Raw genomic sequence first — 57671 nt, forward strand, 5'->3', positions numbered from 1 at the left:
ACCTCAATCCGTCCGCGCTGTTCTTCAGGCACGGCCGAGGAAGGGTCTTGATGAATCAAAATATCGGCACCGGGAAAGCGCTCACGCAGCGCCCGTTCCAGAGCGTCCGCAACCTCATGTGCGCGAACCAGCGGCAGCGTGTCATCCATCTCCAGATGCAGTTGAATAAAACGGGTCGGCCCTGAGCGGCGGGTGCGCAGTTGATGTGCGCCATGAATGCCCGGCCAGCCGCGAATCAGCGCAACAATGGCCTGCTGCTCCTCTTCTGGCAACGCGCGATCCAGCAACGATTGCACCGCGTCATAGCCGATGCGCAGCGCGCTGTAGAGAATATAAACCCCGATCCCCAACGCAAACAGGGCATCGGCGTAGGTGATGCCGCGCCAGCTTAAAACCAGCGCCACCAGAATGGCACCGTTCATAAATACATCGGACTGGTAGTGCAACGAATCGGCGCGTATCGCCTGACTCTGCGTCTTGCGTACTACCCAACGTTGAAAAGCCACCAGCAGCAGCGTTGACACCAGAGCAATCACCGTGATGACAATCCCCACCTCTGGGGCGTACAGCGGTTGCGGCGCACTCAGCCGTTGGAACCCGGTTAGAATCAGGAACAACGCGGAACCGGCAATGAACATGCTCTGCGCAATGGCGGCCAGAGACTCTGCTTTGCCATGACCGAAAGCATGCTCATCGTCAGCGGGTTGAAGGGCATAACGTACGGCCAGCAGGTTCACCAGCGACGCGCTGATATCCACCAGTGAATCCACCAACGAGGCCAGTAAACTGACCGAGCCGGTGTACCACCAGGCGAAGACTTTAATGATAAATAACAACAGCGCCACGGTTGTCGCAACCACTGCGGCGCGCGTTACCAAACGCGCATACTGCGAATCCATCACGCACCTCGCCTCAACAAAGCATCTTATCCGATCATGACATTACTTCATTACAGCATGGCTAAACACCAGCGCATAGCGCCGAAAAATGAACAGGCACCACAGCAGCGCAACGCCGCCCAGCGCAGCCCCGACGACACCAATCTCGTTCATGCCAACATGCGTAATGATCTGATTACCCAGCAGCGCACCGCCGCCGATACCCACATTATAGATGCCAGAGAACAGTGCCATGGCAACATCCGTGGCATCCGAGGCCAGCGCCAGGACTTTTACCTGCATGCCGAGGCTCAGCGCCATGATGACGATGCCCCACAGCACGCAGACGATGGACAATCCCAATGGGTTTTTTGCCATCGGCAGCAACAGCGCCATGCACAACGGCAACGCCGCGATGCTGGCCACCAGAAATCCCGCTGGATAGCGGTTGCTGTAGCGACTGAAAAGCATGCTGCCAATGATACCGGCACCGCCAAAAATCAGCAGCAGTACGGTGGTGAAGTTTTCGCTTAATCCGGCAACCCGCTGCACGAAAGGTTCGATATAGCTGTAAGCGGTAAAATGGGCCGTCACCACCAGCACCGTCAGCGCATAAATGCACAGCAGCGCCGGACGTTTGAGCAACAATGGCAGACTTTTCAGCGAGCCAGAGTGACTGCTGGGCAATGGCGGCAACAGCTTCATCAACACCAGCAGAATCGCGAAGGCCACCACGCCAATGCCGCTAAAGGTGACACGCCACCCCATGTATTGCCCGATCAGACGACCGAGCGGCAGGCCCAGCACCATTGCCAGCGCAGTGCCGGTTGCCAGCAGGCTCAGCGCCTGCGCTTTCTTGCCCGGAGGTGCCAGACGCACCGCCAACGAGGCCGTGATCGACCAGAAGATGGCATGCGCCAGCGCCACGCCGATACGCGCCGCCACCAGCACCGAGAAATTCCAGGCCAGACCGGAAATAATGTTACACACGGCAAACAGGATAAATACCTTGATCAGCAATCCCCGCCGTTCCATATCGCTGCACACCAGCATAAAAGGCAACGACATGGTGCCCACAACCCAGGCATAAATCGTGATAATCAACCCGACCTGTGCGGCGCTCATCGAAAAACTGACGGCAATATCGGACAACAAGGCAACGGGCGTAAATTCAGCGGTATTAAAAATAAAGGCCGCCATAGCGAGGCTGATAACACGAAACCATGCTATCGAACGGGATGAAAGGGTCATGGGCTGCACACTACCAAGTATCAACAACGTAGAAAGAAAATCGGCAGCGCGTCGCGCCAACCAAAATCTGCAAAGCAGATCACATTTTACGCTGAATCGTGGCGGGTTGTGGTACTTTTTTTAGGCAGTTAAGCGAAGAACAGCGTGGATTTTAGGTGTCACTTTATGTGCAATCACCGATCAACAGGATGAATTCACCGGTTTTATCCGGCGTTTCGCTCCCTAACACCCCACTGTTTTTGAAAGCCTTTTCCTAAAACACCGCAAAAAAAAAGCCCGTCATCATGACGGGCAAAAGACAGGGATGGTGTCTATGGCAAGGAAATCAACTTCTTACTACTCTCACTACACACTACTCACTACAGGGTTACTCAGGGATTCGGTTCACTGTTCTGCCCCCCACAGGGGGGACATGGATGCTTCAGCCTGGGATAACTGCTGCCGCATCTCGTTCATTCGTTGTTGATAACGCTGTTCAAGAACTAATTTTTGTTCTGAATTCAGCAATTTATACATCTGATTGCGCACACGCGTCATTTCTATCTGGCGCTCAACCTGCGCCTGCATCAACTGTGAAATCAGTTTTCTGACGGCCGCTTCATCAAATTCTTCTGCGGTCACCAAAGTGTGCATTTTTTCTATATCATTTAAGTGCAGCACGGGCGCGTCTTGCCTTGCTTGTTGCATCAGGTCACGCATGTGTTGACGCTGTTGTTCCGTGAGTTTCACACCGTCAAACAGACCGCGCTGACTGATGGCGTTTCGCAAGGCTGCATCGCCATGGTGCCAACCGGGCAGTGACGCACTATCGCTATCGGCTACTGATGCGTTGACAACACCGAACATCAGCAATGAAATGAGAGAGATTTTTATGCGCCGTAGCATCATCACCCTCCGGTATAATGCGCCAATCTGTGAATCAATGAACACAAGTCTAAACACCTTGCTGCAAACATGCGTCAGAGGATGTAAAACTACGTAAAGTCATGGAATACCGTCGATCTATGACGTATTTTGCCCCTGGAGGTAGCCTAATCATGAACAAGATTCTGTTAGTGGATGACGACAAAGAACTCACCGCTTTGTTGAAAGAGTTGCTCGAAATGGAAGGCTTTAACGTTGTCGTTGCCCACGATGGCGAACAGGCATTAAACGTATTGGACAGTACGGTAGATTTGCTGCTGTTGGACGTCATGATGCCGAAGAAAAACGGCATCGACACCTTGAAAGAAGTGCGGCAGCAACATCAGACGCCCGTCATCATGCTAACGGCACGCGGTAGCGAACTGGATCGCGTTCTGGGGCTGGAACTGGGGGCAGATGACTATCTGCCTAAACCGTTTAACGATCGTGAACTGGTGGCCCGCATTCGCGCCATTTTACGCCGTTCATCGTGGACCGAGCAGCAGCAGACCACCGATAACGGTTCGCCGACCGTTGAAGTGGACGGCCTGCGTCTCAATCCGGGGCGTCAGGAAGCGAGCTTCGACACCGAAGTGCTGGATCTTACCGGCACCGAGTTCACGCTACTCTACCTGCTGGCGCAGCGGCTGGGACAAGTGGTATCGCGCGAGCATCTCAGCCAGGAAGTGCTGGGTAAACGTCTGACGCCGTTCGATCGTGCGATAGACATGCACATTTCCAACCTGCGACGTAAACTGCCGGAACGTAAAGACGGGCAACCCTGGTTCAAGACGCTGCGCGGGCGCGGTTATTTAATGGTTTCAACAAGTTAAAATAGGTAGCTGCGGCATGATCGACAGTTTGACTTCGCGCATCTTCGCCATTTTCTGGCTGACTCTGGCGTTGGTACTGATGCTGGTGCTGATGTTACCCAAGCTGGACTCACGCCAGATGACGGCGCTGCTGGAAAATGAGTATCGTCAGGGCGTGATGCTGGAGCAGCATATCGAAGCCGATCTTGCCGCCGATCCCCCCAACGATCTGTTTTGGTGGCGACGCCTGTTTCGCGTGATCGAAAAATGGTCACCGCCGGGGCAACGTCTGGTTTTCGTCACGAGTGAAGGGCGCATTTTCGGTACGCTGCAAAAAACCGAAATGCAAATTGTGCGTAACTTTATCGGCCAGTCCGATAATGCCGACCATCCGCAGAAGAAAAATTACGGCCGGCTCGAGCTGCTCGGACCGTTTTCCGTGCGCGACGGTGAGGATAATTACCAGGTTTACCTGCTCCGCATGGCGAACAGCCCGCAGTCCGATTTTATCAATTTGCTGCTGGACCGCCCGCTGCTGTTACTGATCGTCACCATGCTGATCAGCACACCGCTGTTGCTTTGGCTGGCCTGGAGCCTGGCAAAACCCGCGCGGAAGCTGAAAATTGCTGCCGATGAAGTGGCGCAAGGCAACCTGCGCCAGCACCCCGAACTGGAAGCCGGGCCGCAAGAATTCCTCGCCACTGGCGTCAGCTTTAACCAAATGGTCAGCGCGCTGGAACGCATGGTTACTGCGCAACAACGCCTGCTTTCTGATATTTCCCATGAACTGCGCACGCCGTTGACACGCTTGCAATTGGCTACCGCGCTGCTGCGACGTCGCCAGGGTGAGAACAACGAGCTGAACCGCATTGAAACCGAAACACAGCGGCTGGACAGCATGATCAACGATCTGCTGGTGTTATCGCGCAACCAGCACAAGAACGAGCTGGGACGTGAATACATCCGAGCCGACGAGCTGTGGGGAGACGTGCTGGACGATGCCCGCTTTGAAGCCGAGCAAATGGGTAAAACGCTGGAAGTGCCTTATCCACCCGGCCCCTGGCCGCTGTTCGGTAACCGTTCCGCACTGGAAAGCGCCTTCGAAAACGTGGTGCGCAACGCCCTGCGTTACTCAAACACCCATATCAGCGTCGCCTTTGCCGTTGATAATCAAGGGCTCACCATTAACGTTGACGATGACGGCCCTGGCGTTAACCCTGAAGATCGCGAACAAATCTTCCGTCCGTTCTATCGCACCGATGAGGCGCGCGATCGGGCATCGGGTGGCACCGGGTTAGGGTTGGCAATTGTGGAGAATGCGATTACGCAACATAAAGGCTGGGTTAAAGCAGGAGATAGCCCGTTAGGAGGGCTGCGTCTGACCATCTGGCTGCCGCTGAACGAACGCTAAGCGCAGAATAACGACCTGGGGTACGGCGCGTTGCGCCGCCCCGCTAGCGCATGCGCTGAATCACTTGCAACAGTTCCGCTATCGCTTCTTCCCCACCATCTTCCAATACCGCCTTACGCACGCACCCGTTGGTGTGATCGGCCAGCAATTGATTGGCGACCGCATTAAGGGCGGAACGCGCCGCAGAGATCTGATTAAGGATATCAACGCAATAACGGTCTTGTTCGATCATCTGACCGATACCGTTAACCTGACCGTTAATCCGGTTGAGCCGGTTCAGCAGCGCTTTTTTACGCGGCTGAACCACACGGCGCACGTCCGGTTCATCGGCAGAATTGGCCGCTTCAGTGGCAGCGGCACAAAACTCGCATTTACGCGACGACGTCAAAGCCGAGTCCTTCGACAGTGTCGCGGAAGACGTCTGGGTTGGCTTTTTCTGTCTCATTGTACTCCACGTTTACCAGACCGGTGTCCAGCGTGACCTGCACACCCTGAACCCCATTAAGCGCTTCCAGCGCGTTCTTGACCTTACTGGCGCAGCCGCCGCAGGACATACCTTGGACGTTGATTGTAGCATAGGACATAAAATACTCTCCATTTCACATTGTGTGACACCGGGCGGAGCCGGAAGGCTCAGGATATCAGTCGCGCCGGGTCGGTTTCCAATGACGTAACAGCAGTGAATTGCTCAGCACCGAAATCGAACTGAGCGCCATGGCACTCCCGGCAATAACCGGATTCAGTAACGACAACGCCGCCAGCGGAATGCCCAGCACGTTGTAGAAAAACGCAAAAAACAGATTCTGTTTCACCTTGCCGAGCGTCGCACGCGACAGGCTAATGGCATCCAGCAAGCTATCGAGGCGGTTACGCATCAGCACCACGTCCGCGGTATCCAGTGCGATGTCCGAGCCCGCGCCAATGGCGAAGCCCACATCTGCCGCCGCCAGCGCGGGGGCATCATTGATGCCGTCGCCCACCATACCGACACAGCGTCCACTGGCCTGAAGGCGCTGTATCTCCGCCGCCTTGTGCTCAGGCAACACCTGGGCCACCACGTTAGTGATCCCCACCTGTTTGGCAATCACCGCCGCCGCACGTGGGTTATCCCCGGTCAACATCATGACCTCGATGCCCTGGCCTTGCAGATCGGCAATCGCGGTGCGTGCATCGTCGCGCACCTTATCGGCCAGCGCAATGTACCCGAGTAGCAGCCCAGCGCGAGCCACGGCAATCACCGTTTTTCCCTGCGCTTCCAGTTTGGCAATCTGCGCCTGATCGAGCACGATGTCATTTTCAGCCAGGAAACGCGGTGACCCCAACAGCCAGTTTTCACCGGCCACCTCACCTGTTACCCCCCGGCCAATCACCGCCTGAAACCCACTCACCTCGACGGCTTCCACACCGGATTCCCGCGCATGCTGCACCAGCGCCTGCCCGAGGGGATGCTCGGAATGTTGCTCCAGAGAAAGCGCGACGCGCAGCAGTTCAGCGTCGGCCACCGCAGCCTCTGGCAGTACGTCACTGACCGAAGGCTTACCTTCCGTGATGGTGCCGGTCTTATCCAACACCAGCACCTGCAAACGCTGTACTTGCTCTAACGCATTGGCATTGCGGAACAAGATACCGGCCCGCGCCCCTTGCCCGGTACCCACCATGATCGCCGTCGGCGTCGCCAACCCGAGCGCACAAGGGCAGGCAATCACCAGCACCGCCACCGCGCTCACCAGGCTGGAGGCCAAATCACCGCTGATAAACCAGTGTGTCAACCAGGTAAGCAGCGCGATGGCTACCACCACCGGCACAAACACCGACGAGATTTTATCGGCCAACCGCTGCACTGCGGCTTTTGAGCCCTGTGCGTCTTCGACCATACGAATGATACGCGCCAGCGCCGTATTGCTCCCCACACCGGTGGCTTTGACACGCAGCATGCCGCTTTGGTTAAGCGTCGCGCCAAATACTTCGGCACCCACCGCTTTCACTACCGGGACACTTTCGCCGGTCAGCATCGATTCATTGACCTCCGAGAGGCCATCGAGAATGATGCCGTCAACAGGAACACTCTCACCGGGACGCACCACAAAGATATCGCCGCTGTGCAGGCTGGCCACATCGCGATCCTCAATCTCACCGTCCACTTCCACATGGGCGATGGGCGGTTGCAGGTTGAGCAGGCCTTCAATGGCAGCACCGGTTTTGGTTTTCGCTCTGCTTTCCAGCAGCTTACCCAACAGCACCAGCGTAATGATCGCGGCGCTGGCTTCAAAATAGAGATGACCGTGCGGCGTAGTCAGCAGCGTGAACAGGCTGAACAGATAGGCTACGCTGGTTCCCAGCGTGACCAGCACGTCCATGTTGGAGGTGCCGCTACGTAACGCGCTCCAGGCGCGACGGTAGAAATGGCGTCCACTCCAGAACTGCACCGGCGTTGCCAGCAGTGCTTGCAGCCAGCCGGGCAGCAGATGCCCGCTGCCGAAAAACATTCCGCCCATTTCCGCCATCAGCGGCACAGTGAGCACGGCCGCAATCAGAAATTCTCGGCGTTCACGCTGCCACGCGCGTTCGCGCCGTGCGCGTTCTTCGCCGCGCTGACCGCCTTCGACCACATGAGCCTGAAAGCCTCCCAGCTCAATCGCACGCACCATCTGTTCCGGGCTGACCACGCCGGGGCGATAGCGCACACTGGCTCGGCTGCTGGCAAACAGCACTGTCGCATGCACATCCGGCAGGGCTTCAAGTGCCGCCTGAATACGTTCAGCGCAGCGTTCACTGCTCATGCCGGAGAGTTCCAACGTCAGAGTCTGTTCAACCACGTCAAAACCGACTTTATGAATCGCCGCGACCACATCCTGCACCGAGCTGCTTTCCCCTTGCAGCCGGACACGCGCACGCTCGCTGGCGAAATTGACGTTAGCCTCCACCCCTGGCAAGCGGTTTAACACGCGTTCAAGGCGCACAGCACAGGCCGCGCAGGACATGCCGCTGATAGGAAGGTGCAATGAGAGAGGATCGCTACCATTAGTCATTTCGTTGTTATCCTTAGACTTTCCGTTAAAAGGCTTCGATATCTGCCTTGTCGGTGAGGGGATAACATACCCCTGAGTCAGTGAATTTTATACCCCACAAGGGTATTTTTATTAGCAAAACATAGCAAAAATTTAGATATGCATTAATTTCAACATGATAGGTAACATGATTCCAGTTTTCACAAAACCATATCCAAAAAAATCATTTTTAATACGCCGTTATCCTTTCTAGCATCAGATCGATTTTCAATATACCCCCTATGGGTTTATCAAATAAAAATGAGGGACATCGTGCTGACGGCTTGCACTGTAACCCCATGAATTCACACACAACCAATTTGGATAAGGGAAAACACATGACACGCTCAGCATCACGCTCTTGGCGGCAGCCTTACTCTCTTCGGTATCATCATTTTAGACTAAGCGCGGCGGCAGTTTTTGTCGCCAGCCTGACTTGCGGTATAGAAAACGCCTTTGCTGCGGATCCCATCACCACCGATACCCCCACCACGCAACCCGCAGACGCTGACAGCGAGGGGGCGAATCTGAGGGGAATTACCGTCTGGGGACAGGCGCGCACGGAAGATACAACCTCCTATACCGCGCAGGAAACTACCGTCGCCAGCAAGTTGCCGGTAGCGCTAAAGGATATTCCACAGTCCGTCTCTGTCGTTACCCGGCAGCGTATTGAAGATCAAAACCTCACTACGCTCGAAGATGCTCTGCAACAGGTTACCGGGGTAACGGTCACCCCCAACGGCACGGACACCAGCCAATATCGCTCGCGTGGCTACGCCTTGAACAGTTCGATCGATGGTGTGCCGGTTTATAGCGGCCTTAGCGGTTCGGAGCAGTTCGATCTCGCCATCTACGACCGTGTCGAAGTCCTGCGTGGCCCAACAGCACTGCTCAACGGCAGCGGCGACCCCGGCGGTACCGTCAACGTCGTCACCAAAAAACCGCGTGACCGTTTTGCCCTCAACGGCACGCTGAGCGCAGGCAGTTGGGACAACTATCGCAGCGAACTGGACGTCACCGGACCGCTGAACGAAAGCGGTACGCTACGCGGTCGCGCAGTGGGTATTTGGCAAGATCGCGATTTCTTCTATGACCGAACCCATCAGGAAAAAAAGGTGTTCTACGGCGTGCTGGAGTACGATCTGACGCCAGACACCACGCTCTCTGTCACTTTTGCCAATCAGCTTAACCACATTAAGGCCCCCTACTACGGTCTGCCCGCTTACACCACGGGTGCGCTGCTGGATGTCTCGCGCTCGCTCAATCCAACGCCTGACTGGGCCTGGAGCGACAGCCACACGCAGGAGTATGTTGCGGGTATCGAACAGCGCTTTGACAACGGCTGGACCGCCACCAGCAAATTCCGCTATCTCGACAAAGACAGCGGCTACAAAGACAGCTTCGTCTCCTCCGGCGTGGATCCGGAGACCCACACCGTCAGCTATTGGTACAACCGCCAGTTCGACAGTGAATACCGACGCTACGGTTTGGATCTCTACGCGGGTGGCCCTTTCCGACTGCTGGGCCGTGAGCATCAGGCACTGATCGGCTACAACTATGATGACTATGAGTATCAGTACGCGGGGTATAACCGGGCTGGCGCGCGGCAAACCGGCATCAGCCTGTTCGATCCGTCCGCAGTGCGTGAATACGATGTTACCCCCACCAACGGTAACCTGACGCGAACCATTCAAAGCGGCGTCTATGGTCAAACGCGCCTGCAACTGCTCGATCCGCTCACCTGGGTCGTTGGCGGTCGCGTCAGTAACTTCACCATTCGCAACCGTAGCATCAGCCCCTCCGCACCGACAGCCTGGTCCAAAGAGTCATCGGCCAACGGAGAGATCACCCCCTACACCGGTTTGATCTACGCCGTGACACCGCAGGTTTCCCTTTACGGCAGCTACTCTGAGATTTTTATCCCGCAAGATGCGCAACGTGCCGATGGCTCCGCACTTGACCCGCGTAAAGGCAAGCAATATGAAACCGGGGTGAAAGGCAGCTTCTTCGACGGCGCATTAAACGCCTCCGTCGCACTGTTCCAAATCAATGATATCAATCGCCCTATGGTCGATTTGAACAACCCGGATTCCTACATTGCCGCAGGGGAAGTGCGCAGCCGAGGGTGGGAGACCGAAGTGAGCGGCAGTCCGTTACCGGGGTGGGACATTACCGCAGGTTACACCTTCCTGCTGACCCGCTATCTCGAGGATGACACCGAATCCGGCACCTTCAGTCTGGGTGAGCCCAAACACAGCTTCAAGCTATGGAGCCACTACCGCTTAGCGGGCGGCCAGCTTGATGGACTCGGCATCGGCGGTGGATTGATCGCAACCAGCGCCTACAGCGGCGTGCGCGGCAATTCAGACGAGCGCTCTCAAGGAGGATATGCCTTGTTCAACGCCGCCATCAGTTACCCGATCAACAAGAACCTCACGGTATCGCTCAATGGCGAAAACCTGACTGACCGCAAGTACTACGCGAGCGTCGGCGGCCTGAATACCTACAACATCTATGGCGCACCGCGTAACTTCACGCTTTCGCTGCGCGCCAAATTTTAACGCTGACTGATGATGAGCAAACCCATGTCACCCGCCACGCTGCTGCTGCGCTACTGGCGCAGCGCGGAAAAATGGCGCGCCGCCGGATTGCTGGCGCTGATTATCACGCTGGAAATGGGCACGGTGTACGCCTCCGTGGAGATCAGCAACTGGCAGCGTCACTTTTTCGATGCGCTGGCGGATTTCCACTATGCCGCCATCAGCACGCTGATGTTCACCCTGGCGCTACTGATGGCACTTTCCGTGCTGAGCAAGGCCTTCAGCGTATGGTTTACCCAGTTGCTTACCCTGCACTGGCGCACCTGGCTGGTGGAGATCTTTTTGCAACGTTGGCTACAGCATCGCGCCTATCAACGGCTGGAAAGTCAGGCGCTGACGGATAACCCGGATCAGCGTATCGCAGAGGATTTATCCCTGTTGGCGGAAAAAAGCCTGTCGCTAGGGCTGGGACTGCTCAGCAATCTGGCGAACGCCGTCTCTTTTGCGGTGATCCTGTGGGGGCTGTCAGGGGCGCTATCGCTGTCACTGTGGGGACACGATATACGTGTTCCCGGCTATATGCTGTGGGTCGCGATTGCCTATGCACTGCTCGGCTCGTGGATTATGGAGAAGGTTGGTGGGCCGCTGGTCGCACTCAGCTACCAGCGGCAGCGTTACGAGGCAGACTTTCGCTATCAGTTGGTCCGCGTGCGTGAACACGCGGAGCAAATCGCCTTTTATCGCGGTGAAAACGAGGAAGCGCGGCGCTTGCATGCCGCCTTCGCCGCCATTCGTCGCAACTGGCGCAGCCTGATGACCTACAGCAAACGCGTCGCGTTTACCGAGACGCTCTACATCGACGCCAGCAGCTTTGTGCCTTATCTGTTCGTTATTCCGCGTTACTTTGCCAAAGAAATTACCATTGGCGGCGTGATGCAGATGAGCGTTGGCTTTTCCCGGCTGCGCACCGCGCTCTCGTGGTTCCTGTTTAACTATCAGGATCTGGCATTGCTGCGCGCTGCGCTGCAACGGCTGTGTGATTTCGACGCGGCGCTGTGCCATTCACCACACAGTGATATTCAGACTACCCCTGCCGACGATGGCATTCTGCGTATTCGCGATTTGCACCTGCATCTGCCCGATGGCTCGACGCTTTGCACATTGCCCGATACCGACGTTCTGCCAGGGGAACGCTGGATGATTGTTGGAGGTTCTGGCAACGGCAAGAGCACGCTGCTCCGTGCACTGGCTGGACTCTGGCCATACGGCAGCGGCAGCATTGCGCTGCCCGGCGGAACCCGCCTGTTTCTCCCACAAAGAAGCTATCTTCCGGTGGGTACGCTACGTGAAGCGCTGTGCTACCCCACAGGGGTATTCGATGACGCCCACTGCCGGGAAGTGCTCAGGCAAGTAAGGCTTGAGCACCTCCTTGATGCGTTGGATCAGGTGCACCCGTGGGACAAATACCTGTCCGGTGGGGAACAGCAGCGTCTGGCCTTCGCACGCATCCTGTTACAGCGTCCGGATTACGTTTTTCTGGATGAAGCGACATCCGCCCTCGATCGGGACAACGAAACCCATCTGTATCAGTTGCTGCACGATACGCTTCCGGCGACCACGGTGATCAGCGTGACGCACCATGCCCATCTGGCGCACTGGCATCACCATCAATTACAGGTGATTGCCCAGCCCAGAAACAGCGCGGGGCCGACATCGCCCTCAACCGTCGAAAACCCAACGCCGTTGCCGTCTGCCCAGGCCTGCCTGACGGCCACGACGCACACCATCGGGGAGCCATGATATGAACACGCTGACTGTGACGTTATCCGAGGGGACGCGCCTACGTATCGAGCAGGTTGTCACCGTCCTGCTGGCGGCCCTGCTACACGCGGGGGTGATTTATTACCTATCGGCGACATCGGCGGTGGTCATGCCGCCTTCGGCCGCGCCTGCGATCAGCGTGGAACTGGCACTCAGTGCCGAAACAGGCACAACCGCAGCGGCAGCGGCTCCACCCGCGCAACCGGCAGAAGCGACACCGCAAGAGAGTACGCCGCCACCCGAGCCGCAAACGCCCGCCGCTGTGCCACAGGAGGCACCCGCACCGGAAGCCGTGAAGCAGCCACCGGCGAAAAAACCGGTAGCCAAGGCACAGGCCCGCAAAGCGCCAAGCGCTGAACCACAGCAAACGGCCGAGCGGAGCAATGCAACACCGGGCAGTCATGCCAGCGCCAACACGGAAGCCCCGGCGTCCGCCAGCGCGTCAACGGCATCCGAAGGTGCCATTACGCCAGCGTCTGCCACTGCGGATCACCTGAATAACCCACCGCCGCAATACCCTGCTCTGGCGTTGAAGCGCAAATGGCAGGGCACGGTACAGCTACGGGTACAGGTGCTGGAATCCGGGCGGCCGGGTGAAATCCAGATAGCACGCAGCAGCGGGCGCGACATTCTCGATCAGGCGGCGGTGGCGGCAGTCCGGCAATGGTCATTCGTTGCGGCGCGCCGGGGAGGAACACCGATGGAGAGCTGGGCCAGCTTTCCGCTCAGTTTCAAACTGCAATAGTGCCAACCGGCACTCTTGTTAACCGGGGCTGCATGGCAACCTGGCTGCGCCCTGACAATAACACTATCGAGGTGACAAATGACTCTGCTCAACAACAGCGGGTATTCCATAGAAACGTTGACGATCTGGTTACTGATCGTCTTCTCCACCCTCACCTGGTCACTGGTGATCATCAAAAGCGTACAGTTTTCACGTCTGAAGCGGCGCGACCGGCACTTCCTGCACGCGTTCTGGCAAGCAAAAGCGCTGGCAGATGTCCATGGGGAATACCCCCAGCATATGGGCGCTGCCGCCAATGTCGCCCACGCCGGGCTCGCCTCACTGGCGGTTGATAGCCCCGCCAACAGTGGACTGGCGCAGTCCATCGATTTTCAAGACCGCTTCGAGCGCGCCCTGCGGCATCAAATTCAACGCGAGAGCCAACGGCTGGAAGCCGGTCTGGCCTTGATGGCATCCATTGGATCCATTTCGCCGTTTATCGGCCTGTTTGGCACCGTGTGGGGCATCATGGAAGCGTTGCAGAGTATCAGCCAGGCAGGCAGTGCCAGTCTGGAAACCGTCGCCGGTCCGGTCGGTTCTGCCTTACTGGCTACCGGGATTGGTATCGCCGTCGCGGTTCCTGCGGTACTGGGATACAACTACTTTTTGCGTCGGGTAAAAAACGCCGTCGCCCGTTTGGATAACTTCGCCCACGATTTTTACAATGTGGTGCAAAAGAACGGCTTCAGCCTGACACCCGCGACTCAGCTCGCATCACAGTCCTGACAGGAGCACTACCATGGCATTTTCTCCCCACTCTACATCGGAATTGCAAAGCGAAATCAATGTCACGCCTCTGGTGGATGTGATGCTGGTACTGCTGGTGGTGTTTATTGTCACCGCGCCGTTGCTCACCAACGCCGTGCCGGTCAATTTGCCGAAAACAGCGGCCACCGCACCGCCCGATACGCAGCAGCCGCTGGTGGTCAGTATCGATGATAACGGCCAGTTATTCGTTGCACAGACGCCGCTGCCCCTTGAACAGTTGGAATCGCGACTGCTCGCGGCGCGTAGCGAAAATGAACGCCTTCAAGTGCAACTGCGCGCCAGTGAAACGGTAAATTATGGCCTGGTGGCAAAATCACTGGTCAGTATTGAGCGCGCGGGCATTAGCAAGGTGGCGATTGTGACGGCACGCTAACCCCTCAATATGCCTAACTGAGCATAAACAGAAGCCTGCCGGGACTCGAATTTCAGTCATCTGCCTGTTGTGTTTTGCTGCCCCTCCAGTAGAGTGAGCGGTATTTCCGGCTATTCATCAGGGCAGTCAGTTTGAGCAAAGCGTGGTGCAACCGCTTTGCTCCTTGTCCGTCAAACAGGAAGTGATAATGAAAGGTGTTTCCTTATTGGCTGGCGCACTTGCACTGCTTTTCAGCGGCCAGGCGTTGAGTTCAGGTGATGACGTATGCGGATTCTCCGATGCCGAATGCGGCATTGCGGCGCTGCCTTATCTGGAGCCCAATAACGACACCCGCGTCAATCTGATCCTGCTGCAAAGCAGCCGCCACCATTTGGCCCTTCCGCTGCCACAGCCATTGCCCGATCAGACACGAACCCGCGTGAACCCTTTTACCGCCTATCGCGTCATGGGGCTGACCGCCAGTGAGACCAGCGAGGACGACACCACGGCGGACAGTCTGAATCAACCCTCACCGCTGACGGTCAAAGCCAAGCAGTTAGGCCTTCCTCCCGAGGTGCAAGCGCAGATGGATACGCTGGCGCCGGAGGAAAACGAGGGCCGCCATATTTCCAACGATGTCAGCGCGGTAGAGGCCTTTTTCGATGTGCTGCTGGCAGATACCCAACTCACCGCACCGCAGCGCATCCCGTTGGCGCAGGCCCGCATCAACATGCTCGCCTCCGCAACCACGTTAGACACCATGACCCGCGATCTCGCGACGCTGCCTGCGGACGGCCATGTCGGAGAGCTCAAGCAGTATTTGATCAACGCGGTGGCTTTCTATCAGGGCCTGTTTGAACAAGCCAACAGCGGCTTTCAGTCGCTGACCACGGCCAACCAGCCATGGGTGGCCGAAACCGCGCGCTACATGTTGATTCGCGTGTCGCTGAATCAAGCGATGGAAAATGCGCTGGATGAATACAACATGTTCAATGTCGATAAGGCTGACAAGGAACAAGGACGACGCGCGGTCGAACGTATTGATGCCTATCTGCACGCCTATCCGAAGGGCCGTTATGCCGATTCTGCCCGTGGACTTTATCGGCGCGCCTACTGGGTGATCGGCGATGAAAATGCCCTGTCGGCACGTTATCAGCGCGTGATTGCCGCGCAGAAAGATCTGGATGCGTTGCAGACGATCAATAACGAAATCGACAATAAGCTGCTGGAAAGCGGCAGCTTTATTCAGACGCCAGACGCGCCGTTGCTGATGCTGGTACAAGATCTGAAACGGCTGCGCAGCGACAAAGGCTGGATGCAGTGGCCCGCATTGTCAGAAGCCGAGCTGATCGCCCAGCAGGCGATGTTTGACGTTGCCGGTATGCAGCAGCAGTATCGCTATCTGCACGCCGCTTTCCACTATTACCAGCAGCGAGATGCGGTGTCCACGCTGGCGTTGATTCCAGAAGAGACGGGCAACGACCTGACGGACACCACCGATTTCAGCCTCCAGGTACTGCGCGGTTTGGCGCTGGAGGCCGAACATGGCTGGCAGGCGGCGGAAACGCACTGGCGGCATCTGTTAACGTTGAAAACCAACGAAACGCAGCAGCAGTATCTGCAACTGTCTCTGGCGGAAACGCTGGTCAAAGCAGGCCACCCTGAGGCTATTTTTGCGTCTGACAGCCCGGTTAACAATCTGCGTTTCCGCTCTGCGGTGCTGAAAACCTCTGCCAATGCCGACCTGCTGCGCCAGCAAACCGGCGAGCAGCAAACCCATGAAGAACGTGCCGTGGCACTGCATACGCTGCTGACCCAATCGCTGGTGCACCGTGACTATGCCGCCTACCTCAAAGACAGCGAGCTGTTGCGCACCATTGCACCGTTGAAAAGCGCAGAAAACGCCAGTTGGAATATGGAAGACCTCACCGCCTTCACCTGGGATGGCAGCGATACCGAAGAGGGGTATCAGTGCCCGGCGCTGACTACGGTGGTGTCTACGTTAAATAAACGGCCTAATGACGCCCACGCCACCAACTGTCTGGCGGAATTCTTTTTCCGTACCGGCAATGAAGTCGGGTTCGATTGGGGTGAAAGCAATCAGTTGGAAGCCTTGACCAACGCGCCCAGTCAATTCAACGGGAAAGCCTATTCCCGGTTGGATGCTTACCTGAAAGTGATTGCCGATCCGCAGGCACCGCCGGAAGACAAAAGCTACGCGCTTTATCGTGCTATCTACTGCTATGCGCCCAGCGGCATGAATGATTGCGGCACGCAAGAGATCAGCAAAACAACGCGCAAAGCCTGGTTTACCCAGTTGAAAACCGAATTCAAAGGCAGCCAATGGGCCACGCAGCTCAAATACTATTGGTAGTCGCCTGCGTTCTGTTCACGAACGTCGCCCATGCTGAACGCGTCAATGCCGCCCATTATCAGGATTTTTGGTTATGGGCGGCCGTCAAACCGCAGCCGGTGCTACATCAGGCACACACGCTCTACCTGCATCAGGGTGAAATCGCCCGCCGTCACGGGAAAACCGTGTTTTTACGCCAGGGACTGCCTGCCAGCGCGCTGCGGGTGGACAACCTGTGGCTCTCCTACCGCATTACCATGTTGGATCTCTCGGATAAACACCTTAACCGGATGCTGAAAGCGCAGGCGCGCTGGCGCGCATTGGGTAACCAGGTGAACGGTATCCAGATCGATTTTGATGCCCGCAGCTATCAGTTGGCTCGCTACGTGAAATTTCTGCAAACCCTACGCCAGCGTTTGCCCGCCGATACACAGCTCAGCGTTACCGGGCTGCTGGACTGGGCCAAAACCGGGGACGTCGGCACGCTTAACCGGCTGGGCGGCGTTATTGATGAGTTGGTGGTGCAGACTTATCAGGGCCGATCGACGGTGACACGCTATGCGGAGTACTTACCCGCGCTGCTGAAACTGCAAATTCCCTTCCGTCTCGGCCTGGTACAGCACGGGCAATGGGACGAACGCTGGCAGCACCGTTTGGCCGCGTCGCCGTATTACCGTGGCAATGTGGTGTTTCTCGTCAACCCGCCGCCAGAAAGGGTCGTGTTCAGTAAATAGAGACCCGTTAGCTGCCGCCGCCAAACCCGTTTTGCCGCCATGCTTCGTAGCTGATGATGGCAACCGCATTCGAGAGGTTAAGGCTACGATTGTTCGACTGCATGGGAATGCGAATACGCTGTTCCGGCGTAAAACCGTCACGAATCGCATCCGGTAATCCCGCGGTCTCCGAACCGAACAGCAGCACATCGCCCGGCTGATAGGCGGGTTGATCGTAAGGACGGCTGCCTTTGGTGGTGCAGGCAAAAATACGCTGACCGGCTACCGCAGCCAGAAAATCCTGATAATTTTTATGGCGGCTGACATTCGCCAGATCGTGATAATCCAGCCCGGCGCGGCGCACCTTTTTCTCATCCAGATCGAAGCCCATCGGTTCAATCAGATGCAATTTGCAGCCATTATTGGCAACCAGACGGATGATATTACCGGTGTTTGGGGCAATTTGTGGCTCATAGAGCGCAATATGAAACATGAGAATAGGTCAACAAAAGCGGTTCAGGCCGCCAGTATATAACAAGCCACCCCTGCGCCCTAGGCGGGAATTCAGACAACATGCCGCGACGTTTTTCTACCAGACGCGTACACTGTATACAGGAGGTACGCATCATGACCCGTTATCTGATCCCGATATTTTGTCTGGCCCTGGTGTCGCTTGGCACGCAGGCCAATACCCAAAGGCTCACCACCCAGCAACAACAGCAAGAAAATGGCATTCCCAGCCAGCAGCGCATGCAACAGCAAATGCAGCAAAACCAGCAGTTGCAGCAACAACAGCTGAATCAGGACATTCAGCGCCGTAGCGAGCAGCAACAGCAGGAGTTGCGGCGTCAGCTCCAGCAAAATCAGCAGCGGACTCAGCAACAAAACCCGCCCCGCTACTGACCTGCTACAGACTCACCCCCATCAGCGCCAGAATCAGCGGCGTGGTTAGCGCCGCCAGCGCCGTTGATAACAGCAGGCTGGCGGCAATCGGGCCGCCCAGCACGTTAAACTGGCGCGACATCAGGTAGAGGTTAACGCCTACCGCCATCGAACCCAGCAGAACCACCACGCGGGTTTCCATCTCTGGCAGTCCGAGCATCACCGCCAGCCCCCAGATAACCAAAGGCTGCACCAGCAGTTTGAGCACACACACCACGGCGCTGATTTGCCAGCCATCGCGCACCCGATATTCTGCCAACCCCATGCCGAGTGAAATCAACGAGAGCGGCACCGCCGCCTGTGACAGCATCCCTACCGGCTGATCAACAAAGTCCGGCAGAGAGAATCCGGTCAGGCTGAACAGCGTGCCGGATAAGATGCCGATAATCAGCGGATTTTTCAGCACCCCGACCGCCGTTTTGCCAAATCCTTGCAGCGATAGCGCGCCGTTGCGCGCCCACTCCACCGACACGGTGACCAGCGTCCACAAAATCAGGCCGTTAAACACCAACACCAGCGCCACGGAAGGCACCGCTTCTTCGCCAAGAATGGTGGTGGCCAGCGGCAACCCCAGCATGACGTTGTTGGAAAAGATACCGCTCAGCGCAAAGACCGAGCCGGAGACGCCGTCCAGATCAAACACCTTGCGGGCAACAATGCGGCCAATCACGAACACGATCAGGCAACTGCCGAAAAACGCGATCAGCAACCGGGCATCCACCGGAGGACGTTTGGAGAAATCACTCATCATGCGAAACAGCATGGCAGGCAGGGCAACCGAGAAGACAAAGCGGCTGACGCCATCGGTGAACGCAGTGGGCCATTTGGCAAACCGGATCAGGCTGTAGCCAAGAATAATCAATACAAACAGCGGTAGTGAAATCACCACCTGGTGCCAAAAGGAGAGTACAAAGGGGGGCATAGGGTAATCCTTCAATGCCTCACTTAGCAGCGCCAGATAGCCTGATTAATGTAAGCGCCCACTAACAAGTTCGGCCACATCAGGCAACCTCGCACATACGGAAAGGCGCGCCATCACCGGCTTATTAGACGAATTATTATCTCCCCTGAGCATCACTCAGGGGATGTGGGCGGATTTAGCCGGCGACAAATTCCGCGCCGATTAAATCTATCCGGTCTGTACAGATGCAGTCAACGCCCCAGGCCAGCAAATCGCGCGCGCGCGCCGGCGCGTTCACGGTATAAACCAAAATGCGCAGCCCAGCCGCTTTCAGCAGCGCCACCCGTTGCGCATCCAGCAGTTCATGGTTGAGATGAATGGAAACACAGCCGAGATCGCGCGTCAGACGCAGCCAATCTTCGTCCCACTCATCCAGCAACAGCCCGCGCGGCAGCGCTGGCACCGCCTGCTGCGCGGCGGCCAGTGCTTCAACAGAGAAAGAGGAGAGCAGCGGCTCAATCGGATGGTCGCGCCACAACTGTGCCGCCGCCTGCGCGACGATGCGCCCCGTCAGGGTTTCCTGCCCGGTAGTGGGTTTGATCTCGATATTGGCCGCTAAACCGTACTGCTTGCAACGCGCCGCCACGTCGGACAAAAGAGGTAAGCGCTCACCAACAAATTGTTTGTTGTACCACCCACCCGCATCCAGCCCGACCAGTTTATCCCAGGGCAAATCGCCCGCCACGCCCCAGCCGTTGGTGGTTCTTTCCAGCGTATCATCATGCAGCAAAAAGATTTCGCCATCCTGAGAGAGCTTGGCATCAAACTCGATCATTTTATGCCCGTGATGCGCTCCCACGTCGATGGCGGCCAGCGTGTTCTCCGGTGCCAAGGCACCGCCGCCACGATGGGCGACAACCGCCGGATAAGGCCACTGTTTTTCCATTATTCCACCCGCAATCCGCTTTCAGTATCAAAGAAATGCCACGCCTGCGGCGGCAGGGCCAGCCACAAGGTATCGCCGCGCGCCGGGCACTGTTCATGAGAAAGGCGCACCACTACCCGCTGTTCCCCCCATGCACCGTGCGCCAGGTTATCCGCGCCCAGCAGCTCGAGGGTGGTCAGCAATAGCGGTATGCCACCCGCCTCACGCGTGGTCAACTGAATATGCTCCGGTCTGACGCCCAGCGTCAATGCCCGCCCGCCCCACTCGGGTTTTGCCACCGGTAACGGTAGGACAAACTCCGCGCTGAACATAAACTGCGTGCCGTCATCGCTGATGCGCCCGGCCCACAGGTTCATGGCCGGAGAGCCGATGAAACTGGCGACGAACAGCGAGGCCGGACGGCGATAAATTTCCGTCGGCGGCCCAATCTGCTCGGCAATCCCTTTGTTCATCACAATCACGCGCTCTGCCAGTGTCATGGCTTCCACCTGATCGTGCGTGACATACAGGCTGGTGGTGCGCAGGCGCTGATGCAGTTGCTGAAGTTCAAGGCGCATCTGCACACGCAGTTTAGCATCCAGGTTGGAGAGCGGTTCATCGAACAAAAATACCGCGGGTTCACGCACGATCGCGCGGCCCATGGCGACCCGCTGACGCTGCCCGCCGGAAAGCTCGCGCGGTTTACGCTGCAACAGCGGAAGAAGCTCGAGAATACGCGCAGCATCTTCAACACGCTGGCGGATCTGCGACTTACCAAAGCCACGGATTTTCAGCCCATAGGCCATGTTGTCATAGACGCTCATGTGCGGGTACAGCGCATAGTTCTGGAACACCATGGCGATACCGCGATCTTTCGGCTCCCGCTCGGTCACCCGTTCGCCATCGATATAAATATCACCGCTGGTGGTGCGTTCCAATCCGGCCACCATGCGCAGCAGGGTTGATTTCCCGCAGCCAGAAGGCCCGACCATCACCACAAATTCACCATCCGCCACATCCAGATCGATGGGCTGAATCACCTGTGTTTTACCGTCATAGGATTTGGTGACGGCCTGAAGTTTTAAACCTGCCATATCGTCTTATTTCTCACTATCCACCAGACCACGCACAAACCAGCGCTGCATCAACAGCACCACCAACAGCGGCGGCAACAACGTCATCAACATCGCCGCCATCACGTGGTTCCATTGGGTGGCGACATCGCCAGAGGCGATCATGCTTTTCAACCCGGCCACTGCGGTGCCAAGGTTAACGTCGTTGACGATCAGCAGCGGCCAGAGATACTGGTTCCAGCCGTAAATAAAGGTAATCACAAACAGCGCCGCCAGGTTGGTACGCGAGAGCGGCAACACCATATCGAAAAAGAAACGCATCGGGCTGGCACCATCTATGCGTGCCGCCTCCATCAACTCATCCGGCAGCGTCATAAAAAACTGCCGAAACAGGAAGGTGGCGGTAGCCGACGCCATCAGCGGCAGTGTCAAACCGGTCATGCTGTCCGTCATGTTCAAATGGGCGATCACTTCCACCGTCGGGAAAATACGCACTTCCACCGGTAGCATCAGCGTTAAAAAAATCATCCAGAAGAACAACGAGCGGCACGGAAAACGAAAGTAGACAATCGCGTAAGCAGAGAGAATCGAGACGGTAATTTTGCCGAAGGTAATGGCTAATGCCATGACGGCGCTGTTGAACAGCATCTTGCCGAACGGCGCATTGTTCGAACCGGCACCGTGGTGCCAGACATACACCAGATTGTCCCACAGCTGCGTGCCGGGGATCAGCGTCATCGGCGTTTGAAACACCGCCTGATTGTCCAGCGTTGCCGCCACCACGGCGACATAGAGCGGAAACAGAATGGCAAGTACGCCGATTACCAGCATCAAGTGGCTGAAAATATCCAGCCCGCGACGATTTTCAATCATCGGTGCACCCCTTAGTAATTGACCTTGCGTTCCACAAAGCGGAACTGAAGGACTGTCAATCCGACCACCAGCAGCATCAACACCACCGACTGCGCCGCAGAGCTGGAGAGATCCAGACCGGCAAACCCTTCACGGTAGATTTTGAAAATCAGGGTGGTTGTAGCCTGCATCGGCCCACCCGCCGTAGCGGCATCGATAATCGGAAAGGTGTCGAAAAAGGCATAAACCAGATTGACCACCAGCAGAAAGAAGCTGACGGGCGAGATCAGCGGCAGCACCAGATTGAAGAAACGGCGCACCGGGCCTGCGCCATCAATGGCCGCCGCTTCCACCAGAGAGCGCGGGATGGACTGCAACGCCGCCAGGAAAAACAGAAAGTTATAGCTTATCTGCTTCCAGATGGACGCCAGCACCACCAGAAACATCGCCTGGCCGCTGTGAGTGGCGTGATTCCAGTCATAACCCCACTGGCTTAAGCCATAGGTGATTAATCCGCCGGGGCTGAACAAAAACATCCACAACGCGGCCGCCACCACTGGAGCCACCGCGTAAGGCAGAATAAACAGGGTTTGGTAAAGGCGGCGACAGCGCAGCACATAATCCACCAACGCCGCCAGCAGTAACGACACGCTCATGCCGCACACCGTTACCAGAGAACTGAACACCATGGTGGTATAGAAGGCGTCCAGATAGTAGCTGTCGCTCATCAGGTGGCGGAAGTTTTCGAGGCCGACAAACTCGCTGGAGAGCCCAAAGGGATCAAGGCGTTGCGTGGAATACAACAGCGCCTGACCGGCAGGCCAGATAAAGAAAATCACCGTGATAGCCAGTTGGGGAAACACTAACGCATAAGGTAACCAGCTACGGCCAAAGACAGGGCGGGATGAGGTCATGCAACATACTCAATCAAAGAAGGGGAAAACAGGGCGACAGATGTCGCCCTGGGGTTGCTGACAAGCCGCCCTACTATCACCGTCATTCCCGCGAAGGCGGGAATCTCTTGCCGAAGAAACGCGTTTATCATCACAGAGATCCCCGGCTTTCGCCGAGGATGACGGGAGGGGAGCCGGGAATGACGGTGGGTGTAGGACAAAGTGCCTGCAACCTTACTTGGTGGACTGCTCGAAGCGACGCAACAGTACGTTGCCGCGCTCAACCGCCGTATCCAAGGCTTGCTGCGGCGTTTTCTTACCGGTCCAGACGCTTTCCAGCTCTTCATCCACGATGGTACGGATCTGCGGCATATTGCCTAAGCGCAGCCCTTTGGTGAACGCCAACGGCGGCTTGTTCAGCATCTGACGCGTCGCAATGTCCGCACCGGGGTTCTCCTCATAGAAACCCTGCTGTTTGGTCAGCTCATACGCGGCGGTGGTGATCGGCAGATAGCCGGTCTTCTGGTGCCATTCGGCGGCCATTTCCGGCTGCGCCAGGAACTGCATAAACTGCGCTACGCCTTTGTAAGTGGCATCGTCTTTGCCGCCCATCACCCACAGGCTGGCACCGCCGATAATGGCGTTCTGCGGCGCGTTCGGCACCTCAGCGTCATACGGCATCATTCCTACGCCATAGTTGAATTTGGCATGCGCGCGGATATTCGCCAACGAACCGGACGATGCGGTAGTAATGGCGCAATCACCGTTATAGAACTTCTCGGTCGACTCGTCCTTACGGCCGTAGTAGGTGAAGTCCCCTTTCTTGTTCATGTCCTGCAACAGCTGGATATGCTTGATTTGCGTCGGCTTGTTGAATTCCAGCACCGCATCCGTGCCGTCGAAGCCGTTATTTTTACTGGCGATCGGCAACGCGTGCCAGGCGCTGAAGTTTTCAATCTGAATCCAGCCCTGCCAGCCGCTGGCGTAGCCGCACTTCATGCCCGCTGCGCGCAGCTTGGCCGTGTACTCCGCCATTTGCTGCCAGGTTTTCGGCGGTTGTTCCGGGTCCAGCCCGGCTTTTTTGAAGGCGTCTTTATTGTAGTAAAGCACCGGCGTTGAGCTGTTGAACGGCTGTGACAGCAGGTGTCCCGTTTTCGCGTCGGCGTAGTAACCGGAGACGGTCGGCACAAACACGCTCTCATCAAAGTCGATTCCGGCATCTTTAAATACCTGATACACCGGTTTAATCGCCTTGCTCGCCATCATGGTGGCGGTGCCCACTTCATACACCTGAAGGATGGCGGGCGCGTTACCGGTGCGGTAAGCCGCGATGCCCGCCGCCAGGCTCTGCTCATAGTTGCCTTTGTATACCGGCACAATTTTGACATCGGGGTGCGATTGGTTAAAACGCGTCGCCAGTGAGTCCACCGTTTTTCCCAGTTCGCCTTCCATTGAATGCCAGAAAGGGATCTCGGTAACCGCGTGAGCGTTAGCGTGATACGCCAACGTCAGCGCCACCAGAACCGCCGCATTACGCAGCGTCCGTGTCTTAAGCGCGTTAAACATGCCTGTCTCCTGCCATAAAGGTGAGCACCTGTGCAAAGGGGTGCGTATCTTGGTCGAGGGGTAACATGGCACGGACGGATGACAGCAAGATAACCAAACGATGACACCCGCATGACACCCTGACCGTCACGCTCACGTAGCAGAATTACCGACAAGATTTGTGGCTCATATCGCGAATCGGGATAAATGTTTACCGGCAGGGTGCCGATACCAAAGTAATCATCTGTTTTTTTACTCATTACCGCGTGAAAACACACAGCGAACCTGCTTTACCGACAAACTCGAAAAAAAATGGGGAACCTATGCAGCGCATACGCAACATCAAGTTGGGAACATTACTCGGTAGTGGATTTGCTGCCGTGATCATTATCGGCGTGTTGGTGGCGGGCTTTGGCCGCATGCACCTCGCCGGTTTGGGCCAAACTACCGACGGCCTCGCCAAACAGCATCTGAATAACCTGTTTGTGTTACAGGAGCTGAAAGACAACCTGAACGTCACCATTAAAGCCACACTGCGCATGCTGCTGATGACAGACAAAAAAGAGCTGAGCGACAGCCAGGCATTGATCGAAAAAACCAGCGCGCAAAACGGCAAGTTAGTGGAAAAACTGGAAGCCAATCTGCACGCGAAAGAAGTGCGCGCCATTCTGAGCGAACTGCAACAAAACCGTGTTACCTTTGCCAAACTCGGGCGTGAAGCCGTTGGTATGACCCTGACCGACCGTCAGGCGGAAGCGGCCATACTGGTTAAAGGCCAATTGGAACCGGTGCAAACCGCCATGTTTGGCAACCTCAACACCATGATCCAGCTGCAAAAAGATCTCACCGCCCAGATAGCGACCAACGCCGTGGCTGAAGCGGAAGAGGATGGTAACAGTCTGCTGATCCTCGCGGCACTCTCCGCCCTGTTAGCCGCCGTTATCGCCTGGTTTATCACTCGCCATATTAAAAAGCTGCTGGGCGGCGAGCCGATCTACGCCATGCAGGTGGTGCAAGAGATTGCACAGGGTAATCTGGCCGTTCCGGTAACGCTCGCCGACGCGGATAACAGCAGCCTGCTGGCCGCCATGAACCATATGCGCGACAGCCTGAGCAAACTGGTGATTCAGGTGCGGGAAAGCAGCGAGTCTATCTCGACCGGTGCCAGTGAAATCGCCGCAGGCAGCACCGATCTCAGCCAGCGTACCGAAGAGCAGGCTGCCAGCCTGCAACAAACGGCGGCCTCGATGGAGCAAATCAACCAGACGCTGCGGCAAAACACCGATACGGTACGCTCCGCCACCGAGCTTGCCAACACCGCCAGCAGCACCGCCGCCAAAGGTGGAGAGGCGGTGGGCAATATCGTGCGCACCATGACCGACATTCGCGACAGTTCCCACAAAATCAGCGACATTATCACCGTGATCGACGGGATTGCCTTCCAGACCAACATTCTGGCCCTGAACGCCGCGGTGGAAGCGGCGCGCGCCGGGGAGCAAGGCCGCGGCTTCGCCGTGGTGGCAGGCGAGGTTCGCTCGCTGGCACAGCGCTCGGCATCAGCGGCCAAAGAGATCAAAACCCTGATTCAAGACAGCGTTAGCCGCGTAGAAACCGGCTCGAAGCTGGTCACCGATGCCGGAGCAACCATCGATGAATTAGTACGTCAGTCGCGCCATGTGGCCGATATGATTGATGAGATTGGTGTCACCACCCGGGAGCAGGGTTCTGGCATCCACCAGATCAATGATGCTATCACCCAACTGGATCAGGTCACGCAACAAAACGCGGCGTTGGTGGAGGAATCCAGCGGGGCGGCGGAGAGCCTGAACGATCAGGCGCGCCATCTGGTCGAACTGATGAGCGCCTTTCAGGTAGAGGGTGGCGCATTCCAGTACCGCGCGTCACCACGTACCTCAGCAACCCCCATAGCGCTGGGATATAAATAACCGCACCACGCTGCGATGTCGCCCTCATCGGCGGCATCGCTCACCGCGACATACCAGAGAAAAAATACCGCCAACGTGATACTGAATCCCCCTTGCGCGAAAGCGTCATTCTTTTTTCTTAAGTCAAATTAAAGGAGTATTTGATTACATCAATAACAAAATCACAAAACAAAAAGAAAATAAATCGGTAACCTATCAGTCAGTATTATTCCCCTTACCTGCACACTTACCTCTTTTTAGCCGTTTATTTTTCCTGAAATATTCCTAATAATGGCGCGTTATTTCGCCCAACAAAAAAATAGCGTGCCCCACGGCCGCTATCTGCATAAAGCATCCCTCCCCCTATGGCGTAAATACGGCATTACAGAAATTCGCATCCCACAGGAAATTGTTTAATTAAGGAGCGTTATGCGCATTATAAAAACCATGAAGATCGGCACCCTATTAGTCGCGGGCTTTAGCGGCGTCATTATTATCGGTCTGTTGGTCGCCATTTTAGGGCGGTCACAACTGGTATCCCTGGGAAATAATATGGAGACGCTCTCCAGCGACTCACTGGCCAATCTGCTGCTGATTCAGGATGTGAAAAGCAGCTTTGACAGTGTCGCTCGTACTGTGCGCAACATCGCCCTACAGCCGGACCGGCAAAAAAGGTTGGAGGAAAAACAGCTTGTTGATGAGCGGATCGCCCACAACACCGCCGTTTTAGCTACGTTGGATAAAAACCTGTCGACGCCTGCGGCTCGACAATCGATGGAACAGCTTAACCAAGCGCGCCCGGCCTACATACAGGCGGTTAACGAGGCACTGGCCTTGGGTCTCTCCGACGATCCCGCTGAACATGCACGCGCCGGGGACACCATTCTCAATCGCATGGTGCCTACGCAAAAGCCGGTATTTACCGCGCTGGACAGCATGGTGGAGGTGCAGAAAACGCAGGCGTTGGCAACGACCCAGGGCGCTATCGCGCAGGCCGACCGGGGCGGAAATCTGATCCTGGCGCTGGCTATCGTGGCGGCGCTGGTGGGAGCATTGGTCTCCTTTCTGGTCACCCGCACGCTGCGCCAACAACTGGGCGGTGAGCTTGCCTATGCGACCCACATTGCACAGCAGGTTGCCCAAGGCAATCTGGCAGTGGAGATTACGCTGCGTGCCAACGATGACCGCAGTATGCTGGCCTCGATGAACGAGATGCGCAACAGCCTGAGCGACATGGTGGATCAGGTGCGTCAAAGCAGCGAAGCCATCGCAACAGGCTCCAGCCAGATTGCCGCAGGCAGTGCCGATCTCAGCCAACGCACGGAAGAGCAGGCCGCCAGCTTGCAACAAACCGCCGCCGCCATGGAACAGATTAGCCAAACGGTACGCCAAAACGGCGAGACCGTTCGCAACGCCACGCAATTAGCTAATCAGGCCAGCAGCACGGCCGCCCAGGGCGGTGAAGCCGTCAACCATATTGTGTCTACCATGAAGGATATCGCCGCCAGTTCCAGCAAGATCGGCGATATTATCGGTGTCATTGACGGCATTGCCTTTCAGACCAATATTCTGGCGCTGAACGCTGCGGTAGAAGCGGCGCGCGCCGGTGAGCAAGGGCGCGGCTTCGCCGTGGTTGCCGGGGAAGTTCGCTCACTGGCGCAACGTTCAGCGTCTGCGGCCAAAGAGATCAAAACGCTGATTAACGACAGCGTTGAGAAGGTGGATAGCGGCTCGCAGCAGGTTGAGCATGCGGGCGCAACCATTGAGGCATCCGTGCGTCAGGCGCACAACGTCGCCAATCTGATTGCCGAAATAGGCGTTACCACGCAGGAACAGGAATCGGGCATCGCACAAATTCATGATGCGATTTCACAGCTCGATCAGGTGACACAGCAAAACGCCGCGTTGGTGGAAGAATCAGCCAGCGCCGCCGACAGCCTTAACGAGCAGTCGGCCAACCTGGTTGATTTGATGCGCGTATTTCGCTTGCGCGCAGACAATCAGGTACCACGCCAATCGTTACCGCCCGAGGCACCAATAAAAACCCGCGTAACACCAACGCCCAGGCTAACGCAGGGCGCACAGTGGGAACGTTTCTAACCTAATCACAGTGGCTCCCGACACGGTATGTCATGGCGGGAGCTTCGCACCAATGAAAAGTACGTTTTTTTGATAATTTATATTGTCGCTTACTAAGCAAAATTAAATGGGCCGTGAGCCCGTACACGGGAAAATATTTTCCTTAATACAGCACAATATCTTTCAGCATTAACCCAAGCTGATGCCCCATTCTATTATTTACCGATTTTTCTCACGCTTATCTTTTCAGCACATATCCATTAATAATCACGCACAAGACGCGCGTTAAGGACGCAGCCACACATCAGGACGCTTTACCCTAAATAATTCGAGTTGCAGGAAGGCGGCAAGTGAATGAATCCCGATGAGCTTACTCAGGTAAGTGATTCGGGTGACAAATCTGCCGGGAGCAGATTTGAACGCCGCTTGCGGCGGCCTCGTAAGAGGTGAGGCCCAGGGATGGGCCGAATAACGGACGCAGCCAACGCATCTGCAACTTGAAGTATGACGGGTATATAAGGAATAGGGACACTTATGCGATTTATTAAAACGATGAAAGTCAGCACCATGTTGGGCTCGGGCTTTGCGTCAGTGATTATCATCAGCCTGTGCGTGGCCATTCTTGGCCGCTCTCAGTTGATATCACTGGGCAATGATATGGAACTGCTCGCCAACCGTTCACTTAATAATCTGTTACTCACTCAGGAATTAAAAACCGGATTCGATGCTGTCGCCCGCTCAGTGCGCAATATGGCGCTGTATCAGGATCGTGCACGTAAACAGGAAGAGAAGCAGGTGATTGATACCACGATTGCCCGCAATACCGAGCTTCTGGAGACGCTGAATGACAACGCCACGCTCCCTGCTGGAAAGGCGTTATTGGCGCAGTTGGCCAAAATTCGTCCCGCGTATATGAACGCGGTGAAAGAAGCGGTAGCCCGGGAACTCAGCGATAACCCGGAAGAAAAAATGAAGCTGGACGAAATGCGGCGCGCACAATTACCGGTGTTCAAAACGCTGGATGATATGATTGATCTGCAAAAAAATCAGGCGATCAAGCTGGCCCAGCAAGCCATCGCGCAGGCTAATAATGGCGGAAACCTGATGTTGATTCTGGCGCTGCTGGCAACGGGATTGGGTGCGCTGATTGCGTTTCTGATAGCCTATACCTTGAGAAAACAGCTGGGTGGCGAGCCGGCCTATGCAACCCTCATTACCCAGCAAGTCGCTCAAGGGGATTTAGCCGCAGCGATTGCCCTGCGCCCTAACGACAGCAGCAGCATGCTGGCCGCCATGAACACCATGCGCAACAGTCTGAGCGCCATGGTGGAGCAGGTACGGCAAAGCAGCGAATCCATCGCCACCGGCTCCAACGAAATTGCCATCGGCAGTACCGATCTGAGTCAGCGCACGGAAGAACAGGCGGCTAATTTGCAGCAAACCGCCGCCGCGATGGAAGAGATAAGCCAGGCGGTGCGTCAAAACGCCGATGCAGTGCACAGTGCCGCACAGCTCGCCAACCAGGCCAGCGCCACGGCGGAAAAAGGCGGAGAAGCCGTTAACCAGATCGTGGCAACCATGAAAGCCATTACCACCAGTTCAGGCCAAATCAGCGATATTATCGGCGTGATTGACGGCATTGCATTTCAAACCAACATTCTGGCGCTGAACGCCGCCGTCGAGGCCGCCCGTGCGGGCGAACAAGGTCGCGGCTTTGCCGTGGTTGCCGGTGAGGTTCGCTCGCTGGCGCAGCGCTCCGCTTCCGCCGCCAAGGAAATCAAAACGCTGATCCATAACAGCGTAGAAACTGTTAATGCCGGCTCTACGCTGGTTGAAGAGACGGGCAGCACCATTGCAGCGTTAGTGGCGCAGGCAAGTGAGGTCGCCCATTTGATCGCCACCATCGGGGGAACCACGCGGGAGCAGGAATCGGGCATTGAGCAAGTTCACAGCGCGATCAATCAGCTCGATCGCGTGACACAGCAGAACGCTGCGCTGGTCGAACAGTCGGCCAGCGCGGCCGGAAGCCTGAACGATCAGGCCGCCCAATTGGTATCACTGATGCAAATGTTCCGCATTGCCTCAAGCGATAAGGCATTAGCGCCCCACACCATGCCGCAGAGTCCCCCTTCAGGGCACGCACTCCCGCTACCGCAGGGTAGCCGGGAGAACTGGACACACTTTTAGCGTACAGGCTCCCAGTCTTCTCTGGGAGCCGAGCCGCCTCAGGCGTAGGCCAACACTTCACGCTCTGCGGCCACCGTATTCACCAGCCGCCCTATCTGGCTGATTTCGACTTCCACCACATCACCGGCTTTCATAAACAGCGGCGGCGTGCGCTTTTTCCCCACGCCACCCGGTGAACCCGTGATGATGACGTCCCCCGGTGCCAGCGGCGTAAAGCGTGAAATGTAGGCAATCAGCTCCGCCACGGAGCGCACCATATTGCCAGTGGTGTCATGCTGCACGCGCACACCATTGAGAAAGGTGCTGATATCCAGCTGTTGCGGATCGCCAATCTCATCAGCGGTGACCATCCAGGGGCCAAATCCACCGGTATGCCGCCAGTTTTTGCCGGAGGTAAACCAGGTGTATTGCATATCGCGCACCGAGCCATCCATAAAGCAGCTGTAGCCTGCTACCACGTCCAGCGCGTTCTCACCGCTGACGTTATCAGCGTGCTGACCGATCACCACGGCCAGTTCACCTTCATAGTCAAACTCGTTGCTCGATTCCGGTTTCATCAGCGGCTGACGGTGGGCAGACAGCGTATCGGCAAAACGGATAAACAGGGTCGGCGCATCAACGGTTTGTTGAAACTCGATGCGTTTTTCCATGTAGTTCATGCCGACGCACAGGATTTTTCCCGGCTGCTCGATCACCGGTAAAAAGGTGACCTGTTCAAAACGAAAATCCGGCGCGCCCTGCACCGCTCCCAGTTCTTTCAACGCGCCAGCGCGCAGTACGGCGGGGATATCCGCATAGGTGTCGGAAAAACGACGTCCCAGATCGATGATGCCGTCGGCATCGATACGCCCGTAGGTCTTTCTCTGGGTTTCCGGGTTAATAAAACTTGCCAGTTTCATGGGTTACCTTCAGTGTTTCAGGGTGGCGCAGGGCGCCAGAACTTATTTGATAAAGCGAATCTGCTCGTTGATGGCCGCAATCACCGGCGCTTTGCGCGCGTTGTAGACCTTCTTGTTTTGCTCGAACAGGTTATTGCCGTGGGTATCGATAGAGATAATCAACGGGCCAAACACTTTCACCCGGTTTACCCACAGCGTCTCCGGCATGCCAAGATCGCGCCACTGGGCATCCTCAATCTCTTCAACGCAGGTCGCGGCCAGCACCGCGCAGCCGCCGGGGAACACCGCGTGTACCGCTTTGAAAGTTTTGCAGCCCTCTTCGGTGTTCGGCCCCATACCACCTTTACCGACAATCAGCTTCACGCCGGTTTGTTCGATAAATTCTTTCTCGAATTTTTCCATGCGCATGCTGGTGGTTGGCCCGATGGAGATCATTTCAAAGCTGCCATCGTCCTTTTCCACCACAATCGGCCCGGCGTGAAAAATAGCGCCCCCGCGCAGATCGACCGGCAATTCGCGGCCCAATTCGATCAGACGACGGTGGGCAACGTCGCGACAGGTCACCAACGTACCGGTCAGGTACACCACGTCGCCAATGTTCAATTCGGCCAGCGCTTCATCGCTAATCGGGGTAGTAAGCACTTTTTTCATAGTACGGCGCCTTTATGGGAAAGAATTTCATAGGACAAATCAGCGGAGAAACGGATGGTGCCGCGACGGTGCGCCCAGCATCCGGTCGACACCGCCACGCCAATGGTGGAGGGGTGGCGCGCTGAGGACTCGATGTTGACGCCCATCACCGATGAAGCGCCGCCCAACCCCTGCGGTCCCAGGCCCACGCTGTTCAGCCCCTCTTCCAGCAACTTCTCCATCTTCGCCGCATCGGCATTGGGGTGAGACGAATCCACCGGGCGTAGAATCGCTTTTTTCGACAGACGCGCCGCCGTTTCCACAGACGTGGATACCCCGACGCCAACCAGCAGCGGCGGGCAGGCATTCACGCCGTAAGAGGTGATCACATCGAACACAAACTGGTTAACGCCCTCGTAGCCCTGGCCCGGCATCAGCACTTTCGCGGCACCCGGCAATGAACAGCCGCCCCCCGCCATATAGACTTCAATGGTGCAGCTATCATCATGAGGAATGATTTCCCAATCGAGCCACGGAATACGCGATCCGGTGTTAGTACCGGTATTTTTCTCGATAAAGGTTTCGACCGCATTATGGCGCAATGGCGCTTTTTTAGTGGCCTCTTCAGTAGCCGTCTGTAATATGCTTTCCAGCTCGCCCAAATAAGGGAATGCCGATCCTGCTGTAATAAAATACTGAATAACACCGGTATCCTGACAACAGGGTCTGTCTAATAGATCTGCTTGCTTCTGGTTTTCAAACATCGAGTCATAAACCACTTTGGCAAGCGACAGTTCATCTTTTTCTTTACTGCGTAATTCTTCCAGTTTCTTGATGACATCAGTTGGCAGGCGTTTGCCAACGTACCCGGTAAAGCGGGTCATTATCTCTGTCAATGTTGACACATCATTTTGAGACATCACACAACCTCCAATAAAAACAGATACGGCTTTATTTAATTAAATGGGTTAATTCGAGCTTTGCGGCGTCGCGACGACGACGCACTTCAATCGACAAGGTTAATACTGCGGAAACCACCAACATGCCTGCGACGCAATACAACGCCAGCGAAAAGCTGCCAGTGTTGTTTTTTAGCCAGCCAATCAACGCCGGCCCGGCAAAGCCACCCAGGTTACCGATGGAGTTGATGGCGGCCAGTCCGGCAGCGGCGGCAGGCCCGCTCAGGAACAGAGACGGGATACTCCAGATCGGTGGCTTACACGAAGAAATCCCCATATTGGCCATTACCAGCGCGGCAATCGCCAGCGGTAACGACTGTGCCCACCCCGCCAGCACAAACCCGGTGCTCGCCAGTAAACACGCGCTCACCACATGCCAGGTGCGCTCTTTGGTTTTATCGGAATGCCGCGCCCACATCACCATCGCAATGGCTGCCATGGCTGAAGGCACCGCGTTGATCAGGCCAATCTGCATGGTGGTTAAACCAAAGGATTTGATAAACTGCGGCGACCAGATATTAAGAGAATAGAGCCCGGCAGACGTGCCGAAATAGACCACCGCCAGCGTCAGGACGCGGATATCGGTCAGTCCTTTCCAGATACTGACTTTCACCGCGTCGCCTTTGTTCTGTTTTTCCGCCGCCAGCGTCGCCACCAGCCACTGCGTTTCTTCCGCCGTTAACCAACGGTTTTTCTCCGGCCGGTCGTTAACATAGAACCAGGTAAACACGCCCATTACCGTCGCCGCCACGGTGCAAATCAGGAACATCAACTGCCAACCGGCCAGGCCAAGCGCACCGTGCGCGCTGAGAATGGCTCCTGCCAGCGGTGAGCCAACCATTGCGGAAAGGGGGGCGGCGGCCATAAACAAGGCAATCATCTGCGCCCGACGTTTCATCGGGAACCAGGTGCTGAGATAGAGAATAATGCCGGAGAACGAACCCGCTTCCGCGACGCCCAATAGAAAACGTAAAGTATAAAATCCTTCCACGGTTTTCACATTTATCATAAAAGCGGTGATTACCGCCCAACTCAGCAAAATACGCGTGAGCCAAATGCGCGGGCCGACTTTTTGCAAAATAATATTGGAGGGAACATCAGTGAGAAAATAACCGAGAAAAAACAAACCCGCGCCCAAACCAAATACCGCATCGGAAAAACCTAAATCCTGATTCATGGTTAACGCAGCAAATCCGATATTAATACGGTCAAAAAAACCGACAAAATAAACCACCATGACATAGGGTATAATTCGCCAGGTGATCTTTTTCAGCGTCACATTTTCAATATCTGTTTTCATTATGCATTCCAGAATAATAGGGTAAGAGTAGGAAAAAATAATAAGACTGGTTAATACACTTTATTTCTGGTCAGACTATGCGTCAGAACAATGGCGGGATCATTCACTTGGGATTATATAAATAATTTGCATAATCCAGCGGTGTAATCAGGGTAGCGCTGAATTCGATGATGGCGATCAATATTCACCTATTTTTAATGTGGAAAAGCGATAAAAACAAACAAGCGAGTCACGTATTATTAACAGTTGCACCCATTTTACGCCTTACGGTTCTGTGATAGGGATCACCGCCACAGCATGAGCATTTTTTCACCGCTTGTTCAGGCTGAAAACGGCGCTATTATCTACGCGCTCGCTCTACCCATTACTGAGGGTCGCCCATGGAACTCCGCCAGTTGCGCTGCTTTATCGCGGTGGCAGACGCACTACACTTCGGCCACGCGGCCCAGCAGCTCGATATGCTGCCCTCCGCCCTCGGACGCCATATTCGCCTGTTGGAAGAGAGCCTCAACGTGCGTCTGTTCGTGCGTTCCACACGCAGCGTGGCGCTGACGGCACACGGTCACAAACTGTTGGAAGAAGGGAAGAAAATCGTGGCTGAGGTGGACGCGCTGGAAGCCCATTTCCGCCGTCAGGGACGCCTTCAGGCACGCACATTGCGCATTGGGGCTATCGACAGCGCGGCGATTGCGCTGGTGCCTCACTTGCTACCTGCATTTCGTCACGCCTGCCCCGAGGTGGATGTTCGCATTGATGAAAACAAAACCGCGCAACTGCTGCCGAAGCTGAAATCCGGTCGGCTGGATATGGCGTTTATCCGCCCGATGAAAGAGAGCGATCCGCAACTCACCACCCGCTTTCTGCTCTACGAAAACGTGGTGCTCGCCATCGCCGAGCGCCATCCGTTAGCCACACGCCACAGCGTGACCATCGCAGATATCGCCACGCTGCCGCTGATCGTACCGGCGCGCCGCGCGCGGCCACACAGCCACGATGTCACCATCAAGCTGTTCAATCAGGCCGGGCTTAAACCTCATATTGTGCAGCTTGTCGATGAGAAACAGACCATTCTCAGCATGGTGGCAAGCGAGGTAGGCGGTGCCATCATGCCGCGCTGGGCGGCGCGCATGGCAACCCCACACGTGCGTTTCGTGGCTATCGATCATGGCGAGGGAGCGTTTACCACCTTACCGCTGGCGGTAGCGTGGGTAGGAAATGCGCCAGATACGGCGCGCGATACCCTGCTGGAGATTGTCAGTCAGGAACTGCCGCATCTGATTCGACAACTGTGCTGAGGCGCGGTTTAGCGTCGGAGGCAACCGCTGCCCACCGGCAGCGGTTTTGGTACACCACTCAACTTAGAGTGCGCGTTTCAGGCGAGCAACCGCCTCGTGCATCTGCTCATCCGTTGCGGTGGCAAACGAGAAACGCAGCGTGGCGTAATCAGGACGTTCCGGGAAGAAGAACTCACCCGGTACGAACACCACACCCTGTTCCAGCGTTTTCTCCAGCCACTGCGTGGTGTTGAACGGCTCGCGGAAGCGCGCCCACAGGAACATGCCACCTTTGGGCTGGTTGAAGGTGATCACATCACCCAGCTCTTGTTCAATCAGCGATCCCAGCAGTTCACCCTTGTGCTTGTAGGCTTCGCGGATCTTGTCGATTTGGGTCGGCAAACGCCCCGACGCCAGATAGTACTCTGCGATGGTTTGCGACAGCGAACTGGCGTGTAAATCCGCTGCCTGCTTGATGGTCGCCACTTTATGCAGCAGCCACTGCGGCAGGATCGCCCAGCCGAGGCGCAGGCCCGGTGCCAAAATCTTCGAAAAGGTGGAGGTGTAGATCACCGCATCGTTGTGACCCAGCATCTCTTGTCCCAGTTGGAACAGCGTCGGGTTGCGCTCGTCGGTGAAACGCAGCTCACCGTAGGGGTCATCTTCAATGATCACAAAGCCATAGCGATCGGCCAGCGTAATCAACTGGCGACGACGCGCTTCGTTCAGCACCACGCCGCTCGGGTTACCAAAGTTTGGCACCAGATACACCGCTTTGATGCGCTGGGTGTGCAGCAGGGTTTCCAGTTCGTCCACCACCATGCCGTCTTTGTCGGATGCAACCGACATCACGCGCGCTTCCGCCAGCTCCAGCGTTTGCAATGCCGCCAGATAGGTCGGGCGTTCCACCACCACCACATCATTCGGGTCAATCAGCGAACGCATTACCAGATCCAGCGCCTGCTGTGAGCCTGCCGTGACCACCATGTCGTCGGCGTGAGTTTTCACACCGCGCAGGGCGCACAGTTCGGCGATACGCACACGCAGCGTATCACTGCCTTCCGTCAAACCGTATTGAAACGCGTTTTTCGGCTGCTCGGTAATCGCACGCTGGGTCGCCTGGTTTAATCCTTCAAAATCGAACAAGGCATCTGAAGGAATTCCCCCAGCCAGAGAAATCACATGATCCATCTTGCTGTGTTTCAACAATTCCCGAATCGCCGAGCTTTTCAGCCTCGCCATACGCTGAGACAGTAATCCTTCCGTTGCCATTTTCATTCTCTTGATTCATCAGATAACACGATGGGCCAGACAACGCTGGCCCACCCAGACACTACGATTGTCGCGCAATAATGGCCGTTCAGACAGGGTTATCCACCGAGATAGGCAGAACGCACAGCCTCATTTGCCAGCAAGGCGGCACCGGTATCTTCCAATACTACCCGACCATTCTCCAGCACATAACCACGATCCGCCAATTTCAGCGCCTGATTCGCATTCTGCTCGACCAGGAAGATGGTCATCCCTTCTTCGCGCAGTTGAGCGATAGTATCAAAAATCTGCAAAATAATAATCGGTGCCAGCCCCAGAGAGGGCTCATCCAGCAGTAGCAAACGCGGTTGGCTCATCAAGGCGCGTCCGATAGCCAGCATCTGCTGCTCACCGCCGGACATGGTGCCGGAGCGCTGCGCACGGCGCTCATACAAACGCGGGAACAGATCGTATACCCGCGCAATGCGCGACTGATACTGCTCCTTGTCGGCAAAGAAGCCGCCCATTGCCAGATTCTCTTCCACCGTCATGCGCGAAAACACGCGGCGGCCTTCTGGCACAATGGCGATGGCTTCACGCATAATCTGCGCCGTCTGCCACTGGGTGATGTCTTTTCCATCATAAATGATGGAGCCCGCCGTCGCGCGCGGATCGCCGCACAGGGTGCCGAGCAGCGTGGTTTTTCCCGCGCCGTTGGCCCCAATCAGCGTCACGATTTCACCCTGTTCGATGTGCAGACTGACGTCATGCAGCGCCTGGATTTTTCCGTAGTGCGCCGAAACCTGATTAAATGACAACATAGTGCTTATCCTTCCCCGAGATACGCGCGGATCACGTCCGGGTTATTGCGAATTTCAACCGGTGTTCCCTGCGCCAGCGGCGTTCCCTGATTCACCACATAGATGCGGTCGGAAATGCCCATCACCAGCTTCATATCGTGCTCGATCAGCAGCACCGACACCTGGTGACGATCGCGCAGTTCAGCAATCAGGTGATCCAGCTCTTCGGTCTCTTTCGGGTTCAGCCCGGCGGCGGGTTCATCCAGCATCAACACGTCTGGGCGCGTCATCATGCAGCGTACAATCTCAAGACGGCGCTGCTGACCGTAAGCCAGATTACCCGCCTGACGGTTTGCCAAATCAAGCAGACCAACGCGCTCCAGCCACATGGCACCCAGTTCCTGCGCTTCGGCTTCCGCGCGACGGAAACCCGGCGTTTTCAGCAGACCGGCAAACACGCCGCTTTTCAGGTGTTGATGTTGCGCCACCAGCAGGTTTTCAATCACCGTCATTTCGCGGAACAGACGCACATGCTGGAAGGTACGCACCACGCCCATGCGGGCAATCTGCTGTCCCGGCAGCCCTTCCAGATGGCGATCGCGCAGCATAATGGTGCCGCCAGTCGGACGATAAAAACCGGTCAGACAGTTAAATACCGTGGTTTTACCTGCGCCGTTCGGCCCAATCAGAGAAACGATTTCGCCCTGATTCAGGTCCAGTTCTACATTGTTGACCGCCAGCAGGCCGCCAAAGCGCATGGTCAGGCCACGAACCGACAATAAGGGTTGGGTACTCATGCCTGTTCTTCCTTCTTCTCAACCTTCAGCTTCATCTCCGGGCGCTTCATCGGCAACAGCCCTTGCGGACGCCAAATCATCATCAGCACCATCAGAGCACCCAGCAGCAGCATGCTGTACTCGTTCAGATCGCGCATCAATTCACGCGATACCACCAGCAGAATGGCCGCGAGGATCACCGCGAACTGAGAGCCCATACCGCCCAGCACCACAATGGCGAGCACGAACGCGGATTCAGCAAAGGTAAAGGATTCCGGACTGACAAACCCCTGACGCGCGGCAAACAGCGTGCCAGCAAAACCGGCAAACGCCGCACTGATGGTAAACGCCGTCAGTTTGATACGGGTTGGGCTCAATCCTAACGAACGACAGGCAATCTCATCGTCACGCAGCGCTTCCCAGGCGCGTCCCAGCGGCATACGCAGTAAGCGGTTGATGACAAACAGGGTGGCGATAACCAGCAGCAGCGCCACCAGATAGAGGAAAATGATGCGATCGCTGGGGTCATACTTCAGGCCAAACGTTTCGTGGAAGGTGCCCCAACCGCCTTCGCTGACGCGGCGGCTGAACTCCAGCCCAAAGAAAGTGGGTTTGGGAATCTGGCTGATGCCGTTCGGGCCACCGGTGAACTCAGTGTTGTTGAGCAGCAGGATACGCACAATTTCACCGAAACCGAGCGTCACAATCGCCAGATAGTCTCCGCGCAGGCGCAATACCGGGAAACCGAGCAGGAAACCGGACAATCCGGCCACAATCCCCGCCAGCGGCAGGCTCTGCCAGAAACCCAGCCCGTAGTAGTGGTTCAGCAAGGCGTAAGTATAAGCGCCAATGGCGTAGAAACCGCCGTAGCCCAGCACCAAAAGGCCTGAGAGACCGACCACGACGTTCAGGCCCAAGCCCAGCATGACGTAGATCAGCGTCAGCGTGGCAATATCCACCGAACCGCGCGACACCAAAAACGGCCAGACCACTGCAATGATAATCAGCACCGCCGCCAGCACTTTCTGACGCGGCGTACTGCCGTCAAAGCTCGGTAACACCAGTGAGGAGCCACCGCCAGACAGTTTGCGCATTCCGCTTTGGAAGAAAGGTCGCAGCAGTTGGAAGAAGAACACCACCACGCAGCCAACGCCAATCAGGTTCCAGCGCACGGCATCCGCCCCGCGCACCACCAACCTGGTGCCATCCAAGCCCAGTTGCATTCCCATCAGGAACGCCGCCAGCACCAGCAGCGTGAACGCCGATATCACCGCATTTAACAGGTTGAGCTGTTTCATACTTTCTCAACCTCCGGGCGGCCCAGAATACCGGTTGGCATCACCAGCAGTACCACAATCAGCAACGCGAAAGAGACCACGTCTTTGTACTCCGTACTCAGGTAGGCACTGGTCAGCGCTTCCGCCACCCCCAGCACCAGGCCGCCAATCATGGCACCCGGAATGCTGCCGATCCCGCCTAACACTGCGGCGGTAAAGGCTTTCATGCCCGCCATAAAACCGATATAGGGGTTGATCACGCCGTAGAACTGGCCCAGCAATACGCCAGCGACCGCTGCCATCGCCGCGCCGATCACAAAGGTCAGCGAGATCACGCGGTCAGTGCTGATGCCCAGCAGGCTGGCCATTTTCAGATCTTCCGCGCAGGCACGGCAGGCGCGCCCCATGCGGGAATAGCGAATAAAGGTGGTTAACGCCAGCATGGTGATGAAGGTGACTACCCAGATGGTCACCTGCATGGTGGTGATGGTGGCGGCAAAGCCGTTGCTTTCCCCGACAACCAGTTGACCATGCACCAGCGTCGGCAGCGCCACATCGCGCGAACCTTGCGTCAGGCTGACGTAGTTTTGTAAAAAGATAGACATCCCGATGGCGGAAATCAGCGCAATCAGGCGTTTGGAATTTCGCACCGGTTTATAGGCTACCCGTTCGATGCTCCAGCCGTAAGCACTGGCGATCACAATGGCCGCGATAAATCCGGCACCGATCAGCACCCAGCTGACGTCGATACCCATCATCATCAGTGCAGCAATAACGATAAAAGAGACATAGCTACCGATCATGTAGACCTCGCCGTGGGCGAAGTTGATCATGCCGATAATGCCGTAAACCATGGTGTAGCCAATGGCAATCAGCGCATAGGTGCTGCCCAACGTCACGCCGTTGAACATTTGCTGAAGGAAATAGAGGAACTGCTCGGACATACCTTTACCTTAGAATTAACCCTTACACCTTAAGATTTTGCCCCCACGGCCTGAAGGCGGTGGGGGCATCGGTGTTCAGGAACTGAGTGGGCGGCAGCGATTATTTTGCGCTAGAAGTGCCGTCTGCATGCCACTCGAAGATGCCAAATTCAAACCCTTTCAGGTCACCCTTTGTATCCCAGCTCAACGGGCCCATTACCGTCTCTACGGTGTTGGCTTTCAGGTCTTTTGCGATAGCTTCCGGTTCCGCACCGCTACGTTCCATCGCGGTGGTCAGAGACTGCAACGCGGCGTAGGTGGTCCAGACGAACGGCCCGGTCGGATCCAGTTTTTTCGCTTTCAGCGCATCGACGATCGGCTGGTTGGCAGGAACCTGGTCATAACGTTTCGGCAGGGTCACCAGCATGCCTTCAGACGCCGCCCCCGCGATGTTGGACAGCGAGGAGTTACCTACCCCTTCCGGTCCCATGAATTTGGTGGTCAACCCCGCCTGACGCGCCTGACGCAGAATCTGGCCCATTTCCGGGTAGTAGCCGCCGAAGTAAACGAAATCCACGTTCTCTTTCTTCAAACGTGCGACCAGCGTGGAGAAATCTTTGTCCCCGGCGGTGACGCCTTCAAACAGCACCACGTTGGCACCCGCTTTTTTCAGGCTGTCCTGAACAGAACGCGCCAGACCTTCACCGTACTGCTGTTTGTCGTGCACCACGGCGATACGCTGCGGTTTGATGGTATTGACGATGTAGTTAGCGGCAGTCGGGCCCTGATCGGAATCCAGACCGGTGGTGCGCAGCACCAGCTTGTAACCACGGGTGGTCAGATCCGGTGCCGTCGCCGCCGGCGTAATCATCAGCACGCCTTCGTCTTCATAGATATCGGAGGCAGGCTGGGTAGAAGAGGAGCACAGGTGGCCAATCACGTAACGGATGCCGTCGTTAATCACTTTGTTGGCAACGGCAACGGCCTGTTTCGGGTCACACGCATCGTCATATTCGACGGCAACCAGCTTGTTGCCCTTGACGCCGCCTTTGGCGTTGATGTCAGCAATTGCCTGACGCGCACCGATAAACTCCATGTCACCGTACTGTGCAACCGGGCCAGACATGGCACCGACAACGGCAACCTTGATATCTTCTGCATGGGCCATCTGTGCGAACGCTGCTGCCATACACCCTAACAGTACGACTTTACCTTTAGCTACTTTCATTCGATTCACCCTATCTGTCGTTATGGAGTACGCCTGCAAACCTGTATCAACCCGCCATACTCAATCTTTTTCTTATAAGTAAGAACAGGTTAGGCTTTTTATTAGCTATACTTCGCTAATAAGGCGTTATTTTTCATGTCATTAAACAGGAATTTTATGCTGCAAATCAACTCCCGCAATCAGAAACAAGCGGTGTAAACAGCATAAAATACCAGCCTTATAAGCCACTATTTATTTTATACATAGTTAGTTATGCTGCTTTATGCAGCGATGGGCAACTCAATACTCGAAAAATCATCGGCGAGGAAAACATTTTCCCTATTAACCGTACAGAAAAACTTACACAACTGTTTATCTACATCACTACTACATTATGCTTTAGGCTACAGCTATGCTTTATGCAAACGCATTGAGAGGGTTATCGAAATGAAGCTCGCCGTCGAATGTCTCTCGTTATTCAGCGACCAGGATAGAATTGATCTCGCCAAGATTTGGCCTCACCAGAATCTCGACCTGCTGGAACAGAGTCTTAACCTGCACCAGCGCCTGTTCGCATCCCGCTTCAATGACCGCTTACTGGCAGCGGTGATGGTGGAGATTGATGGCGAATACGCGGAACTCGATGACCTGATGGTCAGAGAAGCCACGCGCCGCCGTGGTGTCGGCTTGCACCTGATTCAGGAGGTAGTGCGCCAGTTACCGGGCGTGAAAGAATTTTGGCTGACCGCCGCAGATCACGCTGGCGTCAACGAAGCCGTGCTGGATCGCTTTATGGAAAGCTGTGGATTCTTTCCGGTGTCAGGAGGGTGGCTCTACACGCGAAGTTAACCGCTAACAACGGGGAACCTCTCCCCAATACGGCAACGGAGCCATGCCGAACCAATACGCGGGCCGCGATGGCACAACGCACGCGTATTGGCATTGTCCATCAACACCAGAGGCTCATTTCACCCTCTCTAAAAATCGCTTCTTCCATCAAGAAAACCCATTCCCTGAATAGCGGATCGGGTATATTTCCCCTTACCTACCCCACTGGAAAATTATCTGATGCAGATTAGATCTGTGAGTATGGACACGCGTAACCCTATTCCAAAACAGAATATTTCCTTTATTAGCACCTACAATAAGAACTTATTAAAGTTTCAGAAAGACATTGAAAACCAGCCGGAAATGGCTGAGGAAACACGGAGAGAAATTAATAAAAAATTACGATCCGCCATAAAAGAAATCACTGAATTTTATGGTAAAAAAATAGAAAATGGGATAAATCCGGCTGCCGTGGCAATGAAAAACCTACAGTTGTTACGCATTAAATATTCGCTTACGGCAATAAAGTGTGGGGACACTGATTGGGAAGCATTTCAAATATCGGAGTTTTTACATCGTAATATCGATGATTTTATAAAATCCTCCCATTGCACGTTAACGCTGGATGAGCAAACCACGCAGCGGATTGATTCAACGCTCAGAAATACCGTCTGGCTAAGTTGCCTTTATAATTTCTCCCGAGAACTCGTCTACCAAAACATAGACGCGCCACAGAACAGAGAAAATAAACTCTTCTATGGCGTATTCACCCGTTTAAGAACAACCGGCGTGCCCGGTAGTCTGGCCTGTGTTATCGCCAACGCACAGGCGGCGCTGACGTTATGTCGGCTCTCGTTCGGTGAGGAATGCGCACAGCAGGATGCACTATATTGTGACGTAAAGGAGGTTGTCGAATTTTATGATGACTATCTGCAAGCCCGGCAGTCGGGAGAAGAAGTGAGCTTTCTGATGCAAAATGCCTATTTCAAACGTGACAAAACATTGATTCCTGCTGATGCCAAACATAATATCGCTGTAGGCTACTATGAAAAAGTTACTGAATATCTGTAATGTTGCAGAAGGTTAGCATAAATTCATCAGACCAGCCCAGGCTGGTCTGAATTTTAAAAGCAAAGGGTTTTGCACGCGAGTTGCCTTTGTTGCGTACGAATGCTGCGGTTCATCAACCCCACAACAGAGAACGACTCAGCATTGATCGAATGTTGTACATGACGAATCGTAACGCTACGCCATGTAAATCTACGGGTATCCTACCCCCCCTGATGTTCTCACTTCATGCACTTATTTTTCTACCCTGTGATAAAACACCTCGTCCGTTAGCCTGGGGTACGGATGACGGTATATCCTCACTTCCCTACGTTAACCAATCTTATTTTGGTTCCCGTCATGTAACGCTCGTTATAACACTATTCACATTAATATAATTATAATAAATACAGTGAAAAAACTCATGATGTATGAAATTTTAAAACACATAAATGACAATAGACACTAATAAGCCTATTAACATCAGGGAGAAACAATGAAAATAACACTATCAAATGTTTACCCATCATACTATAACCAGGAAAAATCGATTAGCAATGTATCAAAATACAATTCTGATTTACTAAAAATAGAAAATGAGATCTATCAACAAAAAGAGATTTGTGATACACGAATAAATAGATTGAATGATGAGCTCTCAGTTAAAATTGAACATTTAAAAACGCTAAACAATGCCTGGATGAGTATACCTTACAAAAAAAGACCCAAAAAAGAAGATATAGAATACTTGCAAATTCTCATTATAAAATATGCGATGAATATCATCGGAACTGGATATACGACATGGGAACGATTCAATAACGCATCGAACATATACAAAGATATACTAAACCTGATGTCATCACACCATTATATGGTCCCCCATGATGAGGCATGTAAACAACATATTGAACAAGAACACATTGAGGTAAGATGGTCGTATTGTATACAAAACTTTCTTATTCAGTTGATCTACAAAGATACACCGCTTGAAAAAAATTTTTTACCCCCCGATTTTCAATATAGTAATCAATATAACATAGGCATTACCGAACGTGTTGGTAATAGCATTACTAATGCAAGGGTGGCTGAATTTATTTTTAATGATATATTGATGCAAAGAGTTGATGAAAAAGATTACGAAATACTCGCATTGAATATAAAAAAATTAAACGACTTTTATTTTATGTATATTATGTCAAAAACGCATGATGAGTATTTTCATTTAAAGCAAGAATACCATTCAATAACAACAGAAACCGTATTATTTATACCCCAGGAAATCAAGGATGAAATCACAACTTACTCTGACTAATATTCCCCCTACTGATCCTTTACTATGCATGACAAAAAAGGCCAACATACGTTGGCCTTCTCACTATCCGAAATAAGTGCTGTTGCATCAAGCTTCAATCGCCGCCCGCAGTTTCTTCATGGCGTTTTTCTCTAACTGACGCACACGTTCTGCGGAAACGCCGTATTGATCGGCCAGTTCCTGCAAGGTGGATTTGTTGTCATCATCCAACCAGCGCGCCCGGATAATATGCTGGCTGCGTTCATCCAGCCCTTCCAACGCGTAGGCGAGCTTATCCGCAGCGTGGTTATCCCAGTTATCTTCTTCGATACCATCGGCGAAATCAGACGATTTATCCTGAAGATACAGCATGGGTGCCATCGCCTGACCATCATGCGGTTCATCATCCGGAGCCGGATCGAACGTCATGTCTTGCGCGGCCATACGCGATTCCATCTCACGCACATCTTTGCTGGTGACACCCAATTCACGGGCCACCAGTTCGACTTCGTCCTGATTAAACCAGCCCAGACGCTGTTTGGTCTTACGCAGGTTGAAGAACAGCTTGCGCTGCGCTTTAGTGGTCGCGACCTTGACGATACGCCAGTTACGCAACACATATTCGTGAATTTCGGCCTTGATCCAGTGCACGGCAAAGGACACCAGACGCACACCCATTTCCGGGTTGAAGCGGCGCACCGCTTTCATCAGGCCGATATTGCCTTCTTGAATCAGGTCTGCCTGGGGCAATCCGTAACCGGCGTAGGTGCGGGCTACGTGAATCACAAAGCGCAGGTGCGACAGGATCAGCGCTTTCGCCGATTCCAAATCGCCCTCGTAATGCAGCCGTTCAGCCAGTGCCCGCTCTTCCTCCGCCGTCAGCATCGGATAGGCGTTGGCGGCACGAATATACCCTTCCAGACTGCCCTGGGGAACTAAGGTGAAAGTTTGCATATCTTTGGTCATTCGACCCCTCTTCAATTACGCGTGACTGAATAAAATACCGCTTTACACATCACATTAAGTACAACAAAACCGATAAACCTGACTGCCGCTTCGGCACAAGAACTTTGACCATGGCGGATACCACGAGTTCCTTCGCTTCATCGACTGATCCTATTTTATCGCCTGACGGCGACAGATCAAGGCGAACCTGTCGATGATGTTGCCCAACGCTTGGCACGCCAAGGCACCAGAAAATCCTACCAGAAAAAAGTCATTCTGGTGTAAAGCGACGTAAATGTTGTACGGTTGCCAGCCATGCCGCCAACCAGCCAATCATTCCGGCAATCAACAACAGAAGCAGTGATTCGTCCCAACTGAGCCCGGTCACGGCAAAGCGTGTCCCAAATACCGTCGCGACCTGATCGACCACGGCAGAGAGCTTCCAGACCAGCGCCTGCGACAGAATCAGCGACAGCAACGCACCACCGCCGCCCAACAAGGCACCGCCGTTGAGGAACGGACGTAAAATAAACCCGTCCGTCGCCCCTATCAGCTTCATGACATTGATGGTTTCACGGCGGCTGAAAATACTCAGACGCACGCTATTACCGATGACCAGGAACACGGCAACAATCATCAGGATACCGATGGTAGCCGCCACCTGACCCACCAGTGAGGTCAGCGCCACCAGGCGGGCAAACCAGCTATCATCCATACGCACTTCACTGACGCCGTGCACCGCCGCCACGCGATCGCGCAGCGAAGTCAGCGTCTGTGAGCTTTGGAAGTTTAGCTTCGGCGTAATGATGGCAACGGCAGGCAACGGATTCTCTTCCAGCATGTCCAGCGCACCGCCGAAGCCGGACCAGTTGCGGAACTCGCCCATCGCTTCATCACGGGACAGGTAGTTGACCTTCTCCACCCCGTCCTCAGCCTGAAGGGTGTTAATCACGCCCTGCGCCGCATCATTATCCAACGCTTTATCCAGATAGACCGTCAACTGCGGCGTGGGATACCACTGCTCCGCCGCTTGACTGACGTTTTTCCACACCAGATAACAGATACTCGGCAAGGTCAGGGAGATGGCAATCACCATCACAGTCAACAACGTCGCCAGCGGCTGGCGCAGCATATCCGCCAGCGTATTATCCCAGGCATAGCGCCACTGCTCTTGCCAGCCACCGCGCAGTGCTTTTTCCTTACTCACGCGGGGCTTCGCGTTACGGGAATTAGTCGCCATAAACGCCTCCCAGCATACGTCCTTGCGACAGCGTCAGTACGCGATACTGACGGCTGGCAATCAGCGTCGTGTCGTGCGTTGCCATCAGCACCGTGACGCCAACGCGGTTAAATTCTTCAAACAGGCGCAAAATATCCTGAGACAGCGCATTGTCCAGGTTACCGGTCGGTTCATCCGCCAGCAGCACCGTCGGTTTGTTCACCACCGCGCGGGCAATGCCTACGCGCTGCTGTTCACCGCCTGACAATTGAATCGGGTAGCTCTTGGCTTTATCCAGCAAGCCCACCTTATCGAGTGCGGCAGACACGCGGCGGCGGATATCTTCACTGCTCGCCCCGGCAATAATCAGCGGCATCGCCACGTTATCGTAGACGGTACGATCCATCAGCAGATGGTGATCCTGAAAGATCATGCCGATCTGGCGGCGCAAGAAGGGCACCTCCTGCTTTTTCAAGCGGCTGATATTGTGCCCGCTAAACAAAATCTGGCCCGCGCTCGGGCGCTCTATGCCACAAATCAATTTCAGCAGGGTACTTTTCCCGGCACCGGAATGGCCCGTCAGAAACGCCATCTCCCCAGGGAGCAGATGGAAATCCACCCCCTGCAACGCCTGACGTCCACCGAGATAAGCCTTACTGACTTGTTCAAAGCGAATCATCCGTTTTCATCCTCTCGGGCAAGCTGTTCATCCTCACGAGACATCAGTCTTCGCGGGCAAAAAGCGCCTCAATAAAATCGTCAGCCTTAAAGGGACGCAAATCATCAATACCTTCCCCTACCCCAATATAGCGGATAGGAATGCCAAACTGATCGGCGATGGCGAAGATCACCCCGCCTTTCGCGGTGCCGTCCAGCTTGGTCAGGGTGATGCCGGTCAAGCCGACAGCATCGTTAAACAGTTTCGCCTGGCTGACGGCGTTTTGCCCGGTGCTGGCGTCCAGCGTCAACATGATTTCATGCGGCGCAGACTCATCCAGTTTTTTCATCACGCGGACAATTTTTTTCAATTCTTCCATCAGGTGCGCTTTGTTCTGCAAGCGCCCTGCGGTATCGGCGATCAGCACGTCAGCACCGCGCGCTTTCGCCGCCTGAATGGCATCAAAAATCACCGAAGCGGAATCCGCCCCCGTATGCTGCGCGACCACGGCCACGTTGTTGCGCTGACCCCAGACCTGCAACTGCTCCACGGCAGCGGCACGGAAGGTATCCCCGGCAGCCAGCATCACCGATTTACCCTGTGCCTGGAACTGACGCGCCAGCTTACCGATGGTGGTGGTTTTACCGACGCCGTTAACGCCCACCATCAGGATCACGTAAGGGGTATGCCCATCAACGTTGAGCGGTTCGTCCACCTTGTTAAGGATAGCGCCCATCTCTTCTTTCAGTTTCACCAACAGCGCATCGGCATCTTTCAGTTGCTTACGGCTGGCGTGCTCTGTCAGGTCGGTAATAATCTTGCGCGTGGTTTCCACGCCGACATCAGCAATCAATAATTGCTCTTCCAGTTCTTCAAACAGATCGTCGTCGATTTTCTTACCGCGAAACAATCCGATAAATCCGGAACCGAGATTTTCTCGGGTTTTTACCAGACTGCGCTTCAGTCGAGCGAAAAAGCCCTCTTTGGTCGGTCTTTCCTGCTCCTGTGCGACGGGCACTGGCTCAGCAACGTTCTCCGCTGCTTGCGTTATCTCTTGCTCATCTATCTCTTGTTCATTGCCACGGTCTTGCGGTTGCAGAACATCTTGTGGTGGCAGGCTGTGCTGCGATTCAGGAATCTCCGGCACTTCTGCACGCACTGACGATTCTGCACCCTGTGTCGTCTCAGCAGTTTCAACGATATCAGCGATGCGCGGCGATTCTGGCTGCTGTGCGACCGCTTGCTCATGCGCCTGCGCGGCGTGAACCTCAGGCTGCACATCAGGTTCGTCGTTTGGCGTCTCGGTGTGAACCTCCGAGACCACAGGCACATCACTGTCCTGAGGCTGCGCCACATCCTGCTGCTGTTCTGCCGCTTGCGGTTGCTCAGTACGTTCCTCTTCCTGACGTCCTAATCCCAGCCAGGAAAAGAAACCGCGTTTTTTCTCTTTTGTCATATCGCAATCGCGCCCCATGCAGCTGCTCACAGCAGCGCTTAAATAATTGAAGTCAATAGCCCGGTCAGGGGCGAGCCCAGAGTCTACCACTTTCCGCCCGGCAGCAACACGCACCATGGCAGGGCAGGTGGCGACAATCTCGGTAACCAAGTATGTCATCCCGATAACCGGGTAGGTCAAAACCGCGCGCCACCGCAGAGAAACCTGATATTAACATTTCTTCCCCTGCTAACCCTCGTTAGAATAGCGGTTACCTATTACCGATAGCGAATCTCAGCACCCGGCAAACCGGTGTTCTACAGTAAACAGACGATGGCAAAAAAAAATGCACCTGCACAGGCAGGCCAAATCCGCATCATTGGCGGCCAGTGGCGCGGACGAAAGCTGCCCGTGCCAGACAGCCCTGGGCTGCGTCCCACCACCGATCGCGTTCGTGAAACGCTGTTTAACTGGCTTGCGCCGGTCATTCAGCAGGCCCGTTGCCTGGATGGCTTCGCAGGCAGTGGCGCACTGGGGTTTGAAGCGCTGTCGCGCTACGCGGCACATGTCACCCTGCTGGAAAACGAACGCGGCATCGCCCGGCAACTGGAACAGAATGCGGTGCTGTTGAAAGCGAACAACGCTCGCATCATCAATACCAATACCTTGAACTGGCTGGCGCAGAGCGGTGAACCCTATGACGTGGTGTTTCTCGATCCCCCCTTTCGCCGGGATTTATTGAACCAGACGCTCAGTTTGCTGGAACAGCAGGGCTGGCTGGCACCCGAGGCGTGGATTTATGTGGAAACCGAGGCCGAAAATGGCGAGCTCGAGATCCCCGTTACCTGGACGCTACACCGCGAAAAAGTGGCAGGACAAGTGGCTTACCGGCTGTATGTCCGCCAGGCTACGCCCACACAGCATGAAGAGGCAGAAGATGATTTGGATTAACCTGGGTCGGATATTGATGATCGGTGTGTGGGGCTTTTTAATCACCAACCTGATTGCGCCCTTTCCCCGCCCGCTGAACATCTTCATGATGGTCGCAATGGGGTTTACGCTGTTGATGCACGGTTTTCAGGTGCTGTTGTTACGCGCCAGCCACGGTAAAGAACAGGGGCCACTGAGCCGCGCGTTGGAAGCACGTATTTTTCTGTTCGGCGTATTTGAACTGCTGGCGTGGCAAAAAAAGATGAAAGGTGTCCAGCCCACTAGCGGGACAAAAAAATAGTCCTATGCGGGTACGAAGGACACAAAGCGTGAGCCCTGTACCTGCAACCTGCCCGTCATACCCAACGCCAGCGCCTGATACTGGGCCTCGCTCAAGTAGCAGGTGATATTTTCTCCTGCGGGCAATAGCCTAAATGTCGCCTGATAGCGCACCGGAAGATCGGGATTCATCGGTTGCGCGCGCGTGGGGCGAGCCAGCGCTATGGCGCGCAGCGCGACGAGCTCGGCCTCTACCGTGCGCAGTGGCGCGGCATCGTCCGCTGCGCGCTGGCGTCGTTGCCGCAGGAACTGCCGCCACCCGAGAAACAGGATCAGGCTGACAACCAAAGACCACCAGTGGGATATTTCCCACGACATCAGGGCTTTTTCCCAGGAAGGAAAGGGAAAGCGGTGACATTATCACCCAGCTCGGAAATACGGGCCGCCCCTTTCTCCGTCACGGCATCAATGCGGATCACCGCTTGCAGCGGAATAAAGCTGCGATTCACGCCGGAAAACTCGGTTTTCAGCTTCTCGGTAGAAGGGTCCACCAGCAGGGTGGAGGGGCTGTCAAAAACGAAATCCGCAATCTCGATAAAACCAAACAGACTGCTTTGCACCAGCTCCCGCACGTAAAGCTGATAATTTTTGCCGTTATTCATAAATTGAATCCGGTAGAGCGCTGACTCATTGCTCATGCAAAAACCGTCCCCCTTCAGTGGTATCGCGAAGATATATATACAAAAAAACGATCATTATTGCCGCCAACATAGCATGAAGCGCGTCACTTCGCACTTGTCACACGGCGTGTTGTTCATCCCGCGTGCAATCTCCTACACTCAATGATGAAAAACCCAATAAGGTGATGAGGATACGCTATGCTCTGGTCGTTTATTGCCGTTCTGTTTTCAGGCTGGCTCTACGTCGATGCCAGCTACCGGGGGCCTGGCTGGCAACGCTGGCTGTTCAAGCCCATTACCATCGCGCTGCTGCTCGCACTGGCCTGGCAAACGCCGCTGATGAGCGTTACCGGTTACTTTATCGTGCTCGGCCTGTTGGCAACGTTAGCCGCAGATATCCTGTTGTTGCTGCCCATACAGCGCATGCTGTTTGCCATCGGTGCCTATTCCGCCTGCCACCTGCTCTACACCATCGGGTTTCTGGTGGCACAAACCTCACTCACGTTTTTCTGGCCGTTACCGCTGTTGCTGCTGGTGATTATCGCGCTACTGCTCGCCATCCTGTGGTCACGGCTCGACACCCTACGCTGGCCGGTCGTGGCATTTGTCGCAATGAATGCGGTCATGGTGTGGGTTGCCGGGGAACAGTACTTTGCGCTCGGCAGCAGTAATAACCTCTCCTGGTTTGCGGGCAGCCTGCTGTTATTTATCGCCCACGGCGTCTGGCTGATTCACCATTACCGTTTTCCGTTTCGCGCCCATCAGGCGATTGTGGCTGCCGGCTATTTCGCGGGCCATTTTCTGATCGTGCGGGCGCTCTATTTTTAATCAGCGCGGAGCGTCAAAAGCGCTGTGCAGCCACTGGCAGCAGTGATAAAGTCGTGGATGAGAACCACTATCATCAAACAGGAGAGCATGATGCATTCTCATCACCAGACTCACCATGGACATAGTCACCACGACCATGGTGCCAACGCGTGCTGCCAGCGCCATACACAACACAGCAGCCACGCCGATCGCAGCTGCTGCGCGGTTAAACACAGCGCCACAACCCTCTCTGCATGCGGCACTTCACCCAACGCGGAACACAGCGCGTCTGACGGCGGAGAGAGCGGCGATTCCGGCGACCCCGACGGCAGCGACAGTGATGCCCCACCCGCTTCTGGCGTGCGCTTCAGCTGGATTATCCGTGGGATGGATTGTCCCAGTTGCGCCAAAAAAATCGAAAACGCCATCACCCCACTTCCCGGCGTTATTCAGGCAAGCGTTCGCTTCGCCACCGAAAAACTGATTGTTGATGCGCAATCCGATATTCGCACACAGATTCAACGCGCCGTTGAGCATGCTGGGTTTACCTGGCAAGATACGTCTCCTGGCATAACAGCCCCAATATCATCCGCCCCTGCCGAACCCCCTTTACGCCGTATCCTGCGTGAACACGGTTTTCTCATTCTGTTTGCTGTGTTAACCGCCGCCAGCGGGGTACTTTCGCTGTTTTCGCCACGCGCTTCAGAAATTGCCTTTATCGCCACCACGCTGCTGGGGCTGATACCGCTGCTCTCACAGGCGATTAAACTGATTCGCAGCGGCACGCCCTTTGCCATCGAAACGCTGATGAGCGTCGCCGCGCTGGGCGCCTTGTTGATTGGTGCCACCAGCGAAGCCACCATGGTCATTTTGCTGTTTATGTTGGGCGAGCGCCTGGAAGCCTACGCCGCACAGCGCGCCCGCCGCGGCGTCAGCGCGTTGATGGCGTTGATGCCAGAAACCGCAACGGTAATCCGTGCAGGCCAGCGTACTCAGGTCAGCATTGCGGCACTGCGCCCCGGCGATGTGATCGAAGTGGCACCGGGCAGCCGATTGCCCGCTGATGGCGAACTGCTGGTTCCCCATGCCAGCTTCGATGAAAGCGCGCTGACCGGGGAATCCCTTCCGGTAGAGCGCGAGCAGGGCGACAAGGTGTCGGCAGGCAGCCTGAGTGTCGATCGCCTGATACAGCTGCGTGTAATGTCCGAACCGGGCAACAGCGCCATCGACCGTATTTTGCATTTGATTGAAGAGGCTGAGAGCCATCGTGCGCCGATAGAGCGTTTTCTCGATCGCTTTAGCCGCTATTACACCCCGGCCATCATGCTGCTCGCGGCAGCGACCATTGTGGTGCCGCCACTGTTGTTCGGCGCGCCGTGGCAAGAGTGGATTTATCGTGGCCTGACGCTGTTGCTGATCGGCTGCCCCTGTGCGCTGGTGATCTCTACCCCGGCGGCCATCACCTCCGGCCTTGCCGCCGCTGCCCGGCGCGGTGCGCTGATCAAAGGCGGCGCGGCGCTGGAAATTCTGGGCACCATCAATACTATCGCCTTCGACAAAACTGGCACCCTGACACAGGGAAAACCTCAGGTGATGGATGCGATACCCGCGCAGGGCGTAAGCACGGCAGCGCTGCTGGCACGCGCTGCGGCGATCGAAGCGGGTTCACACCATCCGCTGGCGAAAGCGATTGTCCAGCATGCCCGCACGGTTGCGCCGATGCTGCCAGTGGCAACGGCACAGCGTGCACTGGCCGGCGTGGGGGTTGAGGGCGTCATCGCAGGCAAAACCATCAGCGTCAAAGCCCCCGCCAAAATCTCGCCCGATGCGCTCGACGCTGACTGGCGTGATCGCATTCATGCACTGGAGAGCGAGGGAAAAACCGTGGTGGTGGTACAGGAAGAAGCGCACATCATTGGCTTGCTGGCGCTGCGTGACACCTTGCGCGCGGATACGCCGCAAGCGATTGAGGCACTGCGCACACTGGGAATTCGCTGCACCATGCTCACTGGTGATAACCCGCGTTCGGCGGCAGCCATCGCGGCGACGCTGGGCATTGACTATAAAGCAGGGCTGCTGCCCGCTGACAAAGTGGATGCCGTGCGCGAGATGAACCAGATCCACCCGACGGCGATGGTGGGCGATGGCATTAACGATGCACCGGCGATGAAATCGGCGGCTATCGGCATTGCCATGGCCGGTGGCAGCGACGTGGCGCTGGAAACTGCCGATGCGGCGCTCACGCATAATCGGCTAAGCGAACTGGCGGGCATGATTCGGCTCTCGCGCGCCACGCGCAACAATATCCGGCAAAACATCACCCTGGCGCTGGGGCTGAAAGCCATTTTTCTGGTGACCAGCCTGCTGGGGATCACCGGGTTGTGGCTCGCCGTGCTGGCTGATTCCGGTGCCACGGCGCTGGTGACCGCCAACGCGCTGCGGTTATTGCGACGAGAAAAAACGCAAGACGCCGGATAACGTCAAAAGGCTACTTCTTGCGCAGGAGGTAGCGGTACGGCAGTGATGCCGTCTCCTGTGCCAGAAGCTCGTGTTCCATATAGACGCAAAAACCCGGTATATCGCGCGTGGTTGCCGGGTCATCTGCCAGAATGAGTAACGTCTGCCCGGTCTCCATCTGACGCACGGTTTTACGCACCATCATCACCGGTTCCGGGCAGCGCAGCCCCTGTGCATCGAGGGTTTTATCCGGGTTGGTGAAGGTGTCGGTCATCATTATTCTCGGCAGTGGCATAAGGGCATAGATAACGACCGCCCGGTGTGGCAGCCGTCAAAACCGCCCTAGTTTACGCCGCAGATTTTCCTGCGCAACCTACGATATCGATTGCGCATAAATTCGCCATTGCAATCCCTGCCTAACAGCGTATCATGCCGCGCGCTGCTCCCGTGTCAGTCGCATTGATCCCTGTATCGGTCGCATTGAATAAGCAGCGTGAATTACGTGCCATAATGTCATTGTTAACGGCACAACTTGGGTTCCCTCACCCCAATCACTAAAAAGGTCACATTGCCATGTTTCATTTTACCGCCCAGCAGCGGCTTCGTGCGCTTGTCTGGCTGTCGTTGTTTCACATACTGATCATTACATCCAGTAATTATCTGGTGCAGTTGCCGATCTCCATCTTTGGGTTCCATACCACCTGGGGCGCATTCACCTTCCCGTTTATCTTTCTGGCTACCGATCTGACCGTGCGTATCTTTGGCGCACCGCTGGCGCGTCGCATTATTTTGACGGTGATGGTGCCCGCGCTGGTGATTTCCTATGTGGGATCCGCGCTGTTTTATCAGGGAGAATGGCAGGGGTTCAGTGCGCTCTCCAGCGTCAATGCCGTGGTTGCGCGTATCGCGTGCGCCAGCTTTATGGCCTACGTGCTAGGGCAAATTCTGGATGTGCATGTGTTTAACCGACTGCGCCAGCGCAAGGCCTGGTGGGTCGCACCCACGGTCTCCACGCTGTTTGGTAATTTAAGCGATACGCTGGCCTTCTTCTTCATTGCCTTCTATCGCAGCACCGATGCTTTTATGGCGGCCAACTGGGTGGAGATCGCCTTGGTCGATTACACCTTCAAATTGCTGATTAGCCTGTTGTTCTTCCTGCCAATGTACGGTGTGATGCTCAATATGCTGCTCAAGCGTTTGAGTGAATCCCACAGTCATCCCGCATTGCGCGAGCCGCCCTCGGCTGAACAATGGCGCTGATGGCTGACAACCCATCCCCCGCGTGTGGATGGGTTATCTCAGGAACCGTCCTAAATAGGTTTTGTGACAACAAAACGCTTGAGTTTCCCCAGTGAATAGGGTGCGATATAGCGGTTTACCCGTGCATGCCTGATAAAAGAGAAGAACGCTTATGCCGAAGCTAGTGAAATATCTTGGAATTACGTTGCTTGCCGCACTATTAGCCGCCTGCGACGGTAAGAAAGACGACAATGCGGGCCACGCCGGACACGATGCTCCGGCCGCGCAAACCGCCAGTCAAACCATCTCGCTGCTGTCTGGCAACATCACGTTCACGCTGCCTGCGGATATGCATGATCAAAGTGGAAAAGTGGGTTCGCAAGCCAACAACATGCATGTCTACGCCAACGATAACGGCCAGCGTGCGGTGATTGTCATTCTCGGCGACAGCAGCAACGAAACCCTGCCGGTTTTGACGCAGCGCCTTGAAGATCAGCAGCGCGCCCGCGATGCCAACTTGCAGGTTGTGACCAACAAATCCATTGAGATTAACGGCCATGCGCTGCAACAGCTCGATAGCATCTCCAACAGTGGCAGCGGCAAGCAGGTTTACTCTTCCGTGCTGCTGGGGAATGTGGCAAACCAACTGTTGACGCTGCAAATCACGCTGCCTGCCGATAACCAGCAAGCGGCGCAAACCGAAGCCGAAAGCATCATTCGCACGCTGACGTTGAAGTAATTATTCTGAGGCCGCTGACGCGGCCTCTCTCCTTATTATGTTCAGCTCGCCTTAACCACGTTTTTACCCGCAATACGCCCAAATACGATGCAATCCGTCATGGCTACGCTGCCCAGACGCACCGCGCCATGCACCCCGCCAGCGGCCTCCCCGGCGGCATACAACCCGGCGATCGGCTTCAAATCAAAACCAATCACCTGCGCGTCTTTATTGATCGCCAAGCCACCCATGGTGTGGTGAACCCGCGGCCAGAGGCGCGCCACATAGTAAGGCGGCGTGATATTGGGCGAAGCATCTTTGAAAATCATACAACCCAGGTCAGGATCGTTTTCCAGGTGCTGATCCACATAGCCGTTCCAGCGCTTCACCTGTTCAACAAAGGCCGCCACCGGCATACCGTAAGCCTGTGCCACCTCTTCCAGCGTATTATAGGTTTTGAGCGAGCCATTTTTCAGCGCGCCGTTCATCTGCCCTTCATCGACCATTTTCAGCGTGTTGGTTTTGTCCGCGATAATCACCGCCGGATGCCCCAGTTGAATAATGGCATCAGCGCGCTCTTTACGGTTGCCGGTTTCTTTAAAGAAGCGCTTGCCGCTGGCAGGATCGACCATCAGGCCATACCCCACCACCCGTTCAACAAACTGCGGAATATAGCCGAAACCCTGCTCATCCGGGCTTGTCCAGGGACCGAGTTGGATCCAATCCATCTGCGTCGCCAGAGCACCAATCATGCTGGCCGCCATCAGCGCTTCTCCTGTCGCGCCCGGTTGGTTGGTGGAGGTGAACGCATCCGTCAGGCGCGGATCGTACATTTGCCGTAAGGCGACCCCTTGCGAGAAGCCGCCGGATGCCAGTACCACCCC

General features: G+C 55.4%; 54 protein-coding genes (2 of these 54 cut by a window edge). 23 read left to right on the forward strand and 31 right to left on the reverse strand.

The genetic code is table 11. The features are described 5' to 3' along the window. From fieF to cpxP, 3 genes are all read right to left on the reverse strand, one after another. Positions 1-899, reverse strand: the 5' portion of a protein-coding gene (gene fieF / locus J5069_RS17830; protein WP_264628697.1) for a CDF family cation-efflux transporter FieF. It extends 4 nt beyond the left edge of the window; only the first 899 of its 903 coding nucleotides appear in the window; it begins with the start codon at positions 897-899; its stop codon lies beyond the left edge, outside the window. A gap of 42 nt (positions 900-941) precedes the next feature. After that, the gene (locus tag J5069_RS17835; RefSeq protein ID WP_264645138.1) at positions 942-2129 is read right to left on the reverse strand and encodes a sugar transporter; all 1188 of its coding nucleotides are present in this window, start codon (positions 2127-2129) and stop codon (positions 942-944) included. A gap of 384 nt (positions 2130-2513) precedes the next feature. Further along, positions 2514-3014: a cell-envelope stress modulator CpxP gene (gene cpxP / locus J5069_RS17840; protein WP_413542260.1), complete on the reverse strand. Its 501-nt coding sequence runs from the start codon at positions 3012-3014 to the stop codon at positions 2514-2516. A gap of 152 nt (positions 3015-3166) precedes the next feature. Between cpxP and cpxR the strand changes: the two genes are divergently transcribed. Both cpxR and cpxA read left to right on the forward strand, forming a co-directional pair. Then, on the forward strand, positions 3167-3865 hold the full coding sequence (gene cpxR / locus J5069_RS17845; RefSeq protein WP_222159118.1) for an envelope stress response regulator transcription factor CpxR: 699 nt from the start codon (positions 3167-3169) through the stop codon (positions 3863-3865). A gap of 16 nt (positions 3866-3881) precedes the next feature. After that, on the forward strand, positions 3882-5255 hold the full coding sequence (gene cpxA / locus J5069_RS17850; RefSeq protein WP_264645139.1) for an envelope stress sensor histidine kinase CpxA: 1374 nt from the start codon (positions 3882-3884) through the stop codon (positions 5253-5255). Positions 5256-5298: 43 nt separating this feature from the next. Here cpxA and J5069_RS17855 read toward each other — a convergent pair whose 3' ends face one another. The 3 genes from J5069_RS17855 to J5069_RS17865 are packed head-to-tail and all read right to left on the reverse strand — an operon-like array spanning position 5299 to position 8284. Continuing rightward, a complete protein-coding gene (locus J5069_RS17855; RefSeq protein ID WP_319801687.1) occupies positions 5299-5643 on the reverse strand; it encodes a metal-sensitive transcriptional regulator in 345 nt (114 codons plus the stop codon). Beyond that, on the reverse strand, positions 5627-5839 hold the full coding sequence (locus tag J5069_RS17860; RefSeq protein WP_264645140.1) for a heavy-metal-associated domain-containing protein: 213 nt from the start codon (positions 5837-5839) through the stop codon (positions 5627-5629). Before J5069_RS17860 ends, J5069_RS17855 begins: the two co-directional genes overlap by 17 nt. 57 nt (positions 5840-5896) lie before the next feature. After that, positions 5897-8284 (reverse strand): heavy metal translocating P-type ATPase, encoded by a 2388-nt coding sequence (locus tag J5069_RS17865; protein ID WP_264645141.1) that lies wholly within the window; start codon positions 8282-8284, stop codon positions 5897-5899. 356 nt (positions 8285-8640) lie between these two features. Between J5069_RS17865 and J5069_RS17870 the strand changes: the two genes are divergently transcribed. The 7 genes from J5069_RS17870 (at position 8641) to J5069_RS17900 (ending at position 17654) form a co-directional block, all read left to right on the forward strand. Continuing rightward, a complete protein-coding gene (locus J5069_RS17870) occupies positions 8641-10863 on the forward strand; it encodes a TonB-dependent siderophore receptor (RefSeq protein ID WP_264627640.1) in 2223 nt (740 codons plus the stop codon). Between the two features lie 9 nt (positions 10864-10872). Next, positions 10873-12642, forward strand: coding sequence for an ABC transporter ATP-binding protein/permease (locus J5069_RS17875; protein WP_264645142.1), 1770 nt, complete (start codon positions 10873-10875; stop codon positions 12640-12642). 1 nt (position 12643) lies between these two features. Beyond that, complete coding sequence (locus tag J5069_RS17880) at positions 12644-13408, forward strand: energy transducer TonB (RefSeq protein ID WP_264645143.1); 765 nt, start codon at positions 12644-12646, stop codon at positions 13406-13408. Positions 13409-13486: 78 nt separating this feature from the next. Then, positions 13487-14173: a MotA/TolQ/ExbB proton channel family protein gene (locus tag J5069_RS17885; protein WP_264645144.1), complete on the forward strand. Its 687-nt coding sequence runs from the start codon at positions 13487-13489 to the stop codon at positions 14171-14173. Between the two features lie 13 nt (positions 14174-14186). Then, positions 14187-14588: an ExbD/TolR family protein gene (locus tag J5069_RS17890; RefSeq protein WP_264628665.1), complete on the forward strand. Its 402-nt coding sequence runs from the start codon at positions 14187-14189 to the stop codon at positions 14586-14588. A gap of 187 nt (positions 14589-14775) precedes the next feature. Next, positions 14776-16941: a hypothetical protein gene (locus J5069_RS17895; RefSeq protein WP_264645145.1), complete on the forward strand. Its 2166-nt coding sequence runs from the start codon at positions 14776-14778 to the stop codon at positions 16939-16941. Continuing rightward, complete coding sequence (locus J5069_RS17900) at positions 16911-17654, forward strand: DUF3142 domain-containing protein (protein WP_264645146.1); 744 nt, start codon at positions 16911-16913, stop codon at positions 17652-17654. The genes J5069_RS17895 and J5069_RS17900 overlap by 31 nt, the downstream gene beginning before the upstream one ends. A 7-nt stretch (positions 17655-17661) precedes the next feature. On the opposite strand, the gene J5069_RS17905 is transcribed toward J5069_RS17900, so the two are convergent. Further along, entirely contained in the window at positions 17662-18126 is a 465-nt protein-coding gene (locus J5069_RS17905) for a tRNA (cytidine(34)-2'-O)-methyltransferase (protein WP_264645147.1), read from the reverse strand. A gap of 134 nt (positions 18127-18260) precedes the next feature. On the opposite strand from J5069_RS17905, the gene J5069_RS17910 reads away from it, so the two are divergent. Next, positions 18261-18536, forward strand: a complete 276-nt coding sequence (locus tag J5069_RS17910; protein WP_264645148.1) for a DUF2756 domain-containing protein — start codon at positions 18261-18263, stop codon at positions 18534-18536. A 4-nt stretch (positions 18537-18540) separates the two neighbouring features. Here the strand turns inward: J5069_RS17910 and J5069_RS17915 are convergent, their stop codons facing one another. The 6 genes from J5069_RS17915 to ugpB form a co-directional block, all read right to left on the reverse strand. Then, complete coding sequence (locus J5069_RS17915) at positions 18541-19497, reverse strand: AEC family transporter (RefSeq protein ID WP_264645149.1); 957 nt, start codon at positions 19495-19497, stop codon at positions 18541-18543. Between the two features lie 175 nt (positions 19498-19672). After that, on the reverse strand, positions 19673-20422 hold the full coding sequence (gene ugpQ / locus J5069_RS17920) for a glycerophosphodiester phosphodiesterase (protein WP_264645150.1): 750 nt from the start codon (positions 20420-20422) through the stop codon (positions 19673-19675). Continuing rightward, positions 20422-21495, reverse strand: a complete 1074-nt coding sequence (locus J5069_RS17925) for a sn-glycerol-3-phosphate import ATP-binding protein UgpC (protein WP_264645151.1) — start codon at positions 21493-21495, stop codon at positions 20422-20424. The genes ugpQ and J5069_RS17925 overlap by 1 nt, the downstream gene beginning before the upstream one ends. Before the next feature lie 6 nt (positions 21496-21501). Beyond that, complete coding sequence (gene ugpE, locus J5069_RS17930; RefSeq protein ID WP_264645152.1) at positions 21502-22347, reverse strand: sn-glycerol-3-phosphate ABC transporter permease UgpE; 846 nt, start codon at positions 22345-22347, stop codon at positions 21502-21504. A gap of 11 nt (positions 22348-22358) precedes the next feature. Continuing rightward, entirely contained in the window at positions 22359-23240 is an 882-nt protein-coding gene (ugpA, locus tag J5069_RS17935) for a sn-glycerol-3-phosphate ABC transporter permease UgpA (protein WP_264645153.1), read from the reverse strand. A 213-nt stretch (positions 23241-23453) separates the two neighbouring features. Continuing rightward, positions 23454-24785 (reverse strand): sn-glycerol-3-phosphate ABC transporter substrate-binding protein UgpB, encoded by a 1332-nt coding sequence (gene ugpB / locus J5069_RS17940; RefSeq protein WP_264645154.1) that lies wholly within the window; start codon positions 24783-24785, stop codon positions 23454-23456. A 302-nt stretch (positions 24786-25087) separates the two neighbouring features. On the opposite strand from ugpB, the gene J5069_RS17945 reads away from it, so the two are divergent. The 3 genes from J5069_RS17945 (at position 25088) to J5069_RS17955 (ending at position 30955) form a co-directional block, all read left to right on the forward strand. After that, complete coding sequence (locus J5069_RS17945; protein WP_264645155.1) at positions 25088-26710, forward strand: methyl-accepting chemotaxis protein; 1623 nt, start codon at positions 25088-25090, stop codon at positions 26708-26710. 408 nt (positions 26711-27118) lie between these two features. Beyond that, complete coding sequence (locus tag J5069_RS17950) at positions 27119-28789, forward strand: methyl-accepting chemotaxis protein (protein ID WP_264645156.1); 1671 nt, start codon at positions 27119-27121, stop codon at positions 28787-28789. A 513-nt stretch (positions 28790-29302) separates the two neighbouring features. Then, positions 29303-30955 (forward strand): methyl-accepting chemotaxis protein, encoded by a 1653-nt coding sequence (locus J5069_RS17955; RefSeq protein WP_264645157.1) that lies wholly within the window; start codon positions 29303-29305, stop codon positions 30953-30955. Positions 30956-30993: 38 nt separating this feature from the next. Here the strand turns inward: J5069_RS17955 and J5069_RS17960 are convergent, their stop codons facing one another. The 4 genes from J5069_RS17960 to J5069_RS17975 are packed head-to-tail and all read right to left on the reverse strand — an operon-like array spanning position 30994 to position 34743. Then, the gene (locus J5069_RS17960; RefSeq protein WP_264645158.1) at positions 30994-31854 is read right to left on the reverse strand and encodes a fumarylacetoacetate hydrolase family protein; all 861 of its coding nucleotides are present in this window, start codon (positions 31852-31854) and stop codon (positions 30994-30996) included. Positions 31855-31896: 42 nt separating this feature from the next. After that, a complete protein-coding gene (ttdB, locus tag J5069_RS17965; protein WP_264645159.1) occupies positions 31897-32505 on the reverse strand; it encodes a L(+)-tartrate dehydratase subunit beta in 609 nt (202 codons plus the stop codon). After that, a complete protein-coding gene (gene ttdA / locus J5069_RS17970) occupies positions 32502-33404 on the reverse strand; it encodes a L(+)-tartrate dehydratase subunit alpha (protein ID WP_264626550.1) in 903 nt (300 codons plus the stop codon). The genes ttdB and ttdA overlap by 4 nt, the downstream gene beginning before the upstream one ends. Before the next feature lie 31 nt (positions 33405-33435). Continuing rightward, positions 33436-34743: an MFS transporter gene (locus J5069_RS17975; protein WP_264645160.1), complete on the reverse strand. Its 1308-nt coding sequence runs from the start codon at positions 34741-34743 to the stop codon at positions 33436-33438. A 380-nt stretch (positions 34744-35123) separates the two neighbouring features. Between J5069_RS17975 and J5069_RS17980 the strand changes: the two genes are divergently transcribed. Then, entirely contained in the window at positions 35124-36038 is a 915-nt protein-coding gene (locus J5069_RS17980; protein WP_264645161.1) for a LysR family transcriptional regulator, read from the forward strand. Positions 36039-36101: 63 nt separating this feature from the next. On the opposite strand, the gene J5069_RS17985 is transcribed toward J5069_RS17980, so the two are convergent. From J5069_RS17985 to J5069_RS18010, 6 genes are all read right to left on the reverse strand, one after another. Continuing rightward, a complete protein-coding gene (locus J5069_RS17985; protein ID WP_264645310.1) occupies positions 36102-37289 on the reverse strand; it encodes a PLP-dependent aminotransferase family protein in 1188 nt (395 codons plus the stop codon). 98 nt (positions 37290-37387) lie between these two features. Further along, a complete protein-coding gene (livF, locus tag J5069_RS17990; protein ID WP_222159097.1) occupies positions 37388-38089 on the reverse strand; it encodes a high-affinity branched-chain amino acid ABC transporter ATP-binding protein LivF in 702 nt (233 codons plus the stop codon). Between the two features lie 5 nt (positions 38090-38094). Further along, complete coding sequence (gene livG, locus J5069_RS17995; protein ID WP_264645162.1) at positions 38095-38865, reverse strand: high-affinity branched-chain amino acid ABC transporter ATP-binding protein LivG; 771 nt, start codon at positions 38863-38865, stop codon at positions 38095-38097. Beyond that, positions 38862-40142, reverse strand: coding sequence for a high-affinity branched-chain amino acid ABC transporter permease LivM (locus J5069_RS18000; protein WP_264645163.1), 1281 nt, complete (start codon positions 40140-40142; stop codon positions 38862-38864). The genes livG and J5069_RS18000 overlap by 4 nt, the downstream gene beginning before the upstream one ends. After that, positions 40139-41065 carry a high-affinity branched-chain amino acid ABC transporter permease LivH gene (gene livH, locus J5069_RS18005; RefSeq protein ID WP_264626545.1) on the reverse strand — a complete coding sequence of 309 codons (927 nt, stop codon included), beginning with the start codon at positions 41063-41065 and terminating at the stop codon, positions 40139-40141. Before livH ends, J5069_RS18000 begins: the two co-directional genes overlap by 4 nt. Positions 41066-41165: 100 nt before the next feature. Continuing rightward, positions 41166-42272 carry a branched-chain amino acid ABC transporter substrate-binding protein gene (locus J5069_RS18010; protein ID WP_264645164.1) on the reverse strand — a complete coding sequence of 369 codons (1107 nt, stop codon included), beginning with the start codon at positions 42270-42272 and terminating at the stop codon, positions 41166-41168. 426 nt (positions 42273-42698) lie between these two features. Here J5069_RS18010 and panM point away from each other — a divergent pair, with 426 nt between their 5' ends. The 3 genes from panM to J5069_RS18025 all read left to right on the forward strand — a co-directional run bounded on the left by panM (position 42699) and on the right by J5069_RS18025 (position 45441). Then, positions 42699-43100, forward strand: a complete 402-nt coding sequence (panM, locus tag J5069_RS18015; protein WP_264645165.1) for an aspartate 1-decarboxylase autocleavage activator PanM — start codon at positions 42699-42701, stop codon at positions 43098-43100. A 240-nt stretch (positions 43101-43340) separates the two neighbouring features. Beyond that, on the forward strand, positions 43341-44150 hold the full coding sequence (locus J5069_RS18020) for a hypothetical protein (RefSeq protein ID WP_264645166.1): 810 nt from the start codon (positions 43341-43343) through the stop codon (positions 44148-44150). A 472-nt stretch (positions 44151-44622) separates the two neighbouring features. After that, complete coding sequence (locus tag J5069_RS18025) at positions 44623-45441, forward strand: hypothetical protein (RefSeq protein ID WP_264645167.1); 819 nt, start codon at positions 44623-44625, stop codon at positions 45439-45441. An 87-nt stretch (positions 45442-45528) separates the two neighbouring features. Here the strand turns inward: J5069_RS18025 and rpoH are convergent, their stop codons facing one another. From rpoH to ftsY, 4 genes are all read right to left on the reverse strand, one after another. After that, a complete protein-coding gene (gene rpoH, locus J5069_RS18030; protein WP_264645168.1) occupies positions 45529-46386 on the reverse strand; it encodes an RNA polymerase sigma factor RpoH in 858 nt (285 codons plus the stop codon). Between the two features lie 250 nt (positions 46387-46636). After that, positions 46637-47605 (reverse strand): permease-like cell division protein FtsX, encoded by a 969-nt coding sequence (ftsX, locus tag J5069_RS18035; protein ID WP_264645169.1) that lies wholly within the window; start codon positions 47603-47605, stop codon positions 46637-46639. Next, the gene (ftsE, locus tag J5069_RS18040; RefSeq protein ID WP_264645170.1) at positions 47595-48263 is read right to left on the reverse strand and encodes a cell division ATP-binding protein FtsE; all 669 of its coding nucleotides are present in this window, start codon (positions 48261-48263) and stop codon (positions 47595-47597) included. Before ftsE ends, ftsX begins: the two co-directional genes overlap by 11 nt. Positions 48264-48306: 43 nt before the next feature. Beyond that, positions 48307-49698: a signal recognition particle-docking protein FtsY gene (gene ftsY / locus J5069_RS18045; RefSeq protein ID WP_264645311.1), complete on the reverse strand. Its 1392-nt coding sequence runs from the start codon at positions 49696-49698 to the stop codon at positions 48307-48309. 312 nt (positions 49699-50010) lie between these two features. Here ftsY and rsmD point away from each other — a divergent pair, with 312 nt between their 5' ends. Together rsmD and J5069_RS18055 are read left to right on the forward strand one after the other, a co-directional pair. Further along, positions 50011-50628 carry a 16S rRNA (guanine(966)-N(2))-methyltransferase gene (rsmD, locus tag J5069_RS18050; RefSeq protein WP_264645171.1) on the forward strand — a complete coding sequence of 206 codons (618 nt, stop codon included), beginning with the start codon at positions 50011-50013 and terminating at the stop codon, positions 50626-50628. Continuing rightward, on the forward strand, positions 50615-50908 hold the full coding sequence (locus J5069_RS18055; protein WP_264645172.1) for a DUF1145 family protein: 294 nt from the start codon (positions 50615-50617) through the stop codon (positions 50906-50908). The genes rsmD and J5069_RS18055 overlap by 14 nt, the downstream gene beginning before the upstream one ends. Before the next feature lie 2 nt (positions 50909-50910). Here the strand turns inward: J5069_RS18055 and J5069_RS18060 are convergent, their stop codons facing one another. Both J5069_RS18060 and J5069_RS18065 read right to left on the reverse strand, forming a co-directional pair. Then, entirely contained in the window at positions 50911-51264 is a 354-nt protein-coding gene (locus J5069_RS18060; RefSeq protein ID WP_264628985.1) for a DUF2500 domain-containing protein, read from the reverse strand. Further along, complete coding sequence (locus J5069_RS18065) at positions 51264-51584, reverse strand: DUF1820 family protein (RefSeq protein WP_264645173.1); 321 nt, start codon at positions 51582-51584, stop codon at positions 51264-51266. The genes J5069_RS18060 and J5069_RS18065 overlap by 1 nt, the downstream gene beginning before the upstream one ends. 180 nt (positions 51585-51764) lie before the next feature. Between J5069_RS18065 and J5069_RS18070 the strand changes: the two genes are divergently transcribed. Together J5069_RS18070 and J5069_RS18075 are read left to right on the forward strand one after the other, a co-directional pair. Further along, positions 51765-52394, forward strand: coding sequence for a lysoplasmalogenase (locus tag J5069_RS18070; protein WP_264645174.1), 630 nt, complete (start codon positions 51765-51767; stop codon positions 52392-52394). Between the two features lie 90 nt (positions 52395-52484). Then, positions 52485-54851 carry a zinc/cadmium/mercury/lead-transporting ATPase gene (locus J5069_RS18075; protein ID WP_264645312.1) on the forward strand — a complete coding sequence of 789 codons (2367 nt, stop codon included), beginning with the start codon at positions 52485-52487 and terminating at the stop codon, positions 54849-54851. Between the two features lie 10 nt (positions 54852-54861). Here the strand turns inward: J5069_RS18075 and tusA are convergent, their stop codons facing one another. After that, positions 54862-55104: a sulfurtransferase TusA gene (tusA, locus tag J5069_RS18080; RefSeq protein WP_264626834.1), complete on the reverse strand. Its 243-nt coding sequence runs from the start codon at positions 55102-55104 to the stop codon at positions 54862-54864. A gap of 299 nt (positions 55105-55403) precedes the next feature. Between tusA and J5069_RS18085 the strand changes: the two genes are divergently transcribed. Beyond that, the gene (locus J5069_RS18085; RefSeq protein WP_264645175.1) at positions 55404-56090 is read left to right on the forward strand and encodes a 7-cyano-7-deazaguanine/7-aminomethyl-7-deazaguanine transporter; all 687 of its coding nucleotides are present in this window, start codon (positions 55404-55406) and stop codon (positions 56088-56090) included. 151 nt (positions 56091-56241) lie between these two features. Continuing rightward, on the forward strand, positions 56242-56808 hold the full coding sequence (locus J5069_RS18090) for a DcrB family lipoprotein (RefSeq protein ID WP_264645176.1): 567 nt from the start codon (positions 56242-56244) through the stop codon (positions 56806-56808). A 41-nt stretch (positions 56809-56849) separates the two neighbouring features. On the opposite strand, the gene J5069_RS18095 is transcribed toward J5069_RS18090, so the two are convergent. Then, positions 56850-57671, reverse strand: partial view of a flavocytochrome c gene (locus J5069_RS18095; protein ID WP_264645177.1) — the 3' portion only. 720 nt of this gene lie beyond the right edge of the window; the window shows 822 of its 1542 coding nt (coding positions 721-1542); its start codon lies off the right edge, out of view; the stop codon is at positions 56850-56852.

Source organism: Candidatus Symbiopectobacterium sp. NZEC127 (assembly GCF_025962675.1).
In the GTDB taxonomy this organism is placed as follows: Bacteria; Pseudomonadota; Gammaproteobacteria; order Enterobacterales; family Enterobacteriaceae; genus Symbiopectobacterium.

Bases quoted from the DNA above. Each gene is read 5' to 3' on its own strand.
- J5069_RS17890 (WP_264628665.1), top strand. From the start codon at position 14,187: ATGGCATTTTCTCCCCACTCTACATCGGAATTGCAAAGCGAAATCAAT.
- J5069_RS18000 (WP_264645163.1), bottom strand. From the start codon at position 40,142: ATGAAACAGCTCAACCTGTTAAATGCGGTGATATCGGCGTTCACGCTG.
- J5069_RS18020 (WP_264645166.1), top strand. From the start codon at position 43,341: ATGGACACGCGTAACCCTATTCCAAAACAGAATATTTCCTTTATTAGC.
- J5069_RS17875 (WP_264645142.1), top strand. From the start codon at position 10,873: ATGATGAGCAAACCCATGTCACCCGCCACGCTGCTGCTGCGCTACTGG.
- J5069_RS17980 (WP_264645161.1), top strand. From the start codon at position 35,124: ATGGAACTCCGCCAGTTGCGCTGCTTTATCGCGGTGGCAGACGCACTA.
- tusA (WP_264626834.1), bottom strand. From the start codon at position 55,104: ATGACCGACACCTTCACCAACCCGGATAAAACCCTCGATGCACAGGGG.
- J5069_RS17915 (WP_264645149.1), bottom strand. From the start codon at position 19,497: ATGCCCCCCTTTGTACTCTCCTTTTGGCACCAGGTGGTGATTTCACTA.
- J5069_RS17955 (WP_264645157.1), top strand. From the start codon at position 29,303: ATGCGATTTATTAAAACGATGAAAGTCAGCACCATGTTGGGCTCGGGC.
- J5069_RS17865 (WP_264645141.1), bottom strand. From the start codon at position 8,284: ATGACTAATGGTAGCGATCCTCTCTCATTGCACCTTCCTATCAGCGGC.
- J5069_RS17860 (WP_264645140.1), bottom strand. From the start codon at position 5,839: ATGTCCTATGCTACAATCAACGTCCAAGGTATGTCCTGCGGCGGCTGC.
- cpxP (WP_413542260.1), bottom strand. From the start codon at position 3,014: ATGCTACGGCGCATAAAAATCTCTCTCATTTCATTGCTGATGTTCGGT.
- J5069_RS17835 (WP_264645138.1), bottom strand. From the start codon at position 2,129: ATGACCCTTTCATCCCGTTCGATAGCATGGTTTCGTGTTATCAGCCTC.
- J5069_RS18010 (WP_264645164.1), bottom strand. From the start codon at position 42,272: ATGAAAGTAGCTAAAGGTAAAGTCGTACTGTTAGGGTGTATGGCAGCA.
- J5069_RS17880 (WP_264645143.1), top strand. From the start codon at position 12,644: ATGAACACGCTGACTGTGACGTTATCCGAGGGGACGCGCCTACGTATC.
- ugpA (WP_264645153.1), bottom strand. From the start codon at position 23,240: ATGACCTCATCCCGCCCTGTCTTTGGCCGTAGCTGGTTACCTTATGCG.
- livH (WP_264626545.1), bottom strand. From the start codon at position 41,065: ATGTCCGAGCAGTTCCTCTATTTCCTTCAGCAAATGTTCAACGGCGTG.
- J5069_RS18065 (WP_264645173.1), bottom strand. From the start codon at position 51,584: ATGAGCAATGAGTCAGCGCTCTACCGGATTCAATTTATGAATAACGGC.
- J5069_RS17895 (WP_264645145.1), top strand. From the start codon at position 14,776: ATGAAAGGTGTTTCCTTATTGGCTGGCGCACTTGCACTGCTTTTCAGC.
- ttdA (WP_264626550.1), bottom strand. From the start codon at position 33,404: ATGTCTCAAAATGATGTGTCAACATTGACAGAGATAATGACCCGCTTT.
- cpxA (WP_264645139.1), top strand. From the start codon at position 3,882: ATGATCGACAGTTTGACTTCGCGCATCTTCGCCATTTTCTGGCTGACT.
- J5069_RS17945 (WP_264645155.1), top strand. From the start codon at position 25,088: ATGCAGCGCATACGCAACATCAAGTTGGGAACATTACTCGGTAGTGGA.
- J5069_RS17960 (WP_264645158.1), bottom strand. From the start codon at position 31,854: ATGAAACTGGCAAGTTTTATTAACCCGGAAACCCAGAGAAAGACCTAC.
- J5069_RS18025 (WP_264645167.1), top strand. From the start codon at position 44,623: ATGAAAATAACACTATCAAATGTTTACCCATCATACTATAACCAGGAA.
- J5069_RS18060 (WP_264628985.1), bottom strand. From the start codon at position 51,264: ATGTCGTGGGAAATATCCCACTGGTGGTCTTTGGTTGTCAGCCTGATC.
- ugpB (WP_264645154.1), bottom strand. From the start codon at position 24,785: ATGTTTAACGCGCTTAAGACACGGACGCTGCGTAATGCGGCGGTTCTG.
- J5069_RS18075 (WP_264645312.1), top strand. From the start codon at position 52,485: ATGCATTCTCATCACCAGACTCACCATGGACATAGTCACCACGACCAT.
- ugpQ (WP_264645150.1), bottom strand. From the start codon at position 20,422: ATGGAAAAACAGTGGCCTTATCCGGCGGTTGTCGCCCATCGTGGCGGC.
- J5069_RS17885 (WP_264645144.1), top strand. From the start codon at position 13,487: ATGACTCTGCTCAACAACAGCGGGTATTCCATAGAAACGTTGACGATC.
- ftsE (WP_264645170.1), bottom strand. From the start codon at position 48,263: ATGATTCGCTTTGAACAAGTCAGTAAGGCTTATCTCGGTGGACGTCAG.
- J5069_RS17905 (WP_264645147.1), bottom strand. From the start codon at position 18,126: ATGTTTCATATTGCGCTCTATGAGCCACAAATTGCCCCAAACACCGGT.
- ttdB (WP_264645159.1), bottom strand. From the start codon at position 32,505: ATGAAAAAAGTGCTTACTACCCCGATTAGCGATGAAGCGCTGGCCGAA.
- J5069_RS17985 (WP_264645310.1), bottom strand. From the start codon at position 37,289: ATGGCAACGGAAGGATTACTGTCTCAGCGTATGGCGAGGCTGAAAAGC.
- ftsX (WP_264645169.1), bottom strand. From the start codon at position 47,605: ATGGCGACTAATTCCCGTAACGCGAAGCCCCGCGTGAGTAAGGAAAAA.
- cpxR (WP_222159118.1), top strand. From the start codon at position 3,167: ATGAACAAGATTCTGTTAGTGGATGACGACAAAGAACTCACCGCTTTG.
- J5069_RS17925 (WP_264645151.1), bottom strand. From the start codon at position 21,495: ATGGCAGGTTTAAAACTTCAGGCCGTCACCAAATCCTATGACGGTAAA.
- J5069_RS17950 (WP_264645156.1), top strand. From the start codon at position 27,119: ATGCGCATTATAAAAACCATGAAGATCGGCACCCTATTAGTCGCGGGC.
- rpoH (WP_264645168.1), bottom strand. From the start codon at position 46,386: ATGACCAAAGATATGCAAACTTTCACCTTAGTTCCCCAGGGCAGTCTG.
- rsmD (WP_264645171.1), top strand. From the start codon at position 50,011: ATGGCAAAAAAAAATGCACCTGCACAGGCAGGCCAAATCCGCATCATT.
- ugpE (WP_264645152.1), bottom strand. From the start codon at position 22,347: ATGATTGAAAATCGTCGCGGGCTGGATATTTTCAGCCACTTGATGCTG.
- J5069_RS17910 (WP_264645148.1), top strand. From the start codon at position 18,261: ATGACCCGTTATCTGATCCCGATATTTTGTCTGGCCCTGGTGTCGCTT.
- J5069_RS17870 (WP_264627640.1), top strand. From the start codon at position 8,641: ATGACACGCTCAGCATCACGCTCTTGGCGGCAGCCTTACTCTCTTCGG.
- J5069_RS18070 (WP_264645174.1), top strand. From the start codon at position 51,765: ATGCTCTGGTCGTTTATTGCCGTTCTGTTTTCAGGCTGGCTCTACGTC.
- ftsY (WP_264645311.1), bottom strand. From the start codon at position 49,698: ATGACAAAAGAGAAAAAACGCGGTTTCTTTTCCTGGCTGGGATTAGGA.
- panM (WP_264645165.1), top strand. From the start codon at position 42,699: ATGAAGCTCGCCGTCGAATGTCTCTCGTTATTCAGCGACCAGGATAGA.
- J5069_RS17900 (WP_264645146.1), top strand. From the start codon at position 16,911: ATGGGCCACGCAGCTCAAATACTATTGGTAGTCGCCTGCGTTCTGTTC.
- J5069_RS18055 (WP_264645172.1), top strand. From the start codon at position 50,615: ATGATTTGGATTAACCTGGGTCGGATATTGATGATCGGTGTGTGGGGC.
- J5069_RS17975 (WP_264645160.1), bottom strand. From the start codon at position 34,743: ATGAAAACAGATATTGAAAATGTGACGCTGAAAAAGATCACCTGGCGA.
- J5069_RS18085 (WP_264645175.1), top strand. From the start codon at position 55,404: ATGTTTCATTTTACCGCCCAGCAGCGGCTTCGTGCGCTTGTCTGGCTG.
- livF (WP_222159097.1), bottom strand. From the start codon at position 38,089: ATGTTGTCATTTAATCAGGTTTCGGCGCACTACGGAAAAATCCAGGCG.
- livG (WP_264645162.1), bottom strand. From the start codon at position 38,865: ATGAGTACCCAACCCTTATTGTCGGTTCGTGGCCTGACCATGCGCTTT.
- J5069_RS18090 (WP_264645176.1), top strand. From the start codon at position 56,242: ATGCCGAAGCTAGTGAAATATCTTGGAATTACGTTGCTTGCCGCACTA.